Origin of the sequence: Actinokineospora guangxiensis (assembly GCF_042657845.1) — a bacterium.
GTDB lineage: Bacteria > Actinomycetota > Actinomycetes > Mycobacteriales > Pseudonocardiaceae > Actinokineospora > Actinokineospora guangxiensis.
This window is the reverse complement of record NZ_JBHSKF010000002.1, coordinates 686863-743999: the sequence shown is the minus strand read 5'-3', so window position 1 is coordinate 743999 and position 57137 is coordinate 686863. Positions and strand designations below refer to the sequence as shown.

Annotated in this window: 55 protein-coding genes and 1 pseudogene (2 of these 56 only partly in view); 34 read left to right on the top strand and 22 right to left on the bottom strand. The window is 72.3% G+C overall.

Annotated elements, in window-relative coordinates:
* Positions 1-103, top strand: the 3' portion of a protein-coding gene (locus ACFPM7_RS06705) for a response regulator (RefSeq protein ID WP_378244942.1). 548 nt of this gene lie to the left of the window's left edge; only the last 103 of its 651 coding nucleotides appear in the window; its start codon lies off the left edge, out of view; its stop codon occupies positions 101-103.
* A 6-nt stretch (positions 104-109) separates the two neighbouring features.
* Here the strand turns inward: ACFPM7_RS06705 and ACFPM7_RS06700 are convergent, their stop codons facing one another.
* The 4 genes from ACFPM7_RS06700 to ACFPM7_RS06685 are packed head-to-tail and all read right to left on the bottom strand — an operon-like array spanning position 110 to position 4279.
* Positions 110-478: a CBS domain-containing protein gene (locus tag ACFPM7_RS06700; protein ID WP_378244940.1), complete on the bottom strand. Its 369-nt coding sequence runs from the start codon at positions 476-478 to the stop codon at positions 110-112.
* Positions 475-705, bottom strand: a complete 231-nt coding sequence (locus ACFPM7_RS06695) for a hypothetical protein (RefSeq protein ID WP_378244938.1) — start codon at positions 703-705, stop codon at positions 475-477. The genes ACFPM7_RS06700 and ACFPM7_RS06695 overlap by 4 nt, the downstream gene beginning before the upstream one ends.
* Positions 702-1766: an acetate kinase gene (locus ACFPM7_RS06690; RefSeq protein ID WP_378244936.1), complete on the bottom strand. Its 1065-nt coding sequence runs from the start codon at positions 1764-1766 to the stop codon at positions 702-704. The genes ACFPM7_RS06695 and ACFPM7_RS06690 overlap by 4 nt, the downstream gene beginning before the upstream one ends.
* Positions 1763-4279 (bottom strand): cation-translocating P-type ATPase, encoded by a 2517-nt coding sequence (locus ACFPM7_RS06685; RefSeq protein ID WP_378244934.1) that lies wholly within the window; start codon positions 4277-4279, stop codon positions 1763-1765. Before ACFPM7_RS06685 ends, ACFPM7_RS06690 begins: the two co-directional genes overlap by 4 nt.
* A gap of 179 nt (positions 4280-4458) precedes the next feature.
* On the opposite strand from ACFPM7_RS06685, the gene ACFPM7_RS06680 reads away from it, so the two are divergent.
* The 8 genes from ACFPM7_RS06680 (at position 4459) to ACFPM7_RS06645 (ending at position 12275) form a co-directional block, all read left to right on the top strand.
* Positions 4459-6933, top strand: a complete 2475-nt coding sequence (locus tag ACFPM7_RS06680; RefSeq protein WP_378244932.1) for a cation-translocating P-type ATPase — start codon at positions 4459-4461, stop codon at positions 6931-6933.
* A gap of 165 nt (positions 6934-7098) precedes the next feature.
* Positions 7099-7401 (top strand): urease subunit gamma, encoded by a 303-nt coding sequence (locus ACFPM7_RS06675; RefSeq protein ID WP_378244930.1) that lies wholly within the window; start codon positions 7099-7101, stop codon positions 7399-7401.
* Between the two features lie 12 nt (positions 7402-7413).
* Positions 7414-7719: an urease subunit beta gene (locus ACFPM7_RS06670; protein WP_378244928.1), complete on the top strand. Its 306-nt coding sequence runs from the start codon at positions 7414-7416 to the stop codon at positions 7717-7719.
* The gene (locus tag ACFPM7_RS06665) at positions 7716-9431 is read left to right on the top strand and encodes an urease subunit alpha (RefSeq protein ID WP_378244926.1); all 1716 of its coding nucleotides are present in this window, start codon (positions 7716-7718) and stop codon (positions 9429-9431) included. Before ACFPM7_RS06670 ends, ACFPM7_RS06665 begins: the two co-directional genes overlap by 4 nt.
* 2 nt (positions 9432-9433) lie before the next feature.
* On the top strand, positions 9434-10102 hold the full coding sequence (locus ACFPM7_RS06660; protein ID WP_378244924.1) for an urease accessory protein UreF: 669 nt from the start codon (positions 9434-9436) through the stop codon (positions 10100-10102).
* A complete protein-coding gene (gene ureG / locus ACFPM7_RS06655) occupies positions 10092-10775 on the top strand; it encodes an urease accessory protein UreG (RefSeq protein WP_378244922.1) in 684 nt (227 codons plus the stop codon). Before ACFPM7_RS06660 ends, ureG begins: the two co-directional genes overlap by 11 nt.
* Positions 10772-11482 carry an urease accessory protein UreD gene (locus ACFPM7_RS06650; protein ID WP_378244920.1) on the top strand — a complete coding sequence of 237 codons (711 nt, stop codon included), beginning with the start codon at positions 10772-10774 and terminating at the stop codon, positions 11480-11482. Before ureG ends, ACFPM7_RS06650 begins: the two co-directional genes overlap by 4 nt.
* Positions 11483-11684: 202 nt before the next feature.
* The gene (locus tag ACFPM7_RS06645) at positions 11685-12275 is read left to right on the top strand and encodes a peptidoglycan DD-metalloendopeptidase family protein (RefSeq protein WP_378244918.1); all 591 of its coding nucleotides are present in this window, start codon (positions 11685-11687) and stop codon (positions 12273-12275) included.
* A 125-nt stretch (positions 12276-12400) separates the two neighbouring features.
* Here the strand turns inward: ACFPM7_RS06645 and ACFPM7_RS06640 are convergent, their stop codons facing one another.
* Positions 12401-12808, bottom strand: coding sequence for a hypothetical protein (locus tag ACFPM7_RS06640; protein ID WP_378244916.1), 408 nt, complete (start codon positions 12806-12808; stop codon positions 12401-12403).
* Positions 12809-13169: 361 nt separating this feature from the next.
* Between ACFPM7_RS06640 and ACFPM7_RS06635 the strand changes: the two genes are divergently transcribed.
* The 8 genes from ACFPM7_RS06635 to ACFPM7_RS06600 all read left to right on the top strand — a co-directional run bounded on the left by ACFPM7_RS06635 (position 13170) and on the right by ACFPM7_RS06600 (position 20599).
* Complete coding sequence (locus tag ACFPM7_RS06635) at positions 13170-14210, top strand: EcsC family protein (protein ID WP_378244914.1); 1041 nt, start codon at positions 13170-13172, stop codon at positions 14208-14210.
* A 315-nt stretch (positions 14211-14525) separates the two neighbouring features.
* Positions 14526-16040 (top strand): hypothetical protein, encoded by a 1515-nt coding sequence (locus tag ACFPM7_RS06630; protein ID WP_378244912.1) that lies wholly within the window; start codon positions 14526-14528, stop codon positions 16038-16040.
* Between the two features lie 121 nt (positions 16041-16161).
* Positions 16162-16410 (top strand): hypothetical protein, encoded by a 249-nt coding sequence (locus ACFPM7_RS06625; protein ID WP_378244910.1) that lies wholly within the window; start codon positions 16162-16164, stop codon positions 16408-16410.
* Positions 16398-17456: a hypothetical protein gene (locus ACFPM7_RS06620; protein ID WP_378244908.1), complete on the top strand. Its 1059-nt coding sequence runs from the start codon at positions 16398-16400 to the stop codon at positions 17454-17456. Before ACFPM7_RS06625 ends, ACFPM7_RS06620 begins: the two co-directional genes overlap by 13 nt.
* Before the next feature lie 93 nt (positions 17457-17549).
* On the top strand, positions 17550-17903 hold the full coding sequence (locus ACFPM7_RS06615) for a hypothetical protein (RefSeq protein WP_378244906.1): 354 nt from the start codon (positions 17550-17552) through the stop codon (positions 17901-17903).
* 58 nt (positions 17904-17961) lie between these two features.
* Positions 17962-18522 (top strand): DUF8189 domain-containing protein, encoded by a 561-nt coding sequence (locus tag ACFPM7_RS06610; RefSeq protein WP_378244904.1) that lies wholly within the window; start codon positions 17962-17964, stop codon positions 18520-18522.
* Positions 18523-18578: 56 nt separating this feature from the next.
* Complete coding sequence (locus ACFPM7_RS06605; RefSeq protein WP_378244902.1) at positions 18579-19505, top strand: cutinase family protein; 927 nt, start codon at positions 18579-18581, stop codon at positions 19503-19505.
* Positions 19506-20002: 497 nt separating this feature from the next.
* Positions 20003-20599 (top strand): helix-turn-helix transcriptional regulator, encoded by a 597-nt coding sequence (locus ACFPM7_RS06600; RefSeq protein ID WP_378244900.1) that lies wholly within the window; start codon positions 20003-20005, stop codon positions 20597-20599.
* A 111-nt stretch (positions 20600-20710) separates the two neighbouring features.
* On the opposite strand, the gene ACFPM7_RS06595 is transcribed toward ACFPM7_RS06600, so the two are convergent.
* On the bottom strand, positions 20711-21490 hold the full coding sequence (locus ACFPM7_RS06595; RefSeq protein WP_378244898.1) for a transposase: 780 nt from the start codon (positions 21488-21490) through the stop codon (positions 20711-20713).
* 56 nt (positions 21491-21546) lie between these two features.
* On the bottom strand, positions 21547-22986 hold the full coding sequence (locus ACFPM7_RS06590; protein WP_378244896.1) for an MFS transporter: 1440 nt from the start codon (positions 22984-22986) through the stop codon (positions 21547-21549).
* A gap of 89 nt (positions 22987-23075) precedes the next feature.
* On the opposite strand from ACFPM7_RS06590, the gene ACFPM7_RS06585 reads away from it, so the two are divergent.
* On the top strand, positions 23076-23525 hold the full coding sequence (locus tag ACFPM7_RS06585) for an RrF2 family transcriptional regulator (protein ID WP_378244894.1): 450 nt from the start codon (positions 23076-23078) through the stop codon (positions 23523-23525).
* Between the two features lie 4 nt (positions 23526-23529).
* Here the strand turns inward: ACFPM7_RS06585 and ACFPM7_RS06580 are convergent, their stop codons facing one another.
* Positions 23530-25638 (bottom strand): AMP-binding protein, encoded by a 2109-nt coding sequence (locus tag ACFPM7_RS06580; protein ID WP_378244892.1) that lies wholly within the window; start codon positions 25636-25638, stop codon positions 23530-23532.
* Between ACFPM7_RS06580 and ACFPM7_RS06575 the strand changes: the two genes are divergently transcribed.
* The 10 genes from ACFPM7_RS06575 to ACFPM7_RS06530 all read left to right on the top strand — a co-directional run bounded on the left by ACFPM7_RS06575 (position 25619) and on the right by ACFPM7_RS06530 (position 38444).
* On the top strand, positions 25619-27523 hold the full coding sequence (locus ACFPM7_RS06575) for an AMP-binding protein (RefSeq protein ID WP_378244890.1): 1905 nt from the start codon (positions 25619-25621) through the stop codon (positions 27521-27523). The two genes, ACFPM7_RS06580 and ACFPM7_RS06575, sit on opposite strands and share 20 nt — an antisense overlap.
* Positions 27524-27540: 17 nt before the next feature.
* Complete coding sequence (locus ACFPM7_RS06570; RefSeq protein ID WP_378245039.1) at positions 27541-28650, top strand: beta-ketoacyl synthase N-terminal-like domain-containing protein; 1110 nt, start codon at positions 27541-27543, stop codon at positions 28648-28650.
* Positions 28647-29510, top strand: a complete 864-nt coding sequence (locus ACFPM7_RS06565; RefSeq protein WP_378244888.1) for a beta-ketoacyl synthase N-terminal-like domain-containing protein — start codon at positions 28647-28649, stop codon at positions 29508-29510. The genes ACFPM7_RS06570 and ACFPM7_RS06565 overlap by 4 nt, the downstream gene beginning before the upstream one ends.
* Before the next feature lie 27 nt (positions 29511-29537).
* Positions 29538-29783, top strand: coding sequence for an acyl carrier protein (locus tag ACFPM7_RS06560; protein ID WP_378244886.1), 246 nt, complete (start codon positions 29538-29540; stop codon positions 29781-29783).
* A gap of 1 nt (position 29784) precedes the next feature.
* Positions 29785-31623: an asparagine synthase (glutamine-hydrolyzing) gene (asnB, locus tag ACFPM7_RS06555; protein WP_378244883.1), complete on the top strand. Its 1839-nt coding sequence runs from the start codon at positions 29785-29787 to the stop codon at positions 31621-31623.
* 20 nt (positions 31624-31643) lie between these two features.
* Entirely contained in the window at positions 31644-32414 is a 771-nt protein-coding gene (locus ACFPM7_RS06550; protein ID WP_378244881.1) for a 2,3-dihydro-2,3-dihydroxybenzoate dehydrogenase, read from the top strand.
* Positions 32415-32452: 38 nt separating this feature from the next.
* Positions 32453-33094 (top strand): isochorismatase family protein, encoded by a 642-nt coding sequence (locus ACFPM7_RS06545; protein ID WP_378244879.1) that lies wholly within the window; start codon positions 32453-32455, stop codon positions 33092-33094.
* A complete protein-coding gene (locus ACFPM7_RS06540) occupies positions 33091-35025 on the top strand; it encodes an anthranilate synthase family protein (RefSeq protein ID WP_378244877.1) in 1935 nt (644 codons plus the stop codon). Before ACFPM7_RS06545 ends, ACFPM7_RS06540 begins: the two co-directional genes overlap by 4 nt.
* The gene (locus ACFPM7_RS06535; protein WP_378244875.1) at positions 35025-36434 is read left to right on the top strand and encodes a lyase family protein; all 1410 of its coding nucleotides are present in this window, start codon (positions 35025-35027) and stop codon (positions 36432-36434) included. The genes ACFPM7_RS06540 and ACFPM7_RS06535 overlap by 1 nt, the downstream gene beginning before the upstream one ends.
* A 174-nt stretch (positions 36435-36608) precedes the next feature.
* Positions 36609-38444 (top strand): FAD/NAD(P)-binding protein, encoded by a 1836-nt coding sequence (locus tag ACFPM7_RS06530; protein WP_378244873.1) that lies wholly within the window; start codon positions 36609-36611, stop codon positions 38442-38444.
* A gap of 160 nt (positions 38445-38604) precedes the next feature.
* Here the strand turns inward: ACFPM7_RS06530 and ACFPM7_RS06525 are convergent, their stop codons facing one another.
* Complete coding sequence (locus ACFPM7_RS06525) at positions 38605-40206, bottom strand: glycoside hydrolase family 64 protein (RefSeq protein WP_378244871.1); 1602 nt, start codon at positions 40204-40206, stop codon at positions 38605-38607.
* A 1003-nt stretch (positions 40207-41209) separates the two neighbouring features.
* Here ACFPM7_RS06525 and ACFPM7_RS06520 point away from each other — a divergent pair.
* Both ACFPM7_RS06520 and ACFPM7_RS06515 read left to right on the top strand, forming a co-directional pair.
* Entirely contained in the window at positions 41210-41800 is a 591-nt protein-coding gene (locus ACFPM7_RS06520; RefSeq protein WP_378244869.1) for a D-Ala-D-Ala carboxypeptidase family metallohydrolase, read from the top strand.
* Positions 41801-41858: 58 nt separating this feature from the next.
* Positions 41859-42890: a D-cysteine desulfhydrase family protein gene (locus ACFPM7_RS06515; RefSeq protein ID WP_465251834.1), complete on the top strand. Its 1032-nt coding sequence runs from the start codon at positions 41859-41861 to the stop codon at positions 42888-42890.
* A gap of 6 nt (positions 42891-42896) precedes the next feature.
* Here the strand turns inward: ACFPM7_RS06515 and arsM are convergent.
* A pseudogene (gene arsM / locus ACFPM7_RS06510) lies at positions 42897-43583 on the bottom strand (arsenite methyltransferase); the annotation flags it as partial.
* A gap of 301 nt (positions 43584-43884) precedes the next feature.
* On the bottom strand, positions 43885-44325 hold the full coding sequence (locus ACFPM7_RS06505) for a hypothetical protein (RefSeq protein ID WP_378244867.1): 441 nt from the start codon (positions 44323-44325) through the stop codon (positions 43885-43887).
* A 108-nt stretch (positions 44326-44433) separates the two neighbouring features.
* On the opposite strand from ACFPM7_RS06505, the gene ACFPM7_RS06500 reads away from it, so the two are divergent.
* The gene (locus ACFPM7_RS06500; protein WP_378244865.1) at positions 44434-44733 is read left to right on the top strand and encodes a hypothetical protein; all 300 of its coding nucleotides are present in this window, start codon (positions 44434-44436) and stop codon (positions 44731-44733) included.
* Between the two features lie 54 nt (positions 44734-44787).
* Here the strand turns inward: ACFPM7_RS06500 and ACFPM7_RS06495 are convergent, their stop codons facing one another.
* The 3 genes from ACFPM7_RS06495 to ACFPM7_RS06485 all read right to left on the bottom strand — a co-directional run bounded on the left by ACFPM7_RS06495 (position 44788) and on the right by ACFPM7_RS06485 (position 47317).
* A complete protein-coding gene (locus tag ACFPM7_RS06495) occupies positions 44788-45270 on the bottom strand; it encodes a PepSY domain-containing protein (RefSeq protein WP_378244863.1) in 483 nt (160 codons plus the stop codon).
* 74 nt (positions 45271-45344) lie between these two features.
* Complete coding sequence (locus tag ACFPM7_RS06490) at positions 45345-46631, bottom strand: sensor histidine kinase (RefSeq protein WP_378244861.1); 1287 nt, start codon at positions 46629-46631, stop codon at positions 45345-45347.
* Positions 46632-46633: 2 nt separating this feature from the next.
* Positions 46634-47317: a response regulator transcription factor gene (locus tag ACFPM7_RS06485; RefSeq protein ID WP_378244859.1), complete on the bottom strand. Its 684-nt coding sequence runs from the start codon at positions 47315-47317 to the stop codon at positions 46634-46636.
* 101 nt (positions 47318-47418) lie between these two features.
* Here ACFPM7_RS06485 and ACFPM7_RS06480 point away from each other — a divergent pair, with 101 nt between their 5' ends.
* Positions 47419-47892, top strand: a complete 474-nt coding sequence (locus ACFPM7_RS06480) for a hypothetical protein (protein WP_378244857.1) — start codon at positions 47419-47421, stop codon at positions 47890-47892.
* Between the two features lie 65 nt (positions 47893-47957).
* Here the strand turns inward: ACFPM7_RS06480 and ACFPM7_RS06475 are convergent, their stop codons facing one another.
* Entirely contained in the window at positions 47958-48320 is a 363-nt protein-coding gene (locus tag ACFPM7_RS06475; RefSeq protein WP_378244855.1) for an HPF/RaiA family ribosome-associated protein, read from the bottom strand.
* Positions 48321-48597: 277 nt separating this feature from the next.
* Between ACFPM7_RS06475 and ACFPM7_RS06470 the strand changes: the two genes are divergently transcribed.
* On the top strand, positions 48598-49998 hold the full coding sequence (locus tag ACFPM7_RS06470; RefSeq protein ID WP_378244853.1) for a DEAD/DEAH box helicase: 1401 nt from the start codon (positions 48598-48600) through the stop codon (positions 49996-49998).
* Between the two features lie 237 nt (positions 49999-50235).
* Here ACFPM7_RS06470 and ACFPM7_RS06465 read toward each other — a convergent pair whose 3' ends face one another.
* Positions 50236-50667, bottom strand: coding sequence for a hypothetical protein (locus ACFPM7_RS06465; RefSeq protein WP_378244851.1), 432 nt, complete (start codon positions 50665-50667; stop codon positions 50236-50238).
* A gap of 114 nt (positions 50668-50781) precedes the next feature.
* Complete coding sequence (locus ACFPM7_RS06460; RefSeq protein WP_378244849.1) at positions 50782-51948, bottom strand: S8 family peptidase; 1167 nt, start codon at positions 51946-51948, stop codon at positions 50782-50784.
* Positions 51949-52575: 627 nt separating this feature from the next.
* Here ACFPM7_RS06460 and ACFPM7_RS06455 point away from each other — a divergent pair.
* A complete protein-coding gene (locus ACFPM7_RS06455) occupies positions 52576-52737 on the top strand; it encodes a hypothetical protein (RefSeq protein WP_378244847.1) in 162 nt (53 codons plus the stop codon).
* A 61-nt stretch (positions 52738-52798) separates the two neighbouring features.
* On the opposite strand, the gene ACFPM7_RS06450 is transcribed toward ACFPM7_RS06455, so the two are convergent.
* The 5 genes from ACFPM7_RS06450 to ACFPM7_RS06430 form a co-directional block, all read right to left on the bottom strand.
* Positions 52799-53251 (bottom strand): hypothetical protein, encoded by a 453-nt coding sequence (locus ACFPM7_RS06450; RefSeq protein WP_378244845.1) that lies wholly within the window; start codon positions 53249-53251, stop codon positions 52799-52801.
* 101 nt (positions 53252-53352) lie between these two features.
* Positions 53353-53568 carry an MbtH family protein gene (locus ACFPM7_RS06445; RefSeq protein ID WP_378244843.1) on the bottom strand — a complete coding sequence of 72 codons (216 nt, stop codon included), beginning with the start codon at positions 53566-53568 and terminating at the stop codon, positions 53353-53355.
* Between the two features lie 25 nt (positions 53569-53593).
* Positions 53594-54568, bottom strand: coding sequence for a 2,3-diaminopropionate biosynthesis protein SbnA (gene sbnA, locus ACFPM7_RS06440; RefSeq protein WP_378244841.1), 975 nt, complete (start codon positions 54566-54568; stop codon positions 53594-53596).
* A gap of 21 nt (positions 54569-54589) precedes the next feature.
* Complete coding sequence (gene sbnB / locus ACFPM7_RS06435) at positions 54590-55621, bottom strand: 2,3-diaminopropionate biosynthesis protein SbnB (RefSeq protein ID WP_378244839.1); 1032 nt, start codon at positions 55619-55621, stop codon at positions 54590-54592.
* A 33-nt stretch (positions 55622-55654) separates the two neighbouring features.
* Positions 55655-57137: the final stretch of a non-ribosomal peptide synthetase gene (locus tag ACFPM7_RS06430; protein ID WP_378244837.1), read on the bottom strand. It continues 1886 nt past the right edge of the window; the window shows 1483 of its 3369 coding nt (coding positions 1887-3369); the start codon falls outside the window, past its right edge; its stop codon occupies positions 55655-55657.

Here is a 57137-nt window from a genome sequence, read left to right as displayed (position 1 = left end):
CTACGTGTCGAAGGTGCTGACCAAGCTACAGATGGAGCGCCGCACGCAGGCCGCCGTCCTGTCCAGCAAGCTCCGCAAGGGCACCGCGCCGACCCCGGAGTGAGCGGCCCTAGCCGGCGAGCGCGCGGACGATGTCGGTGCTGGTGAGGATGCCGACCAGCGCACCGTCCGCGGTCACCACGACCGCGTCCACACCGGAGGTGGCGATCGCCTTCGCCGCGGCCTCCAGAGACGCGTCCTGGTCGACCTGGGACGCCGGAGCGCGCATGCACGCGCCGATCCGATCGTCCCCGTGCCCGGCCCAGGCGTGCCACAGCGCCGCGGCCTCCGAGACGATCCCGAGGCAGCGGCCGTGGTCGATGACCGGCAGGTGCCGCACCCCGCTGCGCGCCATGACGGCGAGCGCGACCTGGACGCTCGTGCGGGGGTCCACGCCGAGCACGCGGGTCGACATCGCCGAGCGCACGGCCGTGGTCATCGCGGCCTCCTGATCGTCTCCACGGTTGCCAGCGCGACCTGTCGCCCGGCCATCCGGTCGGCGCGGCAGGCCCGGCGCGGAGACGGCGGCGGGGTGGGCTCGGCGGCGGGCTCGCGGCCTTCGGCGGCGGTGAGCCCCAGCATGTCCAGCAGGTCGGCGGCTTCGGCGGCGTCCACAGCGGACGCCGCCACCACCCTGGCGGCGCGGTGGCGTTCCCAGGCGATCATCGTAGGCTCCTGTCCCTGGTGGCGTGGCGGGCTTGGCGGGCGAGTTCGCGGTCCTCACGCGTGCGGACGGCGAACACGGGCGGGGCCCCCGCGGTGACCACGTCGTCGGCGTCGGTGTGTTCGGGTCCGCCCGCGACGCCGAGGAAGCGCAGTCCGGCGACGACGCGGGCGCGCAGGTCGGGGTTGTGGTCGGCGACTCCCCCGGTGAGGACCAGCGCGTCGAAGCGGGTCAGCGACGCGCGGGCGGCGGCGATCTCGCGGCGCACCCGGTGCAGGTAGAGGTCCACTGCCTCGGCGGCGTCGCGGGAGGGGTCGGCGAGCAGGGAGCGGGTGTCGCCGTCGGTGCCGCTGAGCCCGGCCAGACCGGAGCGGGTGGTGAGCGTGCGTTCGAGGTCGCCGGGGGACATGCCGCGGCGCAGCAGGTGGAAGAGGACGGCGGGATCCAGCGAGCCGCTGCGGGTGCGGCCGGGCAGTCCCTCCGAGGGACTGAACCCCATGCTGGTGTCGACGCTGACACCGCCCTCGACGGCGGTGACGGACGTGCCCGCCCCCAGGTGGGCGACGATGATCCCGGTGTGTTCCACCGGCCGCCGCAGCAGTTCGGCGGCGCGCCGGGTGGCGTGGGCCAGCGACAGCCCGTGGAACCCGAACCGGCGGATGCCGTGCTCGGCGGCGAGCCCGCGCGGGAGCGCGCACAGCCGGGCTCGGGGTGGGAGCCCGGAGTGGAAGGCGCTGTCGAAGCAGGCCACCGCCGCGGTCTCCGGCCAGCGCTGCCGCACGGCAGCGGCCAACCGCAGCGCGGGCGGCTGGTGCAGCGGGGCGAGCGGGGCGAGTGCGGCCAACTCGACGGTCACCGCGTCATCGAGGACGGCGGGCTCGGTGCGCTCACCGCCGTGGACGAACCGGATGGCGACGAGGTCGGGGCGCTGCCACAGGACCTCCGGCGGCACGGTACGGCCGTCCCATCCGTCGACGCGGATCGCGGTGACCGGGTCGTCGCCGTCGAACCACGTGGCTTTCAGGCTGGACGAGCCGGGGTTGAGGGCGAGCACGGTCGTCATCGCCGCCTCCTGATCGCCTTGGCGGTGAGGTCCGCGCCGAGCACCGCCGCGGGTGCGAGCGCGGCGAGCCCCCAGCCGAGCGCCGTGGGGCCGCTGCCGCCGAGCAGGGCGGGCAGGGGCGGGACGAACAGGAAGACCGCGAGCACGGCCAGTTCCGCCCCGACGGCGGCCAGCAGCGCGGGATTGCCGCGCCACCCGGCCCAGCGGGTCTGCGAACGGCAGGCGAAGGCGGTGCCGACCTGCCCGAGCACGATGGCGGCGAAGGCGGTGCCCGATGCGGCGGCCAGCAGGGCGGGGTCGGCCTGCGCGCCGAAGCTCCACCCGCCGTGGAGCAGGACGATGAGGAAAGCGGTGAGGGCGGCGAGCGCCTGCACCGGACCGAGCAGGGCGAACGCGCGCCGCAGCACCGGACCGTCGAGCAGCTCGCCGCGGCGGGCGGGGCCGCGGAGGGTGCGGGGGTTGGCGGGCTCGGCACCGAGCGCGAGGGCGGGCAGCAGGTCGGTCCCGATGTCGATGGCCAGCACCTGCAGGACGGTGATGGCCAGGGGGATCTGGCCGCCGGAGAGCGCCCACAGCACGAACGGCGCGAGTTCGGCGACGTTGTCGGTCAGGTGGTAGGTGAGGAACCGGCGGATGTTGGCGAAGGTCGCCCGCCCCAGTTCGACGGCGGCGACGATCGTGCCGAAGTGGTCGTCGAGCAGGACGAGGTCGGCGGCCTCGCGGGCCACGTCCGTGCCGGAGGCGCCCATGGCGACACCGATGTCGGCCGCGCGCAGGGCGGGGCCGTCGTTGACACCGTCGCCGGTCATGGCCACCACGTGCCCGCGCGCCTGCAGCGCCCGGGCGATGCGCAGCTTGTCCTCGGGCGCGACGCGCGCGATGACCACACCGTCGTGGTCGACCAGCTCGGCGAGCGCGCGGTCGTCGGAGGGCAGGTCCGCGCCGGTGAGCACGGGCGCGCCGGGGGTGCTCAGGCCGACCTCCCGGGCGATGGCGGCGGCGGTGCCGGGGTGGTCGCCGGTGACCATGCCGACGCCGATCCCGGCCCGCCTGCACGCCGCGATGGCCTCGGCGACGTCGTCGCGGGGCGGGTCCTGCAGGGCGAGCAGGCCCAGCAGGTCGAGGTCGCGCTCCCCCGCGTCCGGATCGGCGGTGCGGGCGACGGCCAGCAGCCGCAGACCGAGCGCGCTGAGGTCGGCGACCTGGCGGTGCGCCTCCTCGGGGACCACTCCGCACAGGGGCAGCACCGAGTCGGGAGCGCCGACGACGTGGCGGCCGTCCCGGTCGAGCACCGACGAGCGCCGTCTGCGCGGGTCGAAAGCGGCCCGCGAGCGCGGCGGGGGCGGGGTGGGAACGCCGAGCTTGGCGGCGAGGACGTGCAGCGCGACCTCCATGGGGTCCCCGACCGGGCGGAGATGCCCGTGGTGGGTCTGCACCCTGGCGTCGGGCGAGCAGCGGGACGCGGAGTCGGCGAGAGCGGACAGCCCCGCCTGCGCGGCGGGTGTCCCCTCGACACCGCCCTCGGCGCTGTAGCCGCTGCCGGTGATCACCGCTGGGCCCCCGGGTGTCCACGCCCGCACGACGGTCATCTCGTTGCGGGTGAGGGTGCCGGTCTTGTCGGTGCAGATGAAAGTCGTGGCACCGAGCGTCTCGACGGCTTCCAGCCTGCGCACGAGCGCCTTCCTCGCCGCCATCCTGCGGGCGGCCACCGCCAGCGACAAGGTGACCGTGGGCAGCAGGCCCTCCGGCACCAGGGCGACCGTGACCCCGATGGCGAACAGGAAGCTCTCGGTCAGCGGCAGGTCCAGCAGCAGCGCCACCCCGAAGAAGACCGCGCCGACGACTACCGCGACCCCGGCCACGACGAGGACGACCCGGTGCAGCCGGACCGCCAACGGGCTCGTGGGACGAGCCGCGCCCGCGGTGACCGCGGCGACCTGCGCCAGCCGGGTGGCCGCTCCGGTCGCGGTCACCTCTGCCCGGCACACTCCTTCGACGACGTGCGTGCCTGCGACGAGCCGATCGCCCTCCTGCTTGCGCACGGGCACGCTCTCCCCGGTGAGCGCGGACTCGTCCACAGCGACACCGCTGGCCGACCCCGCGGTCGCGTCCGCGCACACCCGGTCGCCCGCCTCCAGCACGAGCACATCGCCGACCACCAGCCGCTCAGCCTCGACCACCGCGACCCGGCCGTCGCGGACCACCCGCGCGCGGACCGGCATCAAGTCGCGCAGCCGCTGCGCGGCGCGGTCGGCCCGGTACTCCTGGGCGAAGGAGAACACCGCGTTGACCACGACCACCACGGCGATCGCGATGCCCAGCTCCGGCATGCCCGCGATGACCGCCAAGGCCGCGGCGGCCCAGAGCATGACAGCGAAGAAGTGCACGAGTTGGCCCGCGAAGGCGAGGACCGCCGGCTGCCTGCGGGGTTCGGGCAGCAGGTTCGCCCCGTCTCGGCGCAGCCGCGTGGCCGCTTCGGCCGTGGTGAGCCCGGCGGGCACGGTCGTGGTCATCGCAGCATCTCCCGCGCTCCGGTCATGCGAACACCATTCCCGCCCCCGGGTGCGCGCACCCAGTGCCGCAAGCGGCGCGTGACCGGGGACTTTCGGCCCCAGGAGCGAGGGACCGGCGGCGCGGCCGGCCGGCACCTCGGCACCTGGACCGCACCCATCCGGGGCGGAAGGCTTGAGCCATGACGCCGACCACCGTTGGGCTGTCCGAAGAGGACGCCGCGGCCGCCCTGGACGTCCACGGGCCCAACACCATCCCCGAGCCCCGCGGGCCCGGGGTCTTCTCGCGGGTGCTCGCGCAGCTGCGCGACCCGATGCTCCTGCTGCTGATCGCCGCGATCGCGGTGTCCAGCGCGCTCGGCGACCTGACCGACACCGCGGTCATCGCGGCGGTGATCGTGCTCAACACCGCCGTCGGCGTCGCGCAGGAGCTGCGCGCCGAGCGGGCGCTGGCGGCGCTGAGATCGATGTCGGCGCCCACCGCGCGGGTGCTGCGCGACGGCGTGGTCCGCCGGCGCCCCGCGGGCGAGGTCGTGCCGGGCGATGTGGTGCTGCTGGAAGCCGGGGACATCGTGCCCGCCGACGCCGACCTGCTCACCCACCACCTGCTCCAGGTCGACGAAGCCGCTCTGACCGGCGAGTCGGTCCCGGTGGACAAGGACGGCGGCGAGGTCCGCGCGGGCACCGTCGTCACCCGGGGGCGGGCGAGCGGGCTGGTCACCCGCACCGGGACCGACAGCTCGCTCGGACGCATCGCCGCCCTGCTGGGCGCGCAGAAGCGCCGACCGACCCCGTTGCAGCGCAGGCTCGCCGCCCTCGGCAAGCTCCTGGCGCTGGCGGCCGTCGGACTCTCGGCCCTGGTGGCGGTCATCGGGCTGGTCCAAGGCCGCGGCGCGGGTGAGGTCGCGCTGACCGGGATCAGCCTCGCCGTCGCGGCGGTCCCGGAGTCGCTGCCCGCCGTCGTCACCCTCGCCCTGGCCCTCGGCGCGCACCGCATGGCCCGCCGCGCGGCAGTGGTCCGTTCCCTGCCCGCTGTGGAAACTCTCGGGTCGGTGACCGTGCTCGCCGCCGACAAGACCGGCACGCTCACCCAGAACCGCATGGTCGTCGAACGGCTCTGGACCCCAGGCGGCGGCGAGGCCCGCCTCACCGGCAGCGGCTACGACCCCGCCGGTGAGATCACCGGAGCCGGCTACACCGAACTGCTGCGCGCCTTGGTGTTGTGCAACGACGCCGACCTGCGCCCACCGGACGACGGCGGCGACTGGCGTCCCCTCGGCGACCCCACAGAGGTCGCCCTCGTGGTCGCCGCCGCCAAAGCGGGAATGAGGTCCTCAGCCATCCGCGCGACCTACCCGCGCGTTGGGGAAATCCCGTTCGAGAGCGCCACCAAGCGCATGACGACCATCCACGGCGGCCCCGACGGCCGACGGCTGGAGATCACCAAAGGCGCACCGGAGGTTCTGCTGGCCGACGATGACCCGGCCCACGGCATCGTGAACTCGTGGACCGCGTCGGGTTACCGGGTGCTCGCCGCCGTCGAGGGGACCGACGGGCTCATCGGACTCGTGGCCATCACCGACCCACCCCGCCCGGACGCCGCGGCCACCGTCCAGACCTTCCGCGACGCGGGCATCCACCTCCTGATGATCACCGGCGACCACCCCGACACCGCCCGCGCGATCGCCGCCCGCGTCGGCATCGCCGACCACACCCCCGAGGTCAGCGCCGCTCCCGAACCTGACGACGCGGACCTGCCCACCGTGTACGCCCGCGTGCTCCCCGAGCAGAAGCTCGCCATCATCGCCGACTGGCAGGAGCGCGGCCACGTCGTCGCCATGACCGGCGACGGCGTCAACGACGCCCCCGCCCTGCGCCGCGCCGACATCGGCATCGCCATGGGCGGCGACGGCACCGAGGTCGCCCGCCAAGCCGCCGACCTCGTCCTCACCGACGACAACCTCAGCACCGTCGCCCACGCCATCGAAGAGGGCAGGCGCATCCACGCCAACGTCCGCACCTTCCTGCGCTACGCCCTCGCGGGCGGCGCCGCCGAAGTCGCCGTCATGCTCCTCGGCCCCCTCCTCGGCATGGCCGTCCCCCTGCTCCCCGCCCAGATCCTCTGGATCAACATGCTCACCCACGGCATCCCCGGCGTCGCCATCGGCGCCGAACCCCCCACCCCCGACCTCATGCGCCGCCGCCCCCTCTCCCCCGACACCGCCATCCTCACCGGCCTCTGGGGCAAAGTCGCCTGGACCGGCGCCCTCATCGCCGCCACCACCCTGCTCGCAGGGTGGTGGGCGCACACCACCGGCCGCCCCTGGCAAACCGCCGTCTTCCTCACCCTCGGCCTAGCCCAACTCGGCACAGCCCTCGCCCTCCGCGCCCCCTCCCCCGGACTCCGCTTCCTCGACACAGCCGCCGCCTGCGCGCTCCTGCTGCACCTCGCGGCCATCTACCTCCCCCCGCTGCGCGCCTTCCTCGGAACCCAGGCGCTCACGCCCCTCGACGCGGCCGTCATCACCCTGATGGCGACTGTTCCCGGCCTCGTCGTGTACCTGACCACCACCCGTGCCGGAGAGAACTCGGGGCACCAGCGGTGCAGGCCGGTGTCGACCACCTCGTACCCGAACGGCGTCCGCCCGCCCTGGTGACGTCCCTCGTTGGGCACCTGCGCCTCCATCGCCGCCCGTGGTGACGAGCCAGGACCAGGCCCGGTGGTGTTAACACGCCTGTGATCCGGTTGCGGCAGCCCCTGACCGGACGGCGGCACTAGAATGTCGGGCCAAGGTATCGCTCTCGACCGTGAACGGATCGCCGTGCACCTGACGCCGCATGAGCGGGACAAGTTGTTGGTTCATGTGGCCGCTGATGTGGCTCGGCGCAGGTTGGAGCGGGGGGTGTTGCTGAACTACCCGGAGGCGGTCGCGTTGATCACCTCGCATGTGGTGGAGGGTGCGCGCGATGGGCTGGCGGTCCGGGAGTTGATGGCCAGCGGGCGGGAAGTCCTGTCCCGGGAGCAGGTGCAGGACGGGGTTGCGGAGATGCTGGACTCCGTCCAGGTCGAGGCCACGTTCCCGGACGGGACCAAGCTGGTCACCGTGCATGATCCGATCCCGTGAGGAGCGCTGAGGATGCGGCCAGGCGAGGTGCTGTGCGGCGAGGAGCCGGTCGAGCTGAACCCGGGGCGGGCTCGGGTGCGGCTGGAGGTGGTGAATGTCGGGGATCGGCCGGTGCAGGTCGGGTCGCACTATCACTTCGCGGCGGTCAATCCGGGGTTGCGGTTCGATCGGGAGCGGGCGTGGGGGCATCGGTTGGACGTTGCTGCGGGGACGTCGGTGCGGTTTGAGCCGGGGGTCGAGCGGGAGGTCGACTTGGTGCCCATCGCGGGCCGTCGGGTTGTGCCGGGGCTGCGCGGCGATCGGGTCGGTGACTTGTGAGCCGGCTGTCGCGCCACCGCTATGCCGAGATGTACGGGCCGACTGTCGGTGACCGTGTCCGGCTCGCCGACACGGACCTGCTGATCGAGGTCACCGAGGACCGCAGTCGTGGTGCGGGCGCGGGCGACGAGGTGCTGTTCGGCGGTGGCAAGGTGATCCGCGAGTCGATGGGCCAGGGCATGGCCACCCGGGCACAGGGCGCGCCTGACCTTGTGATCACCGGGGCGGTGATCCTCGACCACTGGGGTGTGGTCAAGGCCGATGTCGGGGTTCGGGACGGGCGGATCTGCGGTATCGGCAAGGCGGGCAACCCCGACACCATGGACGGGGTCGATCCAGCGCTGGTGATCGGGCCGGCCACGGAGGTCATGGCGGGCAACGGGCGCATCCTCACCGCGGGGGGCATCGACTGCCACGTGCACTTCATCTGCCCGCAGATCACCGACCAGGCGCTGGCCTCCGGGGTCACCACGCTCATCGGCGGCGGCACCGGGCCTGCCGAGGGCTCCAAGGCCACCACCGTCACCCCGGGCGCGTGGAACCTGGGCCGGATGATGCAGGCGATGGACCACCAGCCGGTGAACGTCCTGTTCCTCGGCAAGGGCAACACGGTCAGCCGGGAAGGGCTGCTGGAGCAGGTCCGCGCGGGCGCGGGCGGGTTCAAGCTGCACGAGGACTGGGGCAGCACCCCGGCGGCCATCGACGCCTGCCTGCGGGTAGCCGACGAGACCGGCGTGCAGGTGGCCATCCACACCGACACGCTCAACGAGTCCGGGTTTGTCGAGTCCACTGTGGAGGCGATCGCCGGTCGCTCCGTCAACGCCTACCACACCGAGGGCGCCGGTGGCGGGCACGCGCCCGACATCATCACCGTGGTCGGGCTGCCCAACGTGCTGCCCTCCTCGACCAACCCGACCCGGCCGCACACCGTCAACACCATTGACGAGCACCTGGACATGCTCATCGTGTGCCATCACCTCAACCCGTCGGTGCCCGAGGACCTGGCCTTCGCCGAGAGCCGCATCCGGCCCAGCACCATCGCCGCCGAGGACGTGCTGCACGACCTGGGCGCGATCTCGATGATCGGGTCGGACTCCCAGGCCATGGGGCGCGTCGGCGAGGTCGTCATCCGCACGTGGCAGACCGCGCACGTGATGAAGCTGCGCCGCGGCGCGCTGCCCGGTGACGGCGCCGCCGACAACCTGCGGGCTCGCCGCTACGTCGCCAAGTACACGATCAACCCGGCCATCGCGCACGGCATCGCCCACGAGGTCGGCTCGGTCGAGGTCGGCAAGCTGGCCGACCTGGTGTTGTGGGAGCCGAAGTTCTTCGGCGTCCGCCCGCACGCGGTGCTCAAGGGCGGGTTCGTGGCGTGGGCGGCGATGGGCGACGCCAACGCCTCCATCCCCACCCCGCAGCCGGTGCTCGCCCGTCCCATGTACGGTGCCGCCCCGCCGGTGGCGGCGGCGAGCAGCCTGCTGTTCGTCGCGCCGTCGGCCGAGGGCGACCTGGCCGGGCGGTGGGGGTTGGCCCGCACCGTCGTCCCGGTGACCGACACCCGTTCGGTGTCCAAGGCCGACATGCTGCTCAACGACGCGTTGCCCGACGTCCGGGTCGACGCCGACAGCTTCGCCGTGACCATCGACGGCGACCTGGTGGAGTCCCGTCCTGTCGACGTGCTGCCCATGGCGCAGCGCTACTTCCTCTTCTAGCCGTGGACATCGCCGCGCTGCTGCTGGCCGACTCCCGCTTCCCCGGCGGCGGCCACGTCCACTCCGGCGGCCTGGAGGAGGCCGTGGCCCGCGGGCTGGTCGTCGACGTGCCGAGCCTGCGGGCGTTCCTCGCGGGCAGGCTGCGCACCGCGGGCGAGCTGGCCGCCGTGTTCGCCGCCGCGTCGGCCGCCCGGATGGGTGACTGGGCCCGGCTCGACGCCGAGCTCGACGCCCGCACCCCCTCCCCCGCCCAGCGCTCGGCCTCGCGGGCGCAGGGCCGGGCGACACTGCGCGCGGGCGCGGTGGCGTGGCCGTCCGAGGAACTGCGCGCACTGGCCGCGACGACCCCGCGCCCGCACCACCCGATCGTGTTGGGCGCGCTGGCGACCCTCGCGGGCGGGAGCCCAGCGGGAGCCGCCGCGGCGGCGGGATACCTGGCCGTCAGCGGCCCGGCGAGCGCGGCGATCCGACTGCTCGGGCTCGACCCGTTCGCGGTCAACGCCGCCGTCGCCGACCTCGCCCCGGCCCTGCGCGACCAGGCCGAGCGCGCGGCGGCGACCGCCCGCGACGACCCGGCCGCCCTGCCCGCCCCCGGGTCACCGGGCCTTGACCTGCTCGCGGAGTCCCAGCTCCGCAACCACCACGCGGAGGTGCGTCTCTTTGCCAGCTGATCACGGCCACAGCCACCCGGTCTCCTTCGACCCGACCGAAACCGAGCCCGACCGCCACTCCCCCGCCCCGGCCGCGGGCCGCGCGGTGCGCATCGGCATCGGCGGACCGGTCGGCAGCGGCAAGACCGCGCTGGTCGCGGCGCTGTGCCGGGCGCTGCGCGGGGAGGTCGACCTCGCCGTGGTGACCAACGACATCTACACCACCGAGGACGCCGACTTCCTGCGCCGAGCCGGGGTGCTCGCCGACGACCGGATCGAGGCGGTGCAGACCGGCGCCTGCCCGCACACCGCGATCCGCGACGACATCACCGCCAACCTCGACGCCGTCGACACCCTCACCGAGCGCTTCCCCGACGTCCGGCTGATCATCATCGAGAGCGGCGGCGACAACCTCACCGCCGTGTTCAGCCGCGGCCTGGTCGACGCCCAGGTCTTCGTGGTCGACGTCGCGGGCGGGGACAAGGTGCCCCGCAAGGGCGGCCCCGGTGTCACCACCGCCGACCTGCTGGTCATCAACAAGACCGACCTGGCCCCGCTCGTCGGCGCCGACCTCGACGTGATGACCTCCGACGCCCACCGGATGCGCGGGAACCTCCCGGTGATCAGCCAATCCCTGGTGGACACCCCGGACGCGCCCGACGTCGCGGCCTGGGTGCGGGGCCTGCTCGCGTGATCGCCAGGGCCCGGGTCGTGGCCGAGCGCGTCGGCGGGCGGACGGTGCTGCGTGCGCTGCAGTCCGCGGCCCCGCTGACCCTGGTGCCCCGCCGCGGCCCCGGTCCGGTCACCGTGCACCTGGTGGGCAGCGCCGCCTCGCCCCTCGGCGGCGACGACCTGCACCTGGCGGTCGAGGTCGGACCGGGCGCGGAACTGGTGCTCGCCGGGGTGGCGGCCACCGTCGTGCTGCCGGGTCCCCGCGCGGAACCCAGCCGCGCCGCCGTCGACATCCAGGTGGCCGACGGCGGCTCCCTGGACTACGCGCCGGAACCAACCGTGGTCACCACCCGCGCCCTGCACACCACCTCGCTGCACGCCACCCTGTCCGGCACGGCCCGCCTGCGCTGCCGGGAAACCCTGGTCCTGGGCCGCACCGACGAGCAGCCGGGCAGCCTGGTCAGCGACTGGACCGTCATCCGGGACGAGGTCGCACTGCTGCGCCAACGCCTCACCATCGGCGATCCCACCCTGGACGCCTCCCCGGCGGGCCTGGCAGGCCACCGCGTCCTCGCCACCGAACTACGCGTCGGCGAGCCGCACACCGCAGATCCCGTCAGCGGCGACTGGTGGTCCCTGATCCCCCTGGCCCATGGCGGAACCCTGGCGACCGCGCTGGCCCACGACGCCGTCACCGCCGGTCGCAGGCTCGCCGAGGCCCTTCCGTGAGGGGAACGGGGATCACCTGCACCACAACCGGGTGGACCGAGCAGTTCGGCAGTGACGTACGGCAAACGGTAAGAAATCACCAATCCCGTCCGTTACTTGTGTGCCCATGTCGTCACGGGGAAGGATCACACTTCGACACCTGCAACCCCGCCGACGGCGGGAGAGAAGAGCGCACGTGAGGTCATCAACCGCTTCAGCAGCGTTGCCCCGTAGGCGTGGTGCGGTCGCGACGGGCGTCGCCGCACTGGCCGCTCTCGGCCTGACGGGCGTCGCCCCGGCGCAGGCCGTCGAGGATTACGGGCAGGACGTCGGCATCATGGCGACGCACAGCAGTCCGTTCAACTGCGGGAAGACCTTCTACGCCAACAACTGGTCTCCCGGGCACTCCCCGTCGGGTTCCATCGACTGGCAGAGCTACGGCGGTGACGCCATCGGCGACGAACCGGTCCGGGCGACCGCCGCGGGCACGGCTCGGTTCTACTCGACCCTCTCGGCCGCGGACGGCGACGTCGGCGTCATGGCCTACGGCAGGTACGTGGTCGTCACCCACGGGGACGGCACCAGGACCCGCTACGCCCACCTCGCCACGATGGCGCGCAGTGCAGGCGAGTCGATGGCGGTGTCGAGGGGAACCAGGATCGGCACGGTCGGCGGTAGCGGCGGCGACTACGCGCCACACCTGCACTACGAGCAGATCACCGCGGGCGGCTCGATCGACACCAGCCCCACCGTCGAGGGCGTCACTGTCTCCCTTGGACAGAAGAAGGCGATCAGAAGCACCAACAGCTGCTGAGTTGTTCCCGGACCGCGCGTCGACAGTTCGCCGGCCCGCGGTCCGGGACCGCACCCGTGCCGCGCTCGTCAGCCGTGGCGGCGTCCGGCTGAACCGGCGTCCCGCGGCACAAGCCGCAGCCAGGCTCAGGAGCCACCTGACTTGCCGCCGGTGTGGCCGAGCCCACCGCGCACGATGGCCTGCATGGACCCCCCGGCCCGGGGCACGCCGGTGGCCAGGACTGATCCCCGCGACACCGTGCGCGTACCCGGTGTGGTCGAGGCATGATGACCGACCGCGGGCACGGTGCCGCGGTATCGGGTGGAGATCCAGAAGAAGTAGCCGCCGAACAGCGACCCGTTCCCGTATTCGTCGGGAGTGCCGCACCTGCCGTCGTCCAAGCGCACCTGGGTCACCGGATCGACGCAGATGCCCGCGTACTCCGGCTCGGGCGTGCTCCCGCAGCCCGCGGCGAGGAGCATAACGGCGACGGCGGGGACGGCACGCAGCGGCGGGGCGCAGCCTGCCAGCCGCCGAGTCGCGGGTTCAGGCACGGCCGAGTCACCCCATCCCGGCTCGACCCGACGCCGGACCGTCCCACAGGGTGAGCACCACTCAACGGAAAGTACTAGATCTTCCGGTCCGAGATGACCGAATGGCGGAATTGCTCAGCTCGGACGAGCGACGCGCCCCTGCGCAGGTCGCGTTCGGCGTACCGGAGAGGTCACTACCGAGTCGCCCCTTCCGTCGAAGTGCGTAACACCGCGGTCGCTATCCCGATGTGCTGGTGAGCGATCAAGCAGTGGAGTGAGGTGACGGAAAGCGCGCAGCTCAGCGGAACCGGGCGCGCGACTCCTCACCCGGCTGTGATAGCCCACCGCCGGAGCGTCGGGGGTTCCTCAGGAAAGGCTGGTTGTGGGCATCGAGCAGATGAGCCCGTATGAGCGCGCCGCGTGGGAAGACGTCGAGAGGTGGCGCGACGAGCGGCTCGCGGCCGCTGAGCGGCACGTGCTTGCGCAGCGTGTTCGCGACCGCATCGGCAAAGGGCGCGAGGTCGTCACGAGCCGGTTCGAGCAGGTCCCCGGGGCGGAGCGGATGGCTGTGATCGTCCGCGATTCGGTCGACGGGGTGCTGAAGCTGGTCACCAAGGCCAGCGACGCGTCGCTTCGGCGCAAGGCGGTCGTCGCGGCCTACACCAAGCGCGGGCACGCTGTCGGCGAGTTGGGCGACATCCACCGGCTCGACCTGCGCGACATCGATAAGGTGAAACCTCGGCTGGGGCTGGGCTACACCGCCTTCAGCACGATCGAGGGCGCCGCCGCCGGGCTGGCGGTTTCCGGGGGCGAGTTGCTGGCGACCGCGGGCGGCGTGTTCGGCGCGGGCGCCGCAGCGGCGCCGGGTGCGGGCACGGTCGCCGCGGCGATGGCCGCCGACACCGCACTCGTCCTGGCCGCGATGAGCAGGTCGATCGCGCACACCGCCGCCTACTACGGCTACGACACCGAACTGCCGCAGGAGCAGGTCTTCGCGCTCGCCGTCCTCAACTTCGGGATGGCCCAGCAAACAGGCAAGAGCGCCGCGTACTTTCACCTGAACAAGATCGTCAACGACCTCGCCCGCAACGCGACATGGTCACAGCTGAACAAGAACAGCATCACCCGCATCGTCAAGGCGTTCTACGACCGCACCGCCACCCGACTGACCAAGCAGAAACTCGGACAGGCGGTGCCGATCATCGGCATCGCTATCGGGGCAGGCCTCAACGCCCGCCTGCTGTCCAGCCTCACCAACGACGCCGAGCACCTCTACCGGGAGCGATTCCTGCGAGAGAAGCACAACCTGACGGCACTCGACCTCACCGCGGCAGGAGAAGACCAGGACGACGACGCGATCCTCCTCGCGCAGATCGTCGAGGAGGAGACCGTGGACGGGCAGCGCCTTCGTCAGGCGGACTGAACTGCGGACACTGAGGCTCGGCTGTGGTCGGGACAAGCATCACCTCGGCACACGGCCGACAGGGGTAACGGTGGGGGAGGTCGGCGCTATCTAACGTTCATGGCTGTCGGTTCCAGGGTTCGCGGGCGTGTCCTGTGGAGTGTTGTCGTACTCGTCGTCAGCCTTGTGGCGGGCGGGGTCGTGGCGGTGCGGGCGGGGTGGTTCGGTTCAGGGTCGGTCGGGGGTGTCGCCTCGGCCGGCCGGGGCGTGGGGGTGGTGGGTCCGGATGGGGTGGAGGTCGGCTGGGGCGGGGTGCGGGTGATCGGAGGTGCGGGGATGGCTCCGGTGGGCGCGGAGTTGACCGTCTCCGGTGGGACGGAGGGCGTGCCGGACCGGTTGCGGGGGTTGACGGTCGGGCGGGGAGAAGGAGTCACGATCAGCCTGTCCAGCGGCCAGCCCGCTCGACCGCTGGAGGTGACATTGCCGTTGGCGGGTCCCGCGCCGGAGGGCACGGTGCCGGTGGTGCTGACCCAGCCGTCTGATGGAGGCGAGCCACACCTGATCCCCGGGCGGCACGACCCCGCGGCGGGGACGATCACGGCGGCGGTCGACCATCTGAGCGGGTTCTGGCCCGGATTCCTCGACCTGGAAGCGTTCGGACGCGACGTCATGCGGGCCGTGACGGAAGCGACCGGGATCACCACGGCGCGGCCCGACTGCGCCGGACAGCCCGCAGAAGCCCCGGGAGGCGGGAAGATCACCGCCGACAAGGACTTCTCCCCGACCGCGAACCCACCGCTGTGGGCGTGCCTGAAAGCGGACGCCCAAGGCCTCGAAGTCGACCTGACGTCGAACTCTCCCCTCCCCTGGCGCACCCGCGCCAAACCGAACGCCGTGCTGGCACCGCAAGGTTCCCTTGACGCGACAGCAGGCTTCCTCCTCGCCGCCTACAACACCTTGGCGACCGAACGCCCCTACGCCGAGGGACTGCTGACGCCCGGCGGCACCGCGAACTACCGCTTCCCGCGCGGCGCGCTGCCCGCCACCATCGCCGCGAAGGTCGACGTCGGCACCTGGCTGGCCATGGACCTCCTCTTCGCCATCACCACCGCGGCCGCCCTGTTCAAGGTCGATCTCGGCGGTCTGGCCGACAGCGCGGAAGTGGTCTCATGCCTCGGCGACGCTGTCGAGGCTGCCGGGATCACCACGGTGGACGGTTCCGCCATCGCCGCGATGGCGAAAGCGGTCCTGTCCTGTGTAGAGCCTTTCGTCAAGGCGATGGGTGGCGTTCTCACCGGCTTGGCGGTCATGGTGCTCGCGGTCCTCGCGGAAGGCGCCGCCCTCGTCTTCGGCGGCCTGCAGGGGATCTACCTCTCCCTCACCGGCCAAGACACCTTCACCGTCACCGTCACCAGCGATCGGCCCACCACGACCACGGCCAACCCCGCCGACTACCGCTTCGTCGCGGCAGGCGACTGGGAGCGCTACTACTTCAGCTCACCGTCCGGCCGCTTCATCTGCGGCATCCTCGGCTCCGTCGCCGATGAGCCGCCCTCCGCCGGGTGCCACGGCGAGACCGACCCCATCCCGCCCCGACCTGCCGACTGCTCGGAGCACATCTCGTGGGGAGGCGGCCTGTTCGTCGACGCCACGGGCAACACCGACTTCATCTGCACCGGCGGGGTCATCTACGACAGCGGTTTCGGCGACCCCGGCCGCCCCCTCCCCTACGGCGCCTCGCTGACCGCGCTCGGTTTCACCTGCACCTCGGCCCAGACCGGCATCAGCTGCACCCACACCGACACCCGCCACGGCTTCCGCATCGCGACGACCTCCAACGAGCGCTTCTGACCCCGAGACAGCCAGATGGTCGCCCGAATGCGGTCTGGTGGCGGGATGCGCCGGCGACACAGCGGGTGTGGCAGCGACGCCCTCGTCGCCTGTCGCGGTGGAGGGCGATACCTGCGCCGGATTGGTCGATCGGTACCTCGACGTGCACGGAACCGCGCTGGTGGAGGCGGTCACCGCCGCCGAGACGGGTGCCGCTGACATCGGCGGCCCCGAGGCCACCGCTCCCGCCGATCGCGAGATCCAGGCGGGCCTCGACCGCCTGGGGTGCGGGGAGGAGGTCGCCCGCCTGGTGTGCGAGCGGATGCCCGGCCTGTACGCCGACGCCGGCGTGACCTGGACCGAGGAGATGGCGCTGAGGTGCGGACAGTGATCCGCCGGATCGCCGCCCTCGTGGCCGTGCTGCTGCTCCTGTCGCCGTGCGCTGTCGGAAGCGCGCAGACCACACCGGAGAAGTACGACTGGCACAAGGGCCGCGTCTACCTCTTCTCGATGCGGCCCGCGTGGCCGCTGACCCCGCAAGGCAACGCCTCGCCCGACGTCGAGTACTCCGACAAGTCCGAGAACACCTACGTCGACAGGGCCGGGGTGCCCTGGCGACTGCAGTCACCGTGCACATCGGCCTACCACCAGAGTTCCGGCACGCTCGTGTCCCTGGCGGCCTGCACGATCGGATTCCGCGCGGACAACAAGAAGTTCACCGCCAAGGACTCCCTGGGCGGGTCGTTCGAGGCGATCCTGATGCCGGACCACCACAACGGCACGCCGACGTACCAGAAGGCCAACTGGCTGACCGACAGCACCACGGTCGGCACCTACAACTACTTCGACCCGACCCCCGGCTGCCTGGTCTGCCAGTACGGCCACTGGTTGATGGACGTACGCCCCCACGACGGCTCCTACGCGTCGGCGTCCACATGGCTGGACCCCACCGACCCGCTCCTGGACTGGTACACCTACCGCGAACGCTTCGAGAGCCAGGTCCGCCCCATCCTGAGCGGCAAGGTCCAGATCGCTCGCGGCGACGGCCGCGTCTACCGGGTCACGGCGTCAACGCCGACGGCACGCCCATCCTCGGAGAGCCGATCGACCCGGACTTCACCGGCCTCGTCATCCGCGCGGCGGCGGACGTGGGCCTGCCTTTCCCCCTGGTCGCCGCTCATATCCGGCACCGACCCATCATCCTTGCGGGCCTCCTTCCACTTCTACGAGATCCTCACCAACCCGGGCGTCCCCACCGGCCGCTATCTCATGGAGGGCGCCCTGACCGGCGACTCCCTTGCCCTGAAGCAGACCCATTGGGTTCACCAGCCGCCCGGCTACGACATGGTCGACATTTCCGCAACCATCACCTCCACCGACCTGACCGGCACCATTTCTTCTCCCGGCTGCGGCGACATCACCCTGAAGAAGCAGTAACCATTCACCCTGACAGGCCACCGCGCGGCTTCGCGGATTCCGCGTGCCGTTGATACCGTGATCGAGAGCCCGGACAACGCTGAGGGGACCCCCATGCCCGAACCGTTCCTCATCTCCATCGCCGCCGCCCTGGCAGGTCGGGGCGCGAGTTCGCTCTACGAACTGGTCAAGACGAAGCTGGCCAACCGTCCGGCCGCGACGGCCGCTCTGGAAAGCGCGAAGGGCAAGCCCGCGGACTCTCCGGAGGTCGTCGTGCTCGCCGACCACCTCCAGCAGGCCACCGCCGAGGAGCCCGGTTTCCGGGATCAGCTCACCGCGACCTGGAACGCGAGCAAGGTCGATCAGACCGCGTCGAGCGGCGGGGTGACCAACACGATCTCCGGTGACATCTCGGGCAGCGCCCTGCAGACGAGGGACATCAACGGAAACGTTTCCTTCGGCGGCTGACCGCCTCAGCCGGGTTGGCGGGCGTGGAGGCGCTGGTCGTCAGAAGAAGGCCGCGCAGGTGAGGATCAGCAAGGCGGTCGCGGTCAGGGCGGACACGAGCAGGAACGCCGGGGGTGCCGACGGCGTTCACCACTCGTGGCAGACCACTCCTAGCGGGAACTGGACGGGCTGGACCACCTTCGGCGCCGGGGGCCACCGAATCGCCGCCAGGGTCAACGTCGACCGGCGGATCGAGGTGGTCGCCTCCACCGACACCGGCGTGTTCCACCGGTGGCAGAGCAGCCGCACCGCCTGGTCCGCGTGGACCGGGACGGACGGTCCGGCGAACTCGGAGTTGACCAGCGCCCGCACCATGGACGGCCGGGTGGAGGTCATCGCGATCAACGGCGTCACCGCCGCGCGCCGCTGGCAGACGAACCCGAACGCGCCCTCCTCGCAGTGGCAGCAGTTCGGCACCGTGGGCACGGAGATCAGCGCGGCCACCAACGCCGATGGCCGCATCGAGGTCTTCGGGGCCAGCCACGCGGGCGTCTACCACAGATGGCAGACCGGATTCTCCAGTTGGTCGGCCTGGTCCTGGCTGAACTCCACCGCCGGACCGGCGATCCCGTCCACATGAAGAACAGGGCGAGCCGCGACCCGGCACGCCTGGAACACACATCAGGAAGGCAGACGATGAAACGACGCGCCATGACGCTGGTCGCGATGATGGCCACAGCGATGGTCGCGGGAGGCGCACCGGCGACGGCCGCCCAAGCCCAGGCGTGCGCGGGTACCGCGGTCTTCCAGACCGACGGCTACGGCAACGGCGAGACACTCGCGAACTGGAACCGGTCCCGGTTCAACGCGGCCCCGCCCGCGGGCTGGCAGATCGTGCAGGTGCCGTACTACGCCGGGGTCTTCCCGATCGTGGACCGCAACGCGCTGGACGCCTCCGTCGCCGAGGGGACGGCGAAGCTGGAGCAGGCGGTCACCAGCTACCACCGCGCCTGCCCGGGGACCCGCTTGGTGCTGGCGGGCTACTCCGAGGGCGCTGTCGTGGCCGGGGACGTGCTGGAGAGGTTCGCCAGGACCTCGGTCGTCCCGCACCACCTGCTCAACGGCGTGCTCTACGGCAACCCCCGGCGCGACTTCGGATACGGCGGCGCGGGCGGGGTGGCAGGCGGCATCGAGACCAACGTGCCGACCATCCTGCCCGGCGTGACGATGAAGGGCGGACAGCGCTACGGCTCCCTGGCGGTGCGCAACATCTGCAACGAGAACGACGGCATCTGCAACTCCACCAACATGATCACCAACCTGGCCGCCTTCGCCAACGGCCTCGTCGGCTACGCCCAAGGCGACCACGGCTACGACCTCAACCCCCACCGCGACCTCGGCCGCGGCGACACCCTCCACCGCCAACCGCACCGCATCGCACACGGCGCACCACTCCCGCTGCCGATCGGCACCCCCTGGCAGATCCAGCAACTGCTGGGCGGCAACGCCGGACTGGCCCAGACCCGCGCGGCCCTGAACGGCCTCGCCGCCCTGATCGGCCAGCCGATGGTCGACCACCTGAGCGCCACCTCACCGTGGTTCATGGTGCTCAAGGCGGCGTGAGCCCGCCAGGCACGCGGCTCGGGTAGGTGGTGGCACGCCACCTACCCAAGCGCCTCCGGCTTCCGCGGAACTCGCCACCGGGGCTGGACGACGGCCTGTCGGTTCGGCCCGAGAACCACACCGAGCTGATCGTCTTCGGGGCGCGAGAACCTGAACATTACCCGCGGATTGCGGTGGTGTGACGCTTGTCGCACTAGTCCGTTCGAGGAGGGCTCGTCAGGCCGACCGGCTCGACTGATCACGGCAGCCGCGCGCCTGACATGCGAATCGGGCCCACACGATCGAGTGGGCCACGCCTACTCAGAGCGCGCGCTTTCTCGTAGGCGCTACTCCAAACGATGGGCGGCGCGGGCCGGACGGATGATCTTGAGGTTACCCGGTTAGCGGTTGTCCCCGTCCTACGACATTTGGTGGATGTTGCCCGTGGCGGCCTCCGTGGTTCCGTGCAACGGACATCGGACCAGGGGGGATGCGTGCGGGATATCAGGGTGGCGGTCGTGTCCTCGGGCGGACGGGCCAACCACGAGTTCGTCGACCACCTCGCGGAGTCAGGCGGTCTGCAGATCGTGCTGCACGCGACCGGTGAGCGGCTGGCGGAGTTGCGGCGCAGCCGACGTGATGTCGTGGTGGTGCGGATGGAGCAGTTGGACATCAGCGAACCGCTGCTGCAGGCGGTGATCGGCACCGACACGCGGGTGGTGCTGGTGGCCGGGAAGATGAGTGACGACCAGATCTACGCCGCCGCCAGGCACGGTGTGCGCGGCTTCGCCGTCGACGGCCCCGGCGGGCACTCGGCGGCGCAGGCGATCCTGGAGACCCATCGCAGCGGGTCCTGGCTGCCACCCAGCCTCGGCGGGGAGCTGGTGCGGTTCCTGGCCCGCTCGGGCGCGGCGAACCCGGAGCTGACCAGGACCGAACTGGACATCCTGCGGCAGGTCTGCGACGGCGCGCTGAACTCCGAGATCGCCCGCAGGCTGTGCTGCACCGCCGACAACGTCAAGTGGCACTTGAAGAACGTCTACCGCAAGCTGCACGTCCGCAACCGCGCGGAGGCCGCTGCGCACGCGGTGCGGACGGGCATCGTCGACATCTAGCCCGTGTTTCAGATGTGGGGCACGCGATAGCCGCGCCCCCATCCGAAACACGGCCTAAGGGATGTCTCGTAACTGATCTTGTGGGAGGTCGGTTCAGTTTGTGGGGCGTGGTCAGCCGGTGATGGTGAGGTTGTGCAGGAAGGCGATGCCCGCGGCGGTGACGGCGAGGGTGTGTCCCGCGCGGCGGTAGTCGCGCAGGATCTTCCAGTTCTTCATCCCGGCCAGGGCGTGTTCGACACGGGCCCGGACTGTGCGGTGGACGGCGTTGAGGTCCTCCTGCCAGTCGGGCAGTTCGCCGCCGTCGCGGGGTTTGCGGTAAGGCATGATCACGCCCTCGTTGCCCTGGTATCCGCCGTCGGCCATGACCGGGCGGCCCGCCAGTCGGTCAGCGATGCCGGAGTCCCGGTACACGGTGCAGTCGTTGCGGTTGCCCGGCTGCGGGTCGCCGGTGGCGATCACAAGTCGGGTGTCGGCGTCGATGGCGACTTGCAGGTTGGTGGAGTAGCGGTAGTTCTTCGACCGCTCCGCGACCCGGTGGTCCCGAGTCGGAACCAGGGTGCCGTCGACGATCGCGACCTGGTCCACGCGACGCTTGCGGACCGGGGCCAACGCCAGCAGCGGGCCGAGGGAGTCCACGACCCGGTGGGCGGCGGAGTGCGAGACCCCGAACAGCGGCCCGATCTGGCGCATGGTCAGGTTCGTGCGCCAGTACACCGCCACCAGCAGCACCCGGTCCGGCAACGTCAACCGCCACTGCCTGCCCGGGCGACCGTCGGTGACCGCCTCACCACCCCGAGCGGCAACCACCCGCACCAGCTTGCGGAACTGGCCGGGCTCCAACCCGGTGAACGGCGCTATCCACTCCGACCGCGACGACGAGATCACCTGCACCCACACATGATCAACCACCCACCCCGCAACCCCAACACCAGGTTACGAGACATCCCTTAGGGCTGCTCGGCCTTCGCGATCTTCTTGAGCACCAGCACCATGGAGATCACCGCGAAGACCAGTGCCACGTTGATCCACACCGACCACTGCATGGCCTCGGCGTGCGCCGCGCCGTCGCCGCGGGCGCCGACCACGCCGAAGTAGAGCGCGCCGATCACCGCGACGCCCGCGGAGATGGAGAACTGCTGGGAGGTGGTGAGCACTCCGGAGGCCACCCCGGCGGACTCGGGCCGGACCTTCATCAGCGACGCGCCCATCAGCGACGGCAGCACCGCGCCGTTGCCGAGGCCGATCAGCGCCAGGCAGAAGACCATCCACGCCACGCTCAGCTCCGGGCCGGACAGCGCGAGGCCGCCGCCGAAGAGCACCAGGCCGAGTGCGGTGACCAGGCTGCCGCCGATCAGCGAGTTCATGCCGAACCGCGCGGTGAGCTTGCCGCCGTACATCGCGCTGAGAGAGAAGAACACGCCCATCGGCGAGAACACGAGGCCCGCCTCGAACGGGGTCAGGTCGAGCCCGCTCTGCAGCAGCAGCGTCAGGGTGAACATCAGGCTGCCGAAGTACAGGTTGAAGGCGACACCGGCGATGATGCCCGCGCGGAAGGAGGACACCCGGAACAGCGCCAGGTCCAGCACCGGGCTGCCGTCGCGGCGGGCCAGCATCCGCTCCCAGTACAGGACGGCCACCGCCACCGGCACCGCGAGCACCATGCAGACCCAGGTCCAGGCGGGCCAGCCCGCGCTGTGGCCCAGGCCCAGCGGCACCAGCAGCAGCGCCAGCGCGGCGGACACGCCGACCGCGCCGATCGGGTCGAGGCCGGTGCGCGGGTTGTCCCTGCGGTCGGGCAGCACCCTGGCGGCGACGATCGCGGTGACGATCCCGATGGGCACGTTGATGAGGAAGATCAGCCGCCAGCCGAGGTCGAAGAGGTTGGCCTGCACCATCGCGCCGCCGAGCACCTGCCCGGCGATCGAGCCGAGGCCGGCGGCCATGCCGTACCCGGCGAACGCGCGCCCCTGGGACTCGGCCGGGAAGTCGGCGGTGATCACCGCGAGCACCTGCGGCACCATGATCGCGCCCGCGAGGCCCTGCGCCAGCCTGGCCAGCACCAGCTGTTCCGGGCTGCCCGCGATGCCGCACAGCAGCGAGGTGACGGTGAAGGCGAGCACGCCGATCACGAACAGCTTACGGTGCCCGTACATGTCGCCGAGCCTGCCGCCGGTGATCATGCCCGCGGCGTAGGCGAAGGCGTAGCCGCCGACGATCAGCTCCAGCGCGGCGGGGCCCGCGCCGAGGTCGCTCTCCAGGGACGGAGCCGCGACGTTCACCACGAAGAAGTCGAACTGCACGATGAACACGGCCGTGAGCAGAACGGCCAGCATGGCTCCCCTGCCGGTGGCCGTCCTGGCCACGTCGGGGGAGAGAGCCTTGGTCATGACACTCCTCGGAAGCGAACGGGCGCTGCTGTCCGGAGCATAAACGACATTAAATGTCGATGATAGGCCGGTCGAGTAGAGTGGTCGGCGTGAAGCTGTCGCGTGGAGTCGAGTGGTGCCTGCACTGCGCGGTCCTGCTGGCGGGCAGTCCGGACGGCCCCGCGCTGTCCAAGCAGGTGCTGGCCGCCGAGTACGACCTGCCTGAGGCGTACCTGGTCAAGCACCTGCACGCCATGGTGCGCAGCGGGATCTTGCAGTCCTCGACCGGCCCGCGGGGCGGGTTCCGGCTGGCCAGGGCCGCTGAGGACATCACGGTGCTGGACATCGTCGAGGCCGTCGAGGGCTCCGCGCCGCCGTTCACCTGCCAGGAGATCCGCCGCCGCGGCCGGGCCGCCGTCCCACCCGAGCAGTGCGGCGCCCCGTGCACGATCAAGACGGTGATGAGCACCGCGCACGAGGCCTGGCGCACGTCGCTGCGCGCGGTCACGGTCGCCAGCCTGCTCGCCAGCCTGCCCGAGGGCGTGCTGACGAGCAGGTGAGGCGCTACCGGCTCTTCGGCTGCACGGCGCAGGTGATGCGCGCGGTGCACACCCGGTCGCCGGCCTCGTCGGTGATCACCACTTCGTAGCTGGCGCTGGCGCGGCCGAGCATCAGCGCCGTGGCCGTCCCGGTGACCACGCCGTCGCGCACCGAGCGGTGGTGCGTCGCGTTGATGTCCACCCCGACGGCCAGCCTGCCGCGACCGGCGTGCAGGGCCGCGCCCAGCGATCCGAGCGACTCGGCCAGCGCGGCCGACGCGCCGCCGTGCAGCATGCCCTGGAGCTGCTCGTTCCCGGCCACCGGCATCGTGCCGACGACCTTCTCGGCGGACATGGACAGCAGGGTGATGCCGAGCCTGCCCGCCAGCGTGCGGGCGCTGGCCTCGGTGATCCAGGCCGTGTCCTCCCCGGCGGCCGGGGTCTCGGCGGCCACCGGGAGCGTGGTCGCGGTGACCTCGGCCAGGCGGCCGGGCAGGTAGGTCGCCAGGTCGGCGTACTTCTCCCTGAGCACCCGCTTGAGGATCTTGCCGGTGGCGCCCAGCGGGATGTCGGACTCGGCCCGCGCGATCTCCAGCACTGACAGCTCGGGCTGACCGGCCTCGGCGAGCACCTTGTTGACCCGGGGCAGCAGGTCGGCGGGATCGCCGCTCGCGTCCTCCCGCGGGCGCACGACGCCCACCGCCACGATCTCGCCGTCGTGCCTGCCAGCCACCATCGCGCAGTCGGCGATCTCCGGCAGGTGCAACAGGACCAGCTCCTCCATCAGGATGGAGTAGCCGTCGCCGCGGGCCGTGCGGATCGCGTCGACCGCCCGGTCCACCTGGTAGTAGTGCTCCTCGGCGTCGCGGTAGACCAGGTCCCCGGACAGGAAGTAGCCGGAGAGCTGGCTGCGGTAGGTGGTGTCGGAGTCGTTCCAGTACCCGTGCGCCAGCGAGGGACTGCGCACGCCGAGCAGGCCCACCTCGTCGGTGTCGGCCCTGGTGCCGTCCGGGCGCAGCACGGCGACCTCGGCGATCGGCACGACCGTGCCGAGGTGTCGCGGCTTCGGCGGGCTGTCCGCGCTGACCACGTGCCGCAGCGCCGCCCAGCCGAGTTCGGAGGAGCCGAGCCCGTCGTCCACGATGGAGCCGGGCACGCGCTCGCCGTCGACGGTGGCGCCGCCCAGCTTCACCAGCGCGCGGTTGTGCGCGTCGTGCGCGGAGTCGCCGATGCTGATCCACACCGCCACGCTGTCGAAGTCGGCGGGGTCGGCGCCCGCGTCGAGCATCTCCACCAGGGTCTGGTTGAACGACAGCACCGCGGTCGGCCGGTGGGTGGCGATGCCGCGGGCCAGGCCGGGGCCGGTGATGTCGCTGATCGCCACCAGCGGCACCCCGGCGAGCAGGACGTAGAAAGTGAAGGCGATCGCGCCGGAGTGCGAGTGCGGCGCCGCGGACAGCATGAGCGCGTCCGGCGGCTCGGGGTAGTTGGCCATCCGGTACTGCACGCCCGCCACGCTCTGCCGGTGCGCCCACACCACCGGCTTCGGGTTGCCGGTGGTGCCGGAGGTGTGGCAGATGGCCACCGGGTCGGTGTCCGCGTGCCGGTAGCGGTCCCGCTCGGCCAGCGAGCCGGTCAGCGCGCCGATGTCGGCGCGGGTCGTGGTCCAGCCGACGCCGAGGTCGTGGTGGCGGGCCAGCAGCTCGCGGTGCCGCTCGTCGGTGTAGATCCCCACCGGGGACGTCCGGCGGATCAGGCTGACCGCGGACTCGACGGGCAGCCTGCCGTTGATCAGCACCGCTATCGCGCCGAGCTGGGCCAGCGCGGTCAGGTGCACCTGGTCCTCGAACGTGTCGTCGAGCCAGACCGCCACCCGATCCCGCGGCCGGACCCCCCGCTCCCGATACCAGGCCGACCAGGCGTCGGCGAGCGCGACGAGTTGGCGAATGCTGAACTCCGCGCGCTCGCGGCCGTCGGCGTCGATCAGCGGCTGATCGGCGACGAGCAGCGGCGCGTCCGGCGCGGGACTGGTCAGCAACGCCGTCTGCCACGCGTTCCCGCCACCGAAATCGGCGCGCTCCGCGAGCGAATCACGCGTCCGCGCATTCACCATCGTGACGGAACTGAGAGCCATTGATTCCACCTTGTCACAACCCGGGCAATTAGCCCATTTGACAGTTCCAGTCCCGCAACGTACCAGGATCGGGATTACCGCGACCTACTCGGAGAGGTGGTCGATACCTACCCGTTCGAGTAGGGTCCAACGGTCTGTCAGCCGTGTAGCTTCGCGTTTTGTGTCGCCTGCTGACAGCTCACACATACGGGATCGGATCCAGGAAATCGTCGCCGAGATAGTGGAGATCGCGGCCGACGACTTCGGTGCCGACGATTCCTTCTACGACGACCTCGGCGCGACCTCGCTGGAAAAGGTCGCGATGATCACACATTTCGAGCGGGAATTCGGGATATCCATCGGTGATGCCGAGGCCGCCGCCGTGCGCAGTGTCGCCGACGCGGCCGCGCTGGTCGCCGAACGGGCCGAGCGAACCACGGTCGATCTGGTCGGCAGGCTGCTCGGCGACCGCGGCGAGCGGCGCGCCTACCTCGACCCGGACGTCGGCGAGGTCAGCTACGCGCGGCTGCGGGCCGCTGCCGCCGACTACGCCTCGGCGCTCGGCGCGGTCGAGCCGGGCACCCGGGCGCTGGTGGTCGCCGAGGACTCGGTCGCCACCGTGGTCGCGGTGCTCGGGCTCTGGTGGGCGGGCTGCGTCCCGGTGCTGGCCGGGCCGATGCTCACCGACGCCGACCTGCGGTACCTGGTCGACGACAGCCGACCGCCGCTGGCGCACCTCGACCTCCCGGAGGCCAGGCAGGAGACGCTGCGCGCGGCCTACGACTGGGCGGCGGTCAGCACCGGCGACGAGCTCCGCGCCCGGCTCCGCGCCGCGCCAGGCACCTCGGCGGGGTCCCCACACCAGTGGCTGACCAGCGGAGAAGCGCTGGTGCAGTACACCTCGGGCAGCACCGGCACCCCCAAGGGCGTGCGGCACTCCGCGGGCGGCATCACGGCCATGCTGGACGGGTTCGGCAGCGTCGCCCGGTTCACCCCCGACGACCTCGTGCTGTCCACCGCCCGGATGTCCTTCGGCTACGGCTTCGGCAGTTCCGTGCTGTGCGCGCTGGCCGCCGGGTCGGCGGTGGTGCTGCTGCGCGGCACCGTGGACCGCCACGCCGTGGCCGCCGCGCTGCGGGAGCACCGGCCGACCGTGTTCTGCTCGGTGCCCCGGCTCTACGCCGACCTGGTGCGGGCCGCCGACGGGTTCGACTCGCCCCGGCTGTGCGTCTCGGCAGGGGAGAGCTGCCCGCCCGCGCTCATCGAGCGGATCCGGGACGCCTTCGGCGCGGAGTTCATGAACTGCCTGGGCGCCACCGAGGTCATGCACGTGGTCCTGGCCACCCCGGCGCAGCGGCGCGCCGACGCGATGATCGGGGTCGCGGTGCCCGGGGTCACCGCCACCGTGCGCGACGAGCGCGGCGCGCAGGTCCGCGACGGCCTCCAAGGCAGGCTGCACATCGCGGGCCGGACGGTGGCGCTGGGCTACCTCGGCCGGTCCGGGGCCGCGACCTTCGCCGACGGCGGCGCCTACACCGGGGATCTGGTGCGGCGCACCGCGAACGGCGACTTCGAGTACCTGTGCCGCGCCGACGACATCCTCAACCTCGGCGGCTACAAGGTCGCCCCGGCGGAGATCGAGACCGTGGTCCGCGGCGCGGTCGGGGTGCGCGAGTGCGTGGTCGTCGGCGGCGCCGACGAGCACGGGCTGCAGCAGGCGATCGCCTACGTGGTCACCGACGGCACCCCCGAGGACGACGTCCGCCGCGCGGTGCGGGCCCGGTTGCGCACCGGGCTCGCCGCGTACAAGCGGCCCGCCAGGGTGCAGTTCCTGGACGCGCTGCCGACCACGACGACCGGAAAGGTCGCCAAATTCGCACTACGGGAACGGGTGGCGAGGTCGTGAGCTGGGACATCACTGGAATGGGTGCGGTGGCCGGAGTCGGCGCGGACCCCGAGGAGATCTACGCCGAGCTGTGCGCGGGCCGCGACGCCCGCTCCCCGCTGCGCGCGTTCGACCCGGCGAAGTACCGGATGCGGCACGCCTACGAGATCGATGACCGCCCCGGCCGCGACGACCGGCCGCTGCGGGCGACCGAGTGGCTGTGCGCCGCGGTGGAGCAGGCAGTGGCCCAGGCGGGACTGGACGACCTCACCGACGTGCCGGTGCTGGTCGGCACCACCCTGCGGGAGCAGCGCAGCGCCGAGCTGTGGTGGCGCGACGGCGTCGGGTTCGACCCGGTGGACCTGGACTTCGGCCGGGCGCTGCGCACCCGCTTCGGCATCACCCGCACCTACACCTTCGCCAACGCGTGCGCCGCCGGGCTCTACTCGCTGGCGATGGGGACGGACCTGATCGAACTGGGTCTGGCGGAGACGGTGATCGTGGCGGGCGCCGACTCGATCACCGAGAGCGCGTTCGGCACCCTGGACCGCACCCAGAACGAGACGCCGGAGGCGCTGCTGCCCTTCGACGAGGCGCACCGGGGCATGGTCATGGGCGAGGGCGCGGCCGCCATGGTGGTGCGGCGGGCCGGGGCCGACCCGGACCGGGTGCTCGCCAGGGTGCGCGGGGTCAGCGCCAACTGCGACGCCGCGCACCCCACCGCGCCGGACGCGGCCGGGGTCACCGCGGTCATCGAGGACGCCTACCGGCGGGCCGGTGTCGGCCCCGCCGACATCGACCTGGTGATGCTGCACGGCAGCGGGACCCCGCTCAACGACACGACCGAGGCGAGCGTGCTCAGCGCGCTGTTCGCCGACGTCGCCGACGGCCCGCTGCTCTCGGCGATCAAGTCCATGACCGGCCACACCCTGGGCGGTTCCGGCCTGCACAGCGCGCTGGTGGCGGTCCTGGCGATGCGCGATGGCTCGGTGCCCCCCGTGCGCGGCCTGCGCAACCCGATCGCCGAGGCCGATGGCCTGCGCCTGGTGCGCGACACCGCCGCCACCACCGCGGTGCGCACCGCCCAGATCGACGCGTTCGGCTTCGGCGGCATCAACGCCGTCGCGATCCTGGAGGCCGCCCGATGAGCGTGCTGGTGACCGGAGTCGGGCTCGCGGTGGCGGGCCTGAGCGACCACGACGAACTGCTGGGCGAGCGGCGCGGGGGCGGGTTCGACCCGCGGACCGCGCTGCTGGGCCGCGACCTGCGGCACAAGGACCGGGCCACCCGGCTGGCGCTGCGCGCCGCCGAGCCCGCCCTGCGCGACGCCGGGCTGCTGGCGGAGGCGGAGTTCGCCGGGGACGCCGACCGCACCGCCGTGGTGGTCAGCTCGAACCTGGGCAACCTCGACAGCGTCTGCCTGTTCACCGATCTGATCGCGCGGGAGACCGTGGAGGCGCTGACGCCGCTCGGGCTGCCCCAGACCTCCAGCAACGTCATCACCGGCGCCATCGCCATCAGGTGGCGGCTGCGCGGCCCGAACGTGACCCTGTGCAACGGCGAGACCAGCGGGCTGGACGCCGTGCACTGGGCCGCCACCCTGATCGCCGCCGGGCGCGCGGACACCGCCGTCGTGGTCGGGGTGGAGCCCGCGGGCGAGGTGGTCGACAAGCTCGTCGGCGCCGACGTCGTCGACGGCGCGGTCGCCCTCGTGCTGGAGTCCGCGGAGCGGGCCGCGGGCCGGGGCGCGGTCCCGCACGCCCGGATCGGCGACTACCGCTACGGGGTGGACCAGGCCGCCGTGCGCGCGGGCGCGGCCGGGAGCGCCGCCGATATGTCCATTATGGATGGAACCGAGTTGCAGGCCAGGCTGGGCCGCTGTTCCGGCGCGCTGGGCGTGTTCCAGTGCGCCGCCGCCCTCTCCCTGCTGCGCGACGGCGCCGCGCCGGTGCTGGCCAGCATCACCGGCGCCGACGAGACCGCCGCGCTCCTGCTCCTGCCCGCCTGACCAGTGCAACCCGAGAGGAACCCCGCCATGGCCGAGTTCGACGTCGAAGACCTGCGTCAGCTGGTCGCCACCAGTCTGGAGCTGCCGGTCGAAGAGGTCAGCGACGACGCCGACTTCGTCACCGACCTGGGAGTCGACTCGCTGGCCGCCATCGACATCCTGATCAACCTGGAGAAGCGCTTCGGCGTGAAGGTGACCGACGCGGAGTTCAAGCTGCTGGACACCTTCGCCGACGTCCGGGACCTGATGACCGCCAAGCTGGCCGGGGTCTGACGTGTGCGGCATCACCGGCTGGGTGAGCTACCGCGGTGACCTGAGAGCCGAGCCGGGCGCCGTCACCGCGATGACCGACACCATGGCCTGCCGCGGCCCGGACGCCGACGGAGCGTGGGTCCGCCGCGCCGTCGCGCTCGGACACCGCAGGCTCGCCGTGATCGACCTGCCCGGTGGCACCCAGCCGATGGAGTTCAGCACGCCGGACTACGAGGTCGCGCTGACCTACAGCGGCGAGGCGTACAACTTCGCCGAGCTGCGCGCCGAACTGCGAGCGCGCGGGCACGTGTTCCGCACCGACAGCGACACCGAGGTGGTGCTGCACGGCTACCTGGAGTGGGGCGCGGCCGTCGCCGAGCACCTCAACGGCATGTACGCCTTCGCCGTGTGGGACTCCCGCTCGGAGAGCCTGCTGCTGGTCCGCGACCGCATGGGCATCAAGCCGCTGTACTACCACCCCACTCCCGACGGCGTGCTGTTCGGGTCCGAGCCCAAGGCGATCCTGGCCAACCCGCTGGCAGGTCGCGCGGTCGACCTGGACGGGCTGCGCGGCCTGTTCGGCTGGGTCAAGACCCCCGGCTGGGCGCTCTGGCGCGGCATGCACGAGGTGCCGCCGGGCGCGGTGGTCACGGTGTCGCGCAACGGCATCCGCACCGACGTCTACTGGGCGCTGCGGACCGCCGAGCACACCGACGACCTGGACACCACGGTGGCCACGGTCGGCGAGCTGATGGACGACATCGTGGGCCGCCAGCTCGTCGCCGACGTGCCGCGCTGCGTGCTGCTCTCCGGCGGGCTGGACTCCAGCGTGCTCACCGGGCTGGCCGCCAAGCGCCTGGCCGAGCAGGGCGAGCGGGTGCGGACGTTCGCGGTGGACTTCGCCGGGCAGGAGGAGAACTTCCGCCCGGACGTCATGCGCGACACCCCGGACTCCCCCTACATCCGCGACGTCGCCGCGCACGTCGGCTCGGCGCACCGCGACATCGTGCTCGACGCCGCCGACCTGACCGACCCGGACGTGCGCCGCAGGATGCTCACCGCCCGGGACATCCCGGTCGGGCTCTCGGACATGGACGTCTCGCTGCACCTGCTGTTCAAGGCGGTCCGGACCGAGTCGACGGTCGCCCTCTCCGGCGAGTCGGCCGACGAGGTGTTCGGCGGCTACCGCTCCTTCCACACCGACGCCGTGCGCAACGCCCGCACCTTCCCGTGGGTGGCCGCGCCGAGCCCGCTCAACACCAAGCCCGACCACCTGCCCGCGGGCCTGGCGGCGGCGCTGGACATCGACGGCTACATCGCCGACCAGTACACGAGCGCGGTCGGCGAGATCGAGCACCGCGACGGCGACAGTGAGCTGGAACGCACCATGCGGGTCATGTCCTACCTGCACCTGCAGCGGTTCGTCCGGCTGATGCTCGACCGCAAGGACCGCGCGTCGATGTCGGTGGGCCTGGAAGTCAGGGTGCCGTTCTGCGACCACCGGCTGGTGGAGTACGTGTACAACACGCCGTGGGCGATGAAGTCCTTCGACGGCAGGGAGAAGTCGCTGCTGCGGGCCGCGACCGGGCACGTGCTGCCGCGCTCGGTGCTGGAGCGGACCAAGAGCCCGTATCCCTCCACTCAGGACGTCCGGTACGCCGCGACGCTCCAGCAGCAGGCCAAGGAGCTGCTGATCGCGCCGGACCGGCCGGTGTTCGCGCTGGTGGAGCGCTCCTGGCTGGAGGAGACCGTGCAACTCGACCCGCGGGCGATGGCGCCGACGCGGCGCACCAACCTGGACCGGGTTCTGGACTTCGACGCCTGGTTCGAGCTGTACCGCCCCGAACTGATCCTGGACTGATCTTCGAGTGAGGGAGCACGATGGACGGCAAGGTCGGCGTGGTCACCGGAGCCGCGGGCGGGATCGGCGCGGCGGTCGCCAGGGAGGTGGCCGAGTCCGGCGCGGTGGTCGCCGCGCTGGACCGTGACGCGGCGCTGCTGGCCGAGACGGTCGAGAAGCTGACCGCCGAGGGCCTGCGGGTGGTGGCGTTCCCGGTGGACGTGACCGACGCGGCCGAGGTCGAGTCCGTCGTGGACGCGGTCGAGGACGCGCTCGGGCCGGTGGAGTTCCTGGTCAACGCCGCCGGGGTGCTGCGGCTGGCCGAGGCGCGCGCGGTCAGCGACCAGGACTGGGCGGACACCTTCGCGGTCAACACCACCGGCGTGCTGCACCTGTGCCGGGCGGTGGTCAACCGGATGGTTCCGCGCGGCCGGGGCGCGGTGGTGACCGTGGCCTCCAACGCCGCGGGCACGCCGCGGGTGTCGATGGCCGCCTACGCCGCGTCCAAGGCGGCCACCGCCATGTACACCAAGTGCCTCGGCCTGGAGGTCGCCCGGTTCGGCATCCGCTGCAACGTGGTCGCCCCCGGCTCGACCGACACCGCCATGCTGCGGTCGATGTGGCGGGACGACACCGGGGCCGCGGCCACCGTCGCGGGCAGCCTGGAGACCTTCAAGAACGGCATCCCGCTCGGCAAGATCGGCCTGCCCGCCGACGTCGCGGCCGCGGTGTCCTTCCTGCTGTCCGACCGAGCCGGGCACATCACCATGCACGAACTGACTGTCGACGGCGGCGCCACCCTCGGTGTGTGAACGAGCCACGTCCCACCACGTAACCGAAAGGACCTGCCATGCCGGGCATCCCCGCGATCCAGGCGTATCCGCTGCCCTCTGCGGGCGACCTCCCCGTGAGCACCGCGCAGTGGTCCATCGACCCGAGCCGTGCGGTGCTGCTGGTACACGACATGCAGCGCTTCTTCCTGCGGCCGTTACCCGAGTCGCTGCGCGCCGAGCTGATCGGCAACTGCGCCACGCTGCACCGGCGGTGCCGGGAGGTGGGTATGCCCATCGCCTACACCGCGCAGCCCGGCGGCATGAGCGATGAGCAGCGCGGTCTGCTCAAGGACTTCTGGGGCCCCGGCATGCGGGTCGACCCGGTGGACCGGGAGATCGTCGACGAGGTCGCGCCGGACGAGGACTCGTGGCTGCTCACCAAGTGGCGCTATAGCGCCTTCATCCACTCCGACCTGCTGGCCCGGATGCGCGCCGCCGGGCGCGACCAGCTCGTGGTGTGCGGCGTGTACGCGCACGTCGGCATCCTGATGACCGCGGTCGACTCGTTCAGCCACGACATCGAGACCTTCCTGGCCGCGGACGCGGTCGCCGACTTCAGCCTGGCCTACCACCGGCTCGCGATGACCTACGCCGCCGAGCGGTGCGCCGTGGTGGACACGACCAAGGGGCTGCTGGCCGGATTGGACGCGTCCCTGTGACCCTGCTCGACCAGGTGCTCGGCGCGAACCCGCCGCCGTTCGCCTTGCTGCACCGACCCGAGTCCGCGGGCGCCGACGGCGTGGACCTGATCGTCGGTGAGATGTCCACACCGGACAGCGTGGCCGCGGCGCCCGTCAGCCGGTCCCACCGCGCCGGGCACCGGACGCTGCTGATGGTCCCGCACCGGCAGATCACCGAACTCGGCTACGACGCGATAGACGACGGCACTCCCCTGCTCGCGCTGAGCGTCACCGCGCAGCAGCGGGTGCCGCTGGCCGAGCTGGCGGCGGCGCTGCCCGACGTGCCCGTCCGGTTGAGCGGTGGGCGCTTCGACACCGACGACGCCGGGTACCGGGAGATCGTGCGCAGGGTGATCTCCGAGGAGATCGGCACCGGCGAGGGCGCGAACTTCGTGGTGAAGCGCACCTATCTGGCCGACATCACCGATTACGGCCCGCACCTCGCGTTGACGGTGTTCGGCAGGCTGCTGCGCCGCGAACAGGGCGCCTACTGGACGTTCCTGGTGCACACCGGGGACCGCGTCCTGGTCGGCGCCACCCCGGAGCGCCATGTCAGCCTGCGCGACGGGGTGGCGGTGATGAACCCCATCAGCGGCACCTACCGCTACCCGCCGACCGGACCGACCCTGCCCGGCGTGCTCGACTTCCTCGCCGACCGCAAGGAGACCGACGAGCTGTACATGGTGCTCGACGAGGAACTGAAGATGATGGCGCGGCTGTGCGCGGGCGGCGGCCGGGTGGTGGGACCGTTCCTCAAGGAGATGGCCCGGCTCGCCCACACCGAGTACCTGATCGAGGGCCGGGCCTGCCGGGGCGCGCTGGAGATCCTGCGGGAGAGCATGTTCGCGCCCACGGTGACCGGCAGCCCGCTGGAGAACGCCTGCCGGGTGATCGCCCGGCACGAGTCGTGCGGGCGCGGGTACTACGGCGGCGTGGTGGCGCTGATCGGCACCGACGAGGACGGGCACGAGACCATGGACTCGGCCATCGTCATCCGGGCCGCCGACATCGATCCGACCGGCAGGCTGGCCATCAGCGTCGGCGCGACCCTGGTCCGGCACTCCGACCCGGCCGCCGAGGTGCAGGAGACCACGGCGAAGGCGGCGGGTCTGCTGGCCGTCTTCGACACCGACGCCTCGGCCGCCCCGGCGCGGCCGCGCGGGCCCGCGCTGGCCGAGCACCCGGCGGTGCGGGCGGCGCTGGCCGACCGCAACACCTCGCTGGCCCGGTTCTGGGTGTCCGGCCCGGCGGAGGCGGGCGAGCAGGACCTGGCTGGCCGCCGGGTCCTGGTGCTGGACGCCGAGGACGCCTTCACCGCCATGATCGCCCACCAGCTGCGGTCCCTCGGCCTTGAGGTGAGCGTGCGCCGGGTGGGAGAACCGCGCACCTTCGACCCGTTCGATCTGGTGGTGCTCGGCCCTGGCCCCGGCGACCCCCGCTCGGACGGGCCGAGGGTGGTCGGCCTGCGCGCCGCCGCCGCGACTCTGCTGGCACAGCGCAAGCCGTTCCTGGCGGTGTGCCTGAGCCACCAGGTCCTGGCCGCCCACCTCGGCCTGGAACTGCGCAGGCGGGCGGTCCCGAACCAGGGGGTGCAGCGCGATGTCGCCCTCTTCGGCGCCACCGAGCGGGTCGGCTTCTACAACACCTTCGCCGCGCACTGCGACACCGACACGATCATCCACCGGGGCGAGACCGTGACGGTGGCCCGCGACCCGGCCTCCGGCGAGGTCCACGCCCTGCGCGCCCGGGAGTTCGCCTCGCTGCAGTTCCACGCCGAGTCCATCCTCACCGTCAACGGCGTCTCGATCCTGTCCGGCCTGCTCAGTGGCCTGCTGGCAGGCACGCCCGCCCGGCTGGACATGGCGGGGTGGCCCGCGCTGACCGCGTCCGAACACCGGGGGATCCCGTGATGAGCCCGACCACCCGCGAACCGGAAGCCGCGAGTCCCGACAGCGGCCTGCTCGCCCCGGTGTGGGCGGGCACCCCGGTGGCGGCGGTCACCGACGACCGCGCCTGGCTGGCCGCCATGGTGCGGTCCGAAGCCGCCCTGGCCACCGCCCAGGCCGCGCTCGGCGCCGTCCCGCCCGGGACGGCGCCGGCCATCCGCGCCGCCGCCGACGACCTGGACGTCGTCTCGATCGCCCGCCGGTCGCGGGAGTCGGCCAATCCGGTCGTCGCCTTCGTCGCGGACCTGACCGCGGCGGTGGCCCGCCGCGACCCGGCCGCCGCCGACCACGTGCACGCGGGGTGCACCAGCCAGGACATCCTCGACACCGCCGCGATGCTGGTCACCGCGGACGCCCTGGCCCTGCTGCACGCCGACCTGCTGCGCGTGGCGGAGGCGCTGGCCGGTCACGTGGAGCGGCACCGCGACACCCTCGCCGTCGCCCGCACGCTGACCCAGCACGCCCTGCCGACCACCTTCGGGCTCAAGGCCGCCACCTGGCTCGACCTCGTCCGCGCCGCCGCCGACCGGATCGGCGACGCGTCGGCCGGCCTGCCCGTGCAGCTCGGCGGGGCGGTCGGCACCCTCGCCGGGTACCGCGAGCACCTGGCCGCGACCGACGGCCCGGAGCGCGGGGCCCGCCCGGAACTGCGGCTCGTCGAACTCATGGCGGGCGAACTCGGCCTGCGTGCCCCCGCACTGCCCTGGCACACCGGGCGGACACCGCTGGCCGACGTCGCCGCCGCGCTGACGTTCGCCTCGGGGGCGCTGGGCAAGCTGGCCGCCGACGTGCTCGTCCTCAGCCGCACCGAGATCGCCGAGGTCAGCGAGCCCGCCGCCGACGGCCGGGGCGCGTCGTCGGCGATGCCGCAGAAGCGCAACCCGGTGCTGAGCACACTCATCGCCACCGCTGCCCGCCAAGTCCCGGTGTTCGCACTCGTGATCTCCCAGGCCGTGGTGGCCGAGGACGAGCGTCCCGCGGGCGCCTGGCACGCCGAGTGGTCCGCGCTGCGCGACTGCCTCCGCCTGACCGCCGGAGCGGCGCACACCGCGGCGGAACTGGTGGCGGGGCTGGTGGTCGACGCGGAGCGGATGGCGGCGAACGCGGCGGCGACCGGCGACGCGCTCACCACCGAGCGGGTCGTCGCGCACCTCGTCGCGCACCTGGGCCGGAGCCGGGCGAAACGCCTCGTCACCACCGCGCTGGGGCAGGCGCCCGAGGACGTCCGAGGCGCGCTCGCCAGTGCTCTGCGCCAGGAGGGGGTCGACATCGACGTGGACGCCCTGTTCACGCCCGAGGACTACCTGGGCGCCGCGCGCGACCTCGTGGACGGCGCGCTCTCCACGGCGCGGCGCCACCGCTCTGCGCCCTGATCGACCACCCACGCCGATCGTCCGGAGCCCCCGAACCGGTCGGCACGCCTGCCGTGCCGACCTCGTGACGCGGCTCGGCGGCCAGCGCCCTTCCGACAACGACGTCGCCGGGCGCTGGCCAGGCGCGCGCATACCCACGAAGTGACCCCTGTCGACGGCCCCAGGAGGACCACAGTGCCCGAGCCGGGCAAGACCATCGCCGTCGTCGGCGCGGGCCCACGCGGGCTGGCCGTGCTGGAACGGTTGTGCGCCAACCGCTCCGCCGGTCTCCGCGTCGACATCCACGTCGTCGACCCCTATCCGCCGGGACCCGGACGCGTCTGGCGCACCGACCAGCCCCCCGAGCTGCTGATGAACACGATCACCTCGCAGGTCAGCCAGTACACCGACGACAGCGTCCCGTGCGCGGGCCCGGTCGTCCCCGGTCCCAGCCTGCACGACTGGCTGCAAGGCCCGGAATCGGCGGGTATCGCCGGAGTCGCCGACGCGCGCCTCCTCGGCCCCGACGACTACCCCGGCCGAGCCGTCTGCGGCCACTACATGTCCTGGGTCTACGCACAGCTGCGCGCCGAGGACGAGGTCCGGTTCATCGAGCACCGCCAGGAGGCCACCGCCCTGCGTGACGGGCCGGGCGGCCAAGTGCTGACCCTGGCCGACGGCACCGAGATCGGCGGGCTCGACGCCGTCGTGCTGGCCCTCGGCCACACCGAGACCGCGTCGAGCGCGGAGGAGATCGCGTTCGCGGACTTCGCCGCCCGGTCGGGTCTGGGCTACCACCCACCGGGCAATCCCGCCGACGCCCGGCTCGACGCCGTCACACCGGGCGAGGCGGTCGGGCTGCGCGGGCTGGGCCTGGTGTTCTTCGACTACATGAGCCTGCTGACCGAGGGCCGCGGCGGGAAGTTCGTGCCGGCGGAGTCCGGGCTGCGCTATCTCCCCTCCGGCGAGGAGCCGCGCCTGTACGCCGGGTGCAGGCGCGGCATCCCGCACCACGCCCGGGGAGAGAACCAGAAGGGCGCCGCGGGCAGGCACCTGCCACGACGGCTCGACCCCGAGCGAATCGCCCGGCTCCGCCGCGGATCGGCCGTCGACTTCCGCCGCGAGATCTGGCCACTGGTCCAAGACGAGGTGGAGAGCACCTACTACCACGCGCTCGTCCGCCGCCGCTCCGGCGAGGACGCCGCGGCCATCTTCCTTGAGCGCTACCTGCGCGACGCCCCCGCGGCCCTGCGCGACGCCCAAGTCGACCCCGCCGACCTGTGGTCGTGGGAGCGGCTGGAGAACCCGTGCGCGGACCGGGCCTTCGCCACACCGGAGGAGTTCACGGCCTGGCTGGTCGAGCACCTCCGGGCAGATGTCCACCACGCGCGCGCAGGCAACGTGGACGACCCGCTCAAGGCCGCCCTCGACGTGCTCCGCGACCTACGCAACGAGATCCGCCAAGTGGTGGACCACGGCGGCGTGCGCGGCGCGTCCTACCGCGACGACCTGGTCCGCTGGTACAACCCGTTCAACGCCCACCTGTCCATCGGCCCGCCCGCGTCCCGGGTGGAGGAGATGCTGGCGCTCATCGAGGCGGGCGTCCTGCAGATCATGGGCCCGGGCACGACCGCCACCACCGTCGAGAACCCGGCCCGATTCCTGATCGGCGCGACCGGCGTACACGGCTCGGCGGTACCGGTCACCACCCTGGTGGAGGCGCGCATCAGCGACATCGACCTCCGCAGAACGACAAGCCCCCTGCTGCGCTACCTACTCGCCACCGCCCAATGCAGACCCCACAGCGTCCCAGACCCGTTGCAGCCCTACGAGTCCGGCGGCCTGGACGTCACCGAGCGCCCGTACCGCCTCCTCGACGCAGCGGGCCGAGCACACCCGAGGCGCTTCGCCTACGGGGTGCCCACGGAATCGGTGCACTGGGCCACGGCCGCGGGCATCCGCCCCGGCGTCGGCTCGGTCACCCTGGAGGACGCCGACGCCATCGCCCGGGCCGCGCTCGGGCTGGGGTGAGCAGGACGCCCGCCCCGGCTCGGCTGGCCCGCCGAAACATATCGGCGTTGCGGCAGCAGGAGAGATCCTCACACATCCATGGGGGCGCACGGACGGTGCCAGTCTGGCGCGGCAATCATCCGGTGGCCCCGCGAGCCGCGGGGCCACCGGATGCGGGGTGTCAGATGCGGCGCCACTTCTGGTTGGCAGTGCCCGCGCACGTCCACATCTGGAGGACGGCGTCGTTGTTCGGGTTCCACTCGGCGATGTCGACGCACTTGTTGGCCTGTGGGTTGACCAGGTCGCCCGCGGCGGTGAGGACGAACTGCTGGGCCGGGTTGCCGCTGCAGGTGGCGATCTGCACGGCGGCGCCGTCGGCGACGGAGCCCCAGGCGACGTCCATGCACTTGTTGTTCTCGGTGCGCAGGGTGCCGTTGGTGAACTGCCACTTCTGGTTCGTGCCGCCGGTGCAGTTCCACACGATGAGGCGTTGGCCGTCGGCGAAGTTCCAGTTCGGGACGTCGATGCACTTGTTGTGCCAGTTGCTGGCGATGGCGCTGCCGCCGGGCTGTGGGCCGGAGCCGCCGGAGCCGAACGGGGTCAGGATGATGGCCGCCGCGCGGGGGTCGCCGTCGTGGACCAGGGATTCCTGGGCCAGGACGTCGTCGAAGGCGAAGCCGTAGGCCTTGCCGTCGACCATGTTCTGGTGGATGAGGCGCGAGTAGTGGTTGGTCAGGGTGCCGCGGTAGAAGTCGCCGGGCCCGCCGCTGGGCTGGGTGTCGATCGTGCCGAGGGTGGAGCGGTGCAGGGCGGCGCACAGGGTGCGGGCGATCGGGCCGACCACGGTGTCGTTGGGGGCGTGCAGGGCGCCGTCGCAGCCCCAGACGTTCGAGGTGGAGGGCTTGGCGAAGGACGCGACGCGGCGGCCCGCGGAGTCGGTGAAGTGCATGGTGGTGCCGGAGGTGCGGCCGGTGTAGCGGATGCCGGGCTGGTCGGTGAACGGCACGACGGTGAGGTTCTTGCCCGTGTAGGCGTTCCACGCCTGGGTGATGTACGGGTCGAGGTAGGTGGGGCTGAACAGGCCCGCGTCGGCGGCCTTGCCGGGGGCCAGCACCCGCAGCACGGTGCCGTCGGACCTGGTGAGGATGGTGTTGGCCCAGCCGGGCTGGTTGCGGATGCCCGCGATCACGGTCTCGCGGCCGTTGTCGACCAGGTCGCCGGTGCGCTTGGTCTGGCCGTTCGCGCCGGTCACGCTGACCGCGTGCGGGACGGCGAACTGGTCGACCTGGGAGCTGTTGAGCCAGAGGCCCGCGTCGTTGTAGGTGAACTCGCTCCAGTCGAAGAGGATGTTGCGGTTCGGGTCGCCCGGTGACCAGGGGGCGGGTTGGACAAGGCCGTCGGGGGTCAGGAAGAACTTCAGCTTCTCACCGAAGGACATGTACACGCGGCCGGAGATGAAGCGCGGGACCTGCAGGGTGATGCTGCCGCCGTTGCCGGGCGCGGTGATGGAGACGTCGGGGGCGGGCACCGGCGGGTTGGCGCCTGCCGGCCAGCGGGTGAACGCACCCGCCCGGTTGACGTAGCCCAGGCCGCCGCCGGGCCGGATGTCGGTCCCGAGGACGTAGAGGTAGACCGCTTCGGACCGGCCACTGTTGTTGGTGACGGTGAGCGGTAGGAGGTTGGGGCCGATGGCCTCGGCGGGAACCACAGCCGGGACCGCGGCGGTCGCGGCGGCGACCAGGACGGCGCTGAGCGCGCCCCACCATCTGGATCGTGCGCCCATGATTCCTTCTCTCGCTCGTGGTAGCGCTTCCACGGTCACGTATGGACTGGACCAATGTCAAGGGCATCACTTTCCCACCGGGTGCCGGGGTGGAAAGTCGGAGTCGCGCGGGGTGGAGGAGTGGACCCACTCGCTGATCGAGCAGCTGAGGGGAGGACCGCCGCACGGGCTACGGCCTGGCAGGGAGCGCGGCGTGGTTCCACAGCCCGGCGTCGGACGCGTCGGCGACGTGGACCTACCACCCGCTGCTGCCGCCGTCGCGGAGCCGGATTCTCGCCGACCTCGACGCCGCGCCTCGGGAGCCGGGTGAGGTCAGGCCCCTCGCGATGGAGGCCGCCTTCCATCCGGACGGGAACGCCGAGGTCAGCCGTGCCAACGGGTGCGCCCACCGATCCCGGATCTGGCCGAAGGAGGCCGGTCGGGCACGCGTTTGCCGGATGACCTCCGCGCGCCGCACCGGGTGGTGGGCCATGACGACGAGACCGGGCTGCTCAACCAGTACAGCCTCGGCCCACTGTCTGGCCTCGGCGGCTGTCGGCGACGTCCGGGTGCTCACTCTGGGCCAAGCGCAGTGGGACCGGCTCCGGGCGGCGGGACCGGCACCGAAGCGGCTGGCCGCGGCCCGACGTCAGAAGTGTCGCCTGAACGCTGTGATTATCACCCAGACTGTCCCGTGATCGCGTGAGTCGATCACCTGGGGTCAGCCTCCGCTCCGTGTCCCGTCGGGTGCTCGGCGGCCGAAAGGCCTTCGTGTCCCTGTTTGGGCTGTCGTCCCGGTGACGTCCCGTGATCGCCGCCGCGGCCGGGGCGCGTTCGGTTCGTATGCTGCGCGACAAGGACGAATGCGACAGGAAGGACGCACATGAGGGGCAGGATCTCCCGGGCGCTGGCGCTTCTCGTGGCGGCGTTGTTCATGGCGACACTGGTCCAGGTGACGGCGGCACCTGCGGCTCACGCGTACAGCTGGACACGGACCTTGCAGCAGGGCTCGACCGGAGCCGACGTGCGCGAGCTGCAGATCCGCGTCGCGGGCTGGGCCGCCGACTCCCCCACACGCACCCACGTCGCCGTCGACGGCAACTTCGGACCCGGCACGCGCGCCGCCGTCATCCGCTTCCAACGCGCCTACGGCCTCGCCGCCGACGGCATAGCGGGCCCGGCCACCCACGCCGCGCTCAACGCGCTCGAAGACGCCGACGGCTCCACCCGCCACTTCACCTTCAGCGAGTTCCACTCCAAGGACGGCGCGGGCTTCAACGGCGGCAAAGTCAGCGCCGCCACCGTGAAGGAGAACATCCGCAGGCTGATGTACAAACTCGAAGCCGTCCGCAAGAAGGCCGGAAACGTCGCCATCACGATCAACAGCGGCTTCCGCAGCATCAACCACAACACCAACGTCGGCGGCGCCTCCAACAGCCAGCACATGTACGGCATCGCCGCCGACATCGTCCTCAGCGGACGCTCGGTCAGCCAGACCATCTCCTACGCGCAGACCTCCGGCTTCTCCGGCATCATCCGCTACGCCTCCTTCACCCACGTCGACAGCCGCGCCGAGTACAGCTACGGCAGCACGGCCTACTTCTGGGACATCTGAGCGCGAGACAGCCGGGCGGTAGGGTCCACCACGAGAAGACGTCCGCGAGGAGGCGCACGTGGTGGACCTTTCCCGATTCCCCCGCACCGCCCTGGGCGTCTGGCCCACGCCACTGGAGGACTGCGCGCGCCTGTCCGACGTGCTCGGTGGGCCGCGGATTCTGGCCAAGCGGGACGACGTCAACGGCCTGGGGGTCGGCGGGAACAAGCTGCGGAAGCTGGAGTTCCTCCTCGGCGCCGCGCTCGCCGACGGGGCCGACACGGTGATCACCTTCGGCGGTCTGCAGACCAACCACGGCAGGCAGACGGCTGCGGCGTGCGCGCGGTTGGGGCTGCGCTGCGAGTTGGTGCTCACCAGGCGGGTGACCGCGGCGGCAGGCTCCGGCGGGCTTGTCGCGCCGCGCGAGGGCGAGGCCTACGAGCGCTCGGGCAACGTCGCCCTCGACGTGCTGTACGGGGCGCACGTCCACTTCTGCGAGGACGACGCCGAGACGGCGGCCGTCTACACGCGGATCAGTGAGCGGGCGGCAGCGGAAGGCAGGTCGGCGGTCACGCTGCCGGTCGGCGGGTCCACCGCGGTCGGTGCGCTTGGCTACGTCGCCGCGACCGCCGAGCTGAAAGCGCAGCTGTCCGAGGTGGACCGGATCGTCTGCGCGTCCGGCAGCGCGGGCACGGCGGCGGGTCTCGCGCTCGGGGTCGCGCTGCTGGACTGGCCGGTCACCGTGGACGCGGTCTCCGTGTCCGGGTCGCGGTCGCACCTGACGGGCGAGATCGCCCGGCTGGTGGGTGAGGCGGCGGAGCTGCTGGGCGTCCCCACGCCGCCGCTCCCCCACGTCCGGGTGACCGATCGCGCGGTCGGGCCCGGCTACGGCATTCCCACCCCACAGGTGTGGGACGCCGTGCGCCTCTTCGGCCGGACGGAGGGCATCACCCTGGATCCGGTCTACACCGGCAAGGCCGCCGCCGCCCTCGTCGACGCCGTCCGCTCCGGCGAGATCGCCGACACCGAGACCGTGGTGTTCCTGCACACCGGCGGGCTGCCCGGCCTGTTCGGCTACGCACCCGAGCTGGTCGAGGAGACCGCGGTCTGATCCCCGCTAGCTGGAGCAGCAGGCGGAGGCCGTGTTGTCCACGTTCGGGGTCGTGATGTTGTGTGTGGCGTGGGGTTTGGTGGCGCGGATGATGGCTGAGTGCATGCCGTCGGCGACGTGGTGGGTGGGGGTGATGGTGATGTCGGTGAATCCGGCCGCCGCGAGCCCGTCGTGGTACTCGGTGAAGGAGAGGGCTCCGGCGATGCAACCGACGTGATCGCCGCGCTCGGCGCGCTGGGCAGGGGTGAGGGTGTCGTCGGCGACGACGTCGGAGACGCCGAGGAGGCCGCCGGGGCGCAGGACGCGGAAGGTCTCGGCGAAGACGGCGGGTTTGTCGGTGGAGAGGTTGATGACGCAGTTGGAGATGACGACGTCGATGGTGGCGGCGGGCAGGGGGATGGCCTCGATCGTGCCTTTGAGGAACTCGACGTTGGTGGCGTGGGCCTTGGCGGCGTTGGACAGGGCGAGGGCGAGCATCTCCTCGGTCATGTCCAGTCCGTAGGCCTTGCCGGTGGGGCCGACCCGGCGGGCGGAGAGCAGCACGTCGATGCCGCCGCCGGAGCCCAGGTCGAGCACCCGGTCGCCGGTGTGGAGGTCGGCGACGGCGGTGGGATTGCCGCAGTCCAGGGACGCGGCGACGGCGTCGACGGGCAGGGTGTCGCGCTCCTCGCCGGTGTAGAGGGTGGAGCCGAAGTTGGCGTCGACTTCGACCGGTTGCGGGCCGCAGCAGCGGTGCCGCCTGCGGTGACTTTGACCGCGGCGGCGGCGTAGCGCTCCCGCACGGTCTCACGCAGGCGGGTGGCCTCGTCGGACATGGGTTCCTCCCGGGGTGCCGCATGGGCGCGCTGACCGCCGGATCGCCGGCGTGAGGCAATCCTCAAGGCCAGCGGACTCGCCGCGGCACGGGTGGTCGCCTCCACCGACCACTGGCGTCTACTGGGCTGATCCTGCGAGCCGTCCACCGTCGGGAGAAGGACGCGGCTTCGCGAGCACGTCAGCGGCGGGTGGTGGCGAGGATGACGAGGAACTGGCCGCCGCCGGGTTCGATGGTGGTGGTCACCGGGAGGTCGGGGGTGAGGCGGGAGAAGCGGTCTTCGAGCCAGGTGGCGGTTTCCTCGGCGTCCTGCCTGGTTGGGCAGCGGGCGATCATCTCTCGGCCGCCCTTGCGCTCCAGGCGGGTGGCGACGGTGATCAGCGGGGCGGGGTCGGAGACGTGGAGGTGGTCGGGCCAGGGGATGACGACCTTGACGGCACCCTTGCGGGTGTTGCAGCCGCGGTGGGCCAGGCGCTCGGCGATCTTGGCTTTGCGGTCGGCGGTGCGGCTGTCGATGCTGGGGCCCCGGGGGTCGTTGACCGACATGTCGGGGTCTACCGGGGCGTCGCAGATCCAGCAGCGCCAGCCGTCGCGTTCGGCTACGTCGTCTAGGAGGGGCACTCGGTCAACGTAGCGGGTCGGGCGGGTGTGGGTGAGGACGGACGGGGCGGACAGGGTTGGGTGGGCGGGTGGCCGCTTGGCTGGCTGGTGCGTCTTGGGCTTTGCTCGGTGTTGTTTGTCTGGGCGGACGTCGTCGACCGTTACCCGCGCGGCGATCGGGTGGTGGTGGTGGTTTACGGCGGTTCCACCATCATTGACCCGACCTGGGAGTTGCGTCTGGTCTCGGGGACCGGCCTCGCGACGCGGGAATGGGATCTGGGCTGCATCAACCCGGACACCAGTTCATTCAGTGGGGTCGAGCGGGGTGGGCCGGACGGGTTGTGGGTCTCTGTGTCCGGGCAGGTGGTTGAGATTGGCTTGGACGGAGAGACCGGGCGGCCGGACAGCGTCATCTCGGCTGGCTGTTGACAGTCGGCTGGGTGGCGCCTCGGACGCCCGGCCGCACTGCCGGTCGTCGTGGTCCTAGTCGGAGTCGCGGTCGTCGGAGTCGCGGTCGGAGTCGTGATCGTCGTCGGAATCGTGATCGTCGTCGGAGTCTTGGCTGGTGTCGTCGGCCTCGACGCGGGTGATGGTGGCGCTGCGGGCGTCGATGTGGATGTCGTGGTGGGTGCCGTTGGGGGCGACTACCTCGACCTCCCACTCCGGCTTGCCGTGTTCGATCTCGCGCTCGACCTCTCGGACAGTGCCGGGAACGCGGTCCAGGGCGATGCGGGTCGCCTCCTCCTGGGTCACCTCGCCCTGTGCGGGGGTGTTCGCGGGGCGGGTGGAGGTGCTCGACGGGGAGCCGTTCGGGGGGGTGGTGGTCGGGGGGGTGGTGGTCGGGGGGGTGGTGGTCGGGGGGGTGGTGGTCGCGGGGGTGGTGGTGGACGTCAGCGCGATGGCGGTGCCCGCCGAGATCGTGAAGGCGCCGAGTGCGAGCGCGGCCACGATTGCTTTCCTGGTCATCGCCGGTCCTTTCCGGTGGTTCCTCATGGGGACCACGATGCCGCCGACCGGCCTATGGCCGCGCTGCCCGGCGGTTAAGGCCGCCCTAAGCCCAGATCGACCACCACGCGCAGCCCTCCCGCCGGGGACCTCTCCAGTCGGACCCCGCCGCCGGAGCGCTCGGCGGACGCGCGGGCGATGTCCAGCCCCAACCCGCTGGACCCGGACCCGCTGACGCCGCGCCGCAGCGCGCCCGGGTGCCGCGCGGCGGGCAAGCCGGGGCCCGCGTCGTCCACCACGAGCCGCGCGCCCCCGCCCGGCGCGGGGCGCAGCTCGACTCGCAGAGCCGTGCCGTGCGGGGTGTGGGCGAACACGTTGCCCAGCAGGGCGTCGATGACGGCTTCCAGGTCCGCCGCCGCGAGCACCACCGGGAGCGGGTCGGTCGGGACGTCGACTGTCAGCTCGCGGTCGGTGTCCTCGGCGAGCACCGCCCAGAAGGCGACTCTCCCGGCCACCACCCCGGCGGCGTCGGTGACCGGCACGCCGGGGGCGGTGTTGCGCCTGCGGGCCTGCTGGATCACCTCGGTGACGGCCCGGTTCACCGCTTCCACGCCCGTGCCGATGCGCCGGGCGGTGTCGGGGTCGGCGATCGCCTCGGCGTCCATCCGCAGCGAGGTCAGCGGTGTGCGCACCCGGTGCGAGAGGTCCGCGATGGTCTCCCGTTCCTCACGCAGCGTCTCCGCGATCCGTCCGGCGAGCCCGTTCAGCGCGGTCGCCACCACACCCAGCTCACCCGGCGCGGACGTGTCCGCCCGGGCCGCCAGATCACCGCGCCCCAACCGGTGCGACACCGCCGCCAGGTCCACTGTGGAGCGCACGAAGGCCCGCGCGAGGCGGTCGGCGACCAGCAGGCTCACCACCAGCAGCGCCACGCCGAGCGCGCCCAGCAACAGCCACGCGCGCCAGACCCCGGCGGCCAACCGGGCGTCGGAGACGAACGTGCTGATCACCGCCGCGGCGCGGCCGGGCCGAGCGACGGCGAACACGACCTGGCGGCCGCCGTCGACCACGCCGGAGGTGCTGGCGCCGCCTTCGGCGAGGCGCACGAGCGGCGTCCGGTCCGCCGGCGCGCCGAGCACCGCCCCGTCCACGAAGACCGACACCGCGTCCGCCGAGCGCGCGTCGACCTGGCGCACCGACGCCTCCAGCGCCGCGCGGTCGGCCACGGCGACCAGCGACGTGAGCTGCTGGGCCTCCACGGTCGCGCGCTGCACGGCCCGGTCGGCGGCGACGTCCTTCACCAGCAGCGCCAAGGGGACCAGGAACGCCACCAGCACGAGGGCCGTAGTCGCGCCCACGAGCAGCAGCACCCGCCTGCGCACGCTCAGAACCCCGGCGCGGCGAGCCGGACGCCGACCCCGCGCACCGCCCACAGGTAGCGGGGCTCCTGCGCGGTCTCGCCGAGCTTGCGGCGCAACCACGACAGGTGCACGTCGACCGTCTTGTCCGCGCCGCCGTAGGGCAGCTGCCAGACCTCGGTGAGCAGCTCCCGCTTGCCGACCACCTGACCGGCGCGGGCCGCGAGGTAGTGCAGCAGGTCGAACTCGCGCGGCGTCAGCTCCACCGCGCGCCCGTCGAGCACCACCCGGCGCGAACGCGGGTCCACCGACAGCCCGCCGACCACGACGGCCTGGCTCTGGGCGTCCTCGGCGCCGCGCCGCAGCACCGCCCGGATGCGGGCGTCGAGCTGGGCGACGCCGAAGGGCTTGACGACGTAGTCGTCGGCCCCGGCGTCGAGCACGGTGACGATCTCCGCCTCGTCGTCGCGGGCCGTCGCCACCACCACGGGCACCGCCGACACGCCGCGCAGCATCCGCAGCATGTCCACGCCGTCGAGGTCGGGAAGCCCTAGGTCCAGCACCACGACGTCCGGCTTGCCCGCCACCGCCTGCTTCAGCCCGGCCATCGCCGTCGGGGCCGAGTCCACCGCGTGTCCCCGCTCGGTGAGACCCCGGATGAGCGAGGACCGGATCGTCACGTCGTCCTCGACCACGAGCACCTGCGCCATGGCTGCACCGTAACCGGCGGGCGGCTCGCGCGCGCCGTCGATGGTGTAGGGATGGGGTGGCGTTAGGAGCGCCTTAACCATTCCCGCCGCATACTTCGACGGTGAAGACCGGACATGTGACGACGGGCGTCCTGCTGTGGTGCGCCGCCGCGGGGGCGGGCGTGCTGGTCGGCATCACCGCGGTCGACGCGATCGGCACCGACTTCCTGGGCGACGGCCGGGCGCCGCTCAGCGCGTCGGAGGTCGACGCCCTCCTCGCAGGCCGCTCCGCCCTCCCCCCGACCACCGACGCGACCGCCATGCCCAGCACGTCGGAGCCCCCGACCCCGCGCCAGCTCCAGACCGACACGCCCGGGGGGACCGTGATCTCCCTCTGCACCACCAGCGGCCAGGTCGACATCCTCTCGGCGACCCCAGCCCAGGGCTACCGCGTGGAATCCCAGGACTCCGATGACGACGATGGCCCCTCGGTCACCTTCACCGCGGACGACCAGGAAGCCGACGACCAGGACGTCGAGATCCGCCTGCGCTGCGCCGACGGCGTCCCCATCCCGGAGATTCGCACGGACGACTAGGGCCGGTGCGCCCGCCCGACACCATGGCGACGCGCGGCTGATCGGGCGGGCGACGGCCCTGGTGATCAGTCCGAGTCGATGGCGGGCTGCATGTGGCGGATGGTGTCGCCGCCCTTGTGGTCGTGCGCGCGGGAGTACTTGGTGTCCAACACCTTCTCCATCTTCTGCGCGGCTCCGCTGTACGCCTCGTCCACCGAGCCCGCGTGGTGGGTGACCGCGACCGGCTGGGCGCCCGCGGGGCGCGCCTCGATCACACAGCGCTTGTCCTCGGCTCGTCCGGCCGCGTCCACGCTGAGGTGCACCTCCACGCGGGTCAACCACTGCTCGAACCGCGACAGGCTGCTGGTCAGTTCTGCCTTCACGTAAGCAGCCAGCTTCTCGCCACCATGGATGTTGTGGTCGGTGTTGACCTGGATCTGCACGTGCACCCTCCAACCAACTACGGCATGTTGATCACGTCACAGTACGCGAGCGCCGGGCACCGTGCCTGTTCACGCGAGTCCGCGGTCACAGCGTCTTTACAGGACTACCCGGCGGGCTCGGTGTGACCGAGCGGCCGGTGCCCTCGCCCGCGGGGCTGTGTAGACTGATCTCAGTGGTCCGCCCAGTTCTGCCTCGGACCACCTCTCTTGTCGACCACCACGCGCCGCGATCCAGGTGGATCTGCGCCGGGCAGGACGACCCATCGACGTTTCGGAGCTACCTATGGCGGCCCGCCGCCCTCATCACCCCTCCCCGTCCGCGGACGGTCCGACCTTCGCCCAGCTGGGTGTGCCCGCCGACCTGGTGTCAGCGCTGGCCGCGCAGGGCATCAGCACCCCGTTCCCCATCCAGACCGCGACCCTGCCCGACTCGCTGGCGGGCCGCGACGTGCTCGGCCGCGGCCGGACCGGGTCGGGCAAGACCTACGCGTTCGCACTGCCCGTGCTCGCCAGGCTCGCCGCCGGCACCGGCAAGCGGCGTCCCGGCAGGCCGAGGGCGGTGATCCTGGCCCCGACCCGAGAGCTGGCCGACCAGATCGCGGCGTCCATCGCCCCGCTGGCCGAGGCGTTGTCCCTGCGCGCCATCACCGTCTACGGCGGTGTGCGACCCGGCCCGCAGATCGCGGGCCTGCGCGCCGGGGTCGACGTGCTCGTCGCCTGCCCCGGCAGACTGGCCGATCACGTCGCCTCCGGGCACGCCCGGCTCGACGCCGTGGAGATCACCGTGCTGGACGAGGCCGACCACATGGCCGACCTCGGCTTCCTGCCGCAGGTCACCCGGCTGCTGAACCAGACCCCCGCCGACGCCCAGCGCCTGCTCTTCTCGGCCACCCTCGACGCGGGCGTCGACGTGCTGGTCCGCCGCTTCCTGCGCGACCCGGTGACCCACAGCGTCGACTCCGCGTCCTCGCCGGTCGCCACGATGTCCCACCACGTGCTGCACGTGCAGCCCGCGGCCCGGCTGCCGGTGCTGGTCGACCTGACCGCGGCCCCGGGGCGGACCCTGGTGTTCACCCGCACCAAGCGCGGTGCGACCAGGCTGACCCGCCAGCTCATCGCCGAGGGGGTGCCCGCCGTCGAACTGCACGGCAACCTCGGCCAGTCCGCCCGCGCGCGCAACCTGCTCGCCTTCGCCGAGGGCAGCGCGGCCACCCTGGTCGCCACCGACATCGCCGCCCGCGGCATCCACGTCGACGACGTCACGCTGGTGATCCACGCCGACCCGCCCACCGAGCACAAGGCGTACCTGCACCGCTCCGGGCGCACCGCGCGCGCGGGAGCGTCCGGCACCGTCGTCACCCTGATGACCGACACGCAGGTCAGCGACGTCCGCGACCTCACCCGCAAGGCGGGCATCACCGCCACCGTCACCCGCCTGCGCCCCGGCCACCCGCTGCTCAGCCAACTCGCGCCCGGCGAGCGCAGCTTCACCGCACCGAGCGCGAAGCAGCCACCGCCCGCCCGGTCCGGCAGGCGGGCCGAGGCGAAACCGCAGCCCGCCAAGAACCCCCGCAGGCGGGGTCGACCGGCGACGACGGACACCGAGGCCACCGCCACCCCGAGATCGGGCGGAATCGCCGTGTTCTCCGCAGGAGCCCGCACGAGCAGGCGTCCCCGCCGCTAGGCCGTGTTTCCGATGTGGGGTGCGGGAGAGTCGTGATCAGTTCGCCCGCACGCGGTGCGGGCGGGCCGCCGCGGATACCGGAGTTGTATCCGGGCGTGTCCGCCCGTGCCGCGTGCGGGCGAACTGGCGCGGCTATCGCGTGCCCCACATCGGAAACACGGCCTAGGCCGTGTCGGTGCAAGGCGACCACGTCGGTGTCGAGGCAGACATGACGCCGACGCTCTCAGGCCGCGGTCCCTACCGGTTGCCGACGCGCGGCACTCCCACAACCCGTCCCGTCGCGCGGCACCCCCTCTTGAGCGACGACAGCTTCTTGGGCGGCCGGAGCCGGTACCGGCGGGGATGCCCACCGATCTCCGCCGCACCGTCGGGGGCATACCCCAACCGCAGCAGAGCGTGGGCGCTTCGCCGAGTGGTCGGAAGCAGAGCTGTCACGGACTCGGGCGCTATCGCGCCAAACACGCGGTGGAGCATCTCGCGGTGGATCAACTGCCCCCACCCCCACGCCCGCCGCCTGAGTAACAGCGCGATGTCGATGTCCCCGTCCTCGGGCTGAGGGCCGCCCCGGCCCATGAGACCGCCGTCGGCGACGGATGCCCACGGTCCGCGACCGTGCTCGATGACGTCAGCCGAGTCGACCTCAGGCAGCCGAACGAACTCGATACCCATGCCCCCATCCTCGTCCCGGAGCGCCGCCCGCACGAGCGATTTCCCACCCGCGGCCACGGGGCACGCCTGGGGCGACCCCGGCCCGCGGGAGGCCGCGGGCCGGGGTCGTCGGGGTTACAGGCCTGCCGTGAACAGCAGGCGGTTGGGGGTGCTGCCGGTGCCGCCGCCGGAGATCACGTTCGGGGTGGCGTTGGAGTTCAGCCAGTTGTGGACCGTCGCCGAGGAGACGTCGCCGTAGCGGGACTTGTAGAGCGCGGCCACGCCCGCCACGTGCGGGGCGGCCATGGAGGTGCCGCTCATCAGGCCGTCGCCGCCGGTGCGCAGCGTCGAGCGGATGGAGCCGCCGGGAGCGTAGATGTCGATGCAGGAACCGGTGCTGGAGAAGGAGGAGCGGGCGTCGTTGCGCTCCGAGGAGGCCACCACCGAGGCGGTCTCCACCTTGCGGGGCAGGCGGTCGCAGGAGTTGCCGCCGGTGTTGCCGCCCGAGGTCGCCAGGAAGACGCCGGAGGAGATCATGTTGCGGATCGCGGTCTCCACGCTCGTCGACGCGGTGAAGTTCCACGAGGTGTTGGCCACCGCGGGGCGCTGGGCGTTGGCGGTGACCCAGTTGATGGCGTTGAGGACGGCGGTGGTCGTGGCGCTGCCGGAGCAGTTCATCATCTTCACGCCGTGCAGCCGCACCGCCTTGGCCACGCCGTAGGTCGCCGAGCCGATCGTGCCCGCGACGTGTGTGCCGTGGCCCTGGCAGTCGGTGTTGTTGGAGTCGATGCCGTTGTAGTCGAAGGTGGCGCGACCGCCGTAGTCCGGGTGGCTCGGGGTGATTCCGGTGTCGATGATGTAGGCGTGCACGCCCGCGCCGGTCGAGTTGTAGGTGTAGCTGTTGGACAGCGGCAGGTTCCGCTGGTCGATCCGGTCGATCCCCCAGGCGGGCGGGTTGAGCTGGGTGGCATCGAGCGCGTCGGTCACCAGGACGTCCTGCTCGATGGCGACGACGGCGGGGTCGGAGCGCAGGGCCCGCAGCTGGCGCGGCGTGAGCTTGGCAGAGAACCCGCTCAACGCCGCGTCGTACACGCCCGCGGGTGTCACGCCCAGCGTGCTCGCCACCGACACCCCGCTGGCCTTGCGGTCCAGCGTGACGATGTAGCTGCCCTCGATCGGCTTCACGGTCGCCGTCTCCACGCCCATCGTCACCGGGACCCCGGTGTCGGCCACCGCCGACACCCCACCCGACACCGACACGGCCGCCACGGCGACCGCCAACCCTTTCAGCACAGTGCGCACGGTTCGTCTCCTCACCGCCCCGACCCCGCGCGCCCCGGCGCAGGGTCGACGGGGCGAACAGGCGCGTGGGTCAGGACCTCATCAGCAGCTTGACCAGCCATTACCCCATGGTCAACAGATCCATCCGAACGGCAGCGCGGCCGTCACGGTCGGTCGACAAAACAGACAACTGGCAAGGGCGGTTGCTCTCTTGTGGACCACGTACAGCCCTGCCGGACGACGGCGACGGTGACTGCCTCCGTCTGGCCGCCGTGCTCTGTTCGGCGCCACCGACAACGGAGGGTTCCGCCCGGCCGACACCGGCCCTCAGCGGACACGCGGCCTACCCGTGGGAACAACACCTTGGCGGGCAGTCGGGCGATACCAGCGCCGCCCACCTCGGGTCAGCGGCAGCCTCTTGGACGCGGGGTCCCGGAACGCCCGACGTGCCAGGCAGAAGGCTGCCAGCGCCAACGGGACGGAGATGCCGGTGTCACCAAGGTCGGCGACACCCCTGGCCCAGCACTCCACGCACTCTGGTGATCTCCTTGAGGAGATCCTCTCCGTGTCAAGCGCGACAGGTGGAAGTGCCGGTGCCGTTCAACTCGTTCAAGGCGATAGCGGCTGAACTCTGAAACCTCTATTCGCATGCTGCACGACCCCACGCAGGTCGGGTTCCCTGCCAAGCACGTCGGCCGCTTCCGCGGAACGGCCGAGGGACCGCGCGCGGCGGACGGCCGCCTGCCCGCGACGGAGTTCTTGGTCAACAACAGGAACCCGGCCGTCGGCGCGCCGATGACCGCGCCGTAGGCCCGGAGCCGGGCCGGTCTGCCGGGCTCCGGGTCGGTGGGCGTCGGGTGCCTCCGGGTGGTCAGCTCCGCTGCTCGGGGGGCGGGGACTGCTGCTGCCAGTGCGGCTGGGGCGCGGACTGGGCCTGGGGCGGCTGCTGGGCCGGGTTGTGCGGCTGGGCCGGATTGTGCGGCTGGTGCTGGGCCGGGCTCTGCGGCTGCTGCCAGTGCCGCGCGTCCGGCGCGGCGGTCTGAGCGGGCTGTGCCGGCTGTGCGGGCTTGAACAGCGAGGCGGCGAGCATCCACGCCACGCCGGCGATCGCCGAGACCTGCGCCATCGTCATCGTCGTGCTGAAGGTGAACGCGCTCAGATCGATCGCGGCGGCGCCTGCGGAGTTCAACCGGAGGCCGGTCGTCTCGGGGGTCGATGTGGACGGGCCGCTGCCGCTCTCCAACAGGTCCAGGAGGCCGAGGCCGAACCAGACGGCCGACATCACCAGGCACAGCGCGCCCAGGACGAATGAGGTGGTTCGCATGGCGACACTCTCACATGTCCACTGAGCCGCCGTGCGGAGAACCCCGCAACTCGGCGCTCCCGACCCGGGGTGGGCCGGGAGCGGCCCAGCCCGGGGCGGGGTCAGCCGTCGGCGGCCATCGCGGCGATGAGGCTGGCCGGGCGCATGTCGGTCCAGTTCTCCTCGACGTAGGCGAGGCAGGCGTCCCTGGTGTCCTCGCCATGGGCGATGGTCCAGCCCGCGGGCACGGTGGCGAAGGCGGGCCAGAGCGAGTGCTGCCCCTCGTCGTTGACCAGGACGAAGTAGGCGCCGTCGGCGTTCTCGAACGGGTTGGTCATCACGGGTTCCTCTCCGGTGGGGTGCTCATTCGGCCAGGACGGCCTGGGGGTGGGCGGGGATGCCGTAGATGTCCTCGACCCAGGTGGGCTGGTAGATGGAGTCCAGGTAGCGCTCCCCCAGGTCGGGGGCGATGGCGACGGCGCTGAGCTCGCGGTCGGCGGGGTGCAGCGCGAGCCAGCGGGCGGCTCCGCTGATGACGGTGCCGGTGGAGCCGCCGAACAGGAAGCCGCGCTCGGCCAGCCGCAGGCACACCCGGACGGCGTCGGCCTCGGGGACGTGGACGACGTCGGTGACCAGTGACTCGTCCAGGATGGCCGGGCGGACGCTGGTGCCGAGGCCGGGGATCATCCGCGGGCCGGGGGCGGCGCCGAAGGTGACCGAGCCGACGGTGTCGACGGCGACCACGCGGACCGCGGGGCGGTGGTCGCGGAACCACCGGGCGCAGCCCATCAGGGTGCCGGTGGTGCCCGCGCCGACGAAGAGCACGTCCAGGTCGGGGAAGCGCTCGCCGATGGCGGGGGCGGTGTCCTGGTAGTGGGCTTTCCAGTTGTGCTCGTTGGTGTACTGGTTGAGCCACACGTTGCGGGGGTCCTGGGCGCACAGCTCGCGGACGTGGTTGATGCGCGCGGCGAGGAAGCCGCCCTCGGCGTCCGGGGTGGTGATCGTGTGGACCTGGCCGCCGACGGACTCGATCATGCGGCGGGCGGCCAGGTTGGCCCGGGTGTCGGTGACGCAGAGGAAGCGGTAGCCCTTGCTGGCCGCCACGATCGCCAGGGCGATGCCGAGGTTGCCCGACGAGGACTCCACCAGCGTCGAGTCGGGGCCGAGCCTGCCCGCGCGCTCGGCGGCGGTGACCATCCGGACCGCGGCCTTGAGTTTGATGGACCCGGCCAGGTTCAGCCCCTCGCACTTGAGCAGCAGCGGGACGCCCATGGCCGAGCGCAGGTCGACATAGAGGTCGCCGTAGTTGAACTCGTACGGCGCGGAGATCACCGGCATGACGCGCCCCTTCCCGCACGGTCAGCCACGGCCGTACCTGTCGAGGTCGGAGAAGAAGTCGGGGATGACGGTCAGCTCGCCCGCGGCGCGGACGCGGTCGTGGACGTACTTGCCCACCGCGAGGTCCAGCACACCGAGCCCGAACGGGGAGAACAGCACCGGCCGGTCCTCGGGGACCTCGACGTCGCCGGTGATGACCTCGTACAGCGTGCCGTCGAGGAAGTCCCGGCCGCCGGTGGCCTGCTCGGCAAGGTGCACCGAGGTGTTGGCCTTGAGGCAGTGCTCGACGTCGTCGACGATGTTGCAGGAGGCCAGCACCACCTCGGTCGACACGTCGCGCAGCGACACGTTGAGCACCACGGGGTTGTGGTCGAACCAGGACGGGTCGTGCACGTGCGGCTCGGGGGCGACGGTGGCGAAGACGACCAGGTCGGACTCGCGGATGGCCGTCTCGGCGCAGGCGTGCACGGTCACCCCCGGGCCGCCGCCGAGCATGTCCCGGAAGGCGCGGGCGTTGTCGGCGGAGAGGTCGTGCACGGCGGTGCTCTCGAACTCCCACCCGGTGTTGGCCAGGTAGTCGGCGACGTAGCGGGCGATGAGGCCGGTCCCGATGTAGGCCACCGACCTCGGCCGGGCGCGTTTGGCGCTCAGCCGGTCGGCGGCGAGCGCGGCCGAGGCCGCGGTCCGGGTGGCGCTGATGACCGAGCTCTCCAGGCACGCGAACGGGTAGCCGGTGCGCTGGTCGTTGAGCACGAGCACGGCCGAGGCCCTGGGGATGCCCGTCGCGGTGTTCTCCGGGAAGCTGGAGATCCACTTGATCCCGTCGGCGCCGACGTCGCCGCCGATCGAGGCGGGCAGCGCGATGATCCGCGCCGATGGCCGGTCGGGGAAGCGCAGGAAGTAGGAGGGCGGGTTGACCGTGTCCCCGGCCCCGTGGGTGCGGTAGGCGGACTCGACCAGGTCGACGACTTCGCGGTGCCTGCCGTCGAGCACCCGCTGGACCTGGGCCCCCGGGATCACCGCGAACGGCATCGGCTCGGTAGGACCGTGCATTGTGGACTCCGTTGGTCGATGGGAGGGGCAGGCTCAGGGCGCGGGCCACACCGGGTCGCAGTCGGCGAGGCGGACCGGGCCCGCCATGGACACGATCACCTCCCGCTCGCCGGTGTAGGCCTCGCGGCTGTGCGCGGTGCGGATGTTGTCCACGATCAGCAGGTCACCGTCGCGCCAGGGGGTCCGGCGGGTCACCGAGGAGTAGGCGTCGTTGATCGCGGTGACGGTGTCGGGCCCGATGGGCGAGCCGTCGCCGTAGGCGGTGGTGAAGGGCAGGCCGTCGCGGCCGAACTCGGCGGTCAGGAACGCGCGGACGTCGGCGTCGATGGTCCACTCGTTGAGGAAGGCGGCCTGGTTGAACCAGCACCGCTCGCCGGTGACCGGGTGGCGGACGACGGCGGGCCTGCGCGCGGTGGTGCGCAGCTCGCGCCCGCGCCAGGTGTGCTCGACGCCGTTGGCCCGGCAGTACGCGGCGACCTCATCGGCGGTGGTGGCGCCGAACGCGTCCGCCCACGCGACGCCGACCAGGTCGTTGTAGTTGCGGGAGACGCTCCAGCCCCGGCGCTCGAAGTCGCCCAGGACCTCCGGCGGGAGGGCGTCGAGCACGGCCCGCGCGTCGGCGAGGGCGGTCGCGCCGCCGGTGCGCGGGGCGCGCACGCATCCAAAGATCATCAGGCTGGGGAACTCCAGCGCGTGGCTCAGCTCGTGGTGCATGCACATCGGCTGGTCGGCGGGCCACTCGGAGGAGGAGTACACGCCGTCGGCGTGCCGCAGGCGCGGGGCGAACCCCTCGCGTTCGATCACCGGCGGGGCCAGCGCCCGGCTCAGCTCGGCCACCTGGCCCGCGTCGGCGATCCCCAGGCCGCGCACGAGCACCGCGCCGTCGGCGGCGATGACCGCGCGCAGGTCCTCCACGTGGTCGGCGACCCACCGGGCGGCGCCCTCGGGCGCGGACGCCTCGATGACCGGCGGGCCGTCCCCCGGGGTCGTCGCGGCGGGCGCGGGGCCGACGGGCCGGGCGACCGCCACGGCGGCGCCCGGTCGGGCGTCGAGCAGTCCGGCCAGCTCGGCGAGCACCGGGTGGGTCTTGAGCTCCTCCAGGGAGAACCAGCGGTCCGCGGCGATCACCAGCCGCACGGCCGACAGCGAGGTGCCTCCCAGCCGGAAGAAGTCGTCGTCGCGGCCGATGCGCTCCACCGGCACACGCAGCGCCCCGGCCCAGGCGGCGGCGAGGCGGCGCTCGGTCGGGGTGGCGGGCGCGACCGCCGCCGCGGCGGGGTGGGCGCGGGCGACCAGCGCCGCCAGCGCCTTCCGGTCGGTCTTGCCGTTCGGGGTGAGCGGTAGGACGGGCAGCCTGCGGTAGCGGGCGGGCACCATGTAGTGCGGCAGGCCGCGGGCCAGCTCATCGCCGATCGCCGTCGCGGCGATCTCCTCGGCCGCGGCGTAGCAGGCGACGATCTCCTTCTCCCCGGCATCGTCCTCGACGACCACGACGGCGGCGTCGAGCACGGCCGGG

Coding starts and splice junctions, on each gene's coding strand:
- ACFPM7_RS06700 (WP_378244940.1), bottom strand. CDS start 478: ATGACCACGGCCGTGCGCTCGGCGATGTCGACCCGCGTGCTCGGCGTG.
- ACFPM7_RS06695 (WP_378244938.1), bottom strand. CDS start 705: ATGATCGCCTGGGAACGCCACCGCGCCGCCAGGGTGGTGGCGGCGTCC.
- ACFPM7_RS06690 (WP_378244936.1), bottom strand. CDS start 1,766: ATGACGACCGTGCTCGCCCTCAACCCCGGCTCGTCCAGCCTGAAAGCC.
- ACFPM7_RS06685 (WP_378244934.1), bottom strand. CDS start 4,279: ATGACCACGACCGTGCCCGCCGGGCTCACCACGGCCGAAGCGGCCACG.
- ACFPM7_RS06680 (WP_378244932.1), top strand. CDS start 4,459: ATGACGCCGACCACCGTTGGGCTGTCCGAAGAGGACGCCGCGGCCGCC.
- ACFPM7_RS06670 (WP_378244928.1), top strand. CDS start 7,414: ATGCGGCCAGGCGAGGTGCTGTGCGGCGAGGAGCCGGTCGAGCTGAAC.
- ACFPM7_RS06630 (WP_378244912.1), top strand. CDS start 14,526: ATGGCTCCGGTGGGCGCGGAGTTGACCGTCTCCGGTGGGACGGAGGGC.
- ACFPM7_RS06615 (WP_378244906.1), top strand. CDS start 17,550: ATGCCCGAACCGTTCCTCATCTCCATCGCCGCCGCCCTGGCAGGTCGG.
- ACFPM7_RS06605 (WP_378244902.1), top strand. CDS start 18,579: ATGAAACGACGCGCCATGACGCTGGTCGCGATGATGGCCACAGCGATG.
- ACFPM7_RS06590 (WP_378244896.1), bottom strand. CDS start 22,986: ATGACCAAGGCTCTCTCCCCCGACGTGGCCAGGACGGCCACCGGCAGG.
- ACFPM7_RS06580 (WP_378244892.1), bottom strand. CDS start 25,638: ATGGCTCTCAGTTCCGTCACGATGGTGAATGCGCGGACGCGTGATTCG.
- ACFPM7_RS06570 (WP_378245039.1), top strand. CDS start 27,541: ATGGGTGCGGTGGCCGGAGTCGGCGCGGACCCCGAGGAGATCTACGCC.
- ACFPM7_RS06565 (WP_378244888.1), top strand. CDS start 28,647: ATGAGCGTGCTGGTGACCGGAGTCGGGCTCGCGGTGGCGGGCCTGAGC.
- ACFPM7_RS06560 (WP_378244886.1), top strand. CDS start 29,538: ATGGCCGAGTTCGACGTCGAAGACCTGCGTCAGCTGGTCGCCACCAGT.
- ACFPM7_RS06550 (WP_378244881.1), top strand. CDS start 31,644: ATGGACGGCAAGGTCGGCGTGGTCACCGGAGCCGCGGGCGGGATCGGC.
- ACFPM7_RS06545 (WP_378244879.1), top strand. CDS start 32,453: ATGCCGGGCATCCCCGCGATCCAGGCGTATCCGCTGCCCTCTGCGGGC.
- ACFPM7_RS06535 (WP_378244875.1), top strand. CDS start 35,025: ATGAGCCCGACCACCCGCGAACCGGAAGCCGCGAGTCCCGACAGCGGC.
- ACFPM7_RS06525 (WP_378244871.1), bottom strand. CDS start 40,206: ATGGGCGCACGATCCAGATGGTGGGGCGCGCTCAGCGCCGTCCTGGTC.
- ACFPM7_RS06495 (WP_378244863.1), bottom strand. CDS start 45,270: ATGACCAGGAAAGCAATCGTGGCCGCGCTCGCACTCGGCGCCTTCACG.
- ACFPM7_RS06485 (WP_378244859.1), bottom strand. CDS start 47,317: ATGGCGCAGGTGCTCGTGGTCGAGGACGACGTGACGATCCGGTCCTCG.
- ACFPM7_RS06470 (WP_378244853.1), top strand. CDS start 48,598: ATGGCGGCCCGCCGCCCTCATCACCCCTCCCCGTCCGCGGACGGTCCG.
- ACFPM7_RS06465 (WP_378244851.1), bottom strand. CDS start 50,667: ATGGGTATCGAGTTCGTTCGGCTGCCTGAGGTCGACTCGGCTGACGTC.
- ACFPM7_RS06455 (WP_378244847.1), top strand. CDS start 52,576: ATGCTGCACGACCCCACGCAGGTCGGGTTCCCTGCCAAGCACGTCGGC.
- ACFPM7_RS06450 (WP_378244845.1), bottom strand. CDS start 53,251: ATGCGAACCACCTCATTCGTCCTGGGCGCGCTGTGCCTGGTGATGTCG.
- ACFPM7_RS06445 (WP_378244843.1), bottom strand. CDS start 53,568: ATGACCAACCCGTTCGAGAACGCCGACGGCGCCTACTTCGTCCTGGTC.
- sbnA (WP_378244841.1), bottom strand. CDS start 54,568: ATGCCGGTGATCTCCGCGCCGTACGAGTTCAACTACGGCGACCTCTAT.
- sbnB (WP_378244839.1), bottom strand. CDS start 55,621: ATGCACGGTCCTACCGAGCCGATGCCGTTCGCGGTGATCCCGGGGGCC.